The sequence below is a fragment of the Flavobacterium sp. xlx-214 genome (assembly GCF_013874595.1).
Lineage (GTDB): Bacteria > Bacteroidota > Bacteroidia > Flavobacteriales > Flavobacteriaceae > Flavobacterium.
The window spans coordinates 1,095,759-1,153,429 of the sequence record NZ_CP059431.1 but is presented as its reverse complement, the minus strand read 5'-3'; the positions used below and the strand labels follow the sequence as shown (position 1 = coordinate 1,153,429).

Genomic DNA, 57,671 nt, shown 5'->3' with positions numbered 1-57,671 from the left:
TTACAGGTACTTTTTCGTTTTTTCTGTTTGCATACCAATACCAACCCAAGGGCAGTAAAAGCAATAACAACCAGAAATAATTTGGATTTAAAAAGGTTATATTACTCATTTGGTTTTGCTACATTTAATTGAATAGATTCAATAATTTTTTGATCGATTTTTGCACCGTATTCATCCCCTTCTTTAAACAGAACGGCTACTTCTTGAATACCACTTTGTTGTGCAAAAATATAGATATCATATTGTAATTTTATTGCTTCACCTGATATAAAGTTATTTGCAGTAAAAGTACCTGTGCCTCTTATTCCTTTAACGCCATCCAACGTGAACTGTTCTGCATTTGATGTAACATCTTTTGCACCGTATTGTGTACCTACCAACTGCAATTTGCGTTTTAAAACATCTTCTAAATTTAGAGAATCCGTTTTAGTAGCAGTGGTTGAAACCGCCACAATAAGCTGCGTTTTTAAATTGCTATACACAAAAGATGCCGTAGCAGATGCTGTTTTTTCTTTATCGGATTGAGGTAATTGAACTCGAGTTAACGCTTCTGGAGTACTTAAAACAACTGCTGGATATCCGTAATCAGATGTTACCCACTCACGCTCGTACAAACTTTTGTTCGATGCAAACATACTCCATTCTGCACCTGAACGAACTGCTTGAACAATATACACAATTCCTGTTGTTAAAAACAAAACGGCTGTAAGCCCAATAGGAATCCAAGTACGCATTTGCTTGCGCTTTTTAAAACGACGCTCGCGTAACTTCACTCTTTCTGATTGTTCTTCAGAAAAACGAGGAATGGCTTTATCAATAGAAACCGAAACCACTTCTGATGTCTTACGATCTTGTTCAATTTCGTTCATCATAGGTTCTGATTTAGCAAATTTTACCAAATCGGCGGCTTGTAGTACTCGTTTTAAATCGTTAATAGATTCTTTGCTTAACTGTATTTTCTTAGTTTGTACCGTTTTTAATAAATGTTGCACCAATTCTGATGTAGTAGATTCTTTGGCAGGAATTTCAAAAACTTCTTCAATATAATCTCTAATAACATCGGTCATTTCAGAATAATACGACTTTACATCGCCATTTAAAACCAATCGCTTAGAATCTAACAACTGTAACTTTTTAGTCACTTTTTCTAAAGGCGTTTTGTATAAATCCTCCTCGGTTAAATTCTTTTGTTGCAAGCGTTTAATGATAAAGTAAGCTGCAACACCCGCTAAAACGCAAAGCACTAAAGCAAGTAAGTATTTCCAAAGTGTATCTGTATCGGTTTCGCCACCAATTTGCGCTTTAATATCGTACATAGGTTGCTTTAAAGTATCAACAACCACATCGTTTACCTTAATGTTAAACAAGTTGGTTTGATGATTTTTACCATCAACATAAACCGATAAACGAGGCAGTACATAATCACCCGCATCAAATTGGGTTAACGTATATTTTTTAGTTAACTCTAACTGATTGCTGTTTTTAACGGTATCGATTTTAGATTGCTCTAAAACCTCAAACGGACCAATGGTTTGCTGATTTGGAAAAACAACTTTACTGCCTTCATTTGTAGTAGCTTTTAGGGTTAAATTAAAAGCAGATCCTATTTTAATTTGAGTTGAGTCTACGTTAGATGTTACCTGTGCAAAACCTACCCAAGTACCTAAACTAAAAAATAACGCAACTAATAATTTGTTCATATTAACGTGCTTTAAAATAAGCTAATAGTTTTTTAACGTAACTTTCATCGGTGCGTGTTTTTATAAAACCAGCACCACTTCTTGTAAAAGTTTGTGTAAAATATGTTTCTAAATCTTCGTAATGTTCTCGGTATGTTTTACGCACCTCAGCATCGCCAGCGTTCACATACATTGCTTCGCCCGTTTCAGCATCTTGCATTAAAACATATCCTATATTATTTAAGTTTACCTCGCGTTCATCGTACACTTTAATACCTGTAACATCGTGGCGTTTGGCAGCAATACGTAAAATACGATCGTAATCTTTGGTCATAAAATCTGAAAGCACAAAAACAATGGCTTTTTTCTTCATTACTTTTGATAGATATTCAAATGCCTGACCAATATTGGTTTGATTACTTTTTGGTTGAAACTGAATTAACTCGCGAATGATTCTTAAAATATGCGATTTTCCTTTTTTAGGTGGAATGAACAATTCAATTTGATCTGAAAATAAAATCAATCCAATTTTATCATTATTTGTAGTGGCAGAAAAAGCCAAAGTTGCAGCAATTTCGGTTACAATATCTCGCTTAAATTGATCGGTAGATCCAAAATCTTGCGATCCGCTAACATCTACCATTAACATCAATGTTAACTCGCGTTCTTCTTCAAAAACCTTTACGTAAGGCTCACTGTAACGCGCTGTTACATTCCAATCAATCGCACGAATATCATCACCGTATTGGTATTGACGCACTTCGGCAAACGACATACCTTTTCCTTTAAACGAAGTATGATATTCGCCTGAAAAGATGTGATCGCTTAATCGACGGGTTTTAATTTCGATTTTTCGAACCTTTTGTAAAATTTCTTTTGTTTCCATTTTTCTTTGCTTCAGGTTTCAGGTTATTTTTGTTTCAGGTTGCTTTAACGCGAAACTTTAAACATGAAACAAAAAATTAAGGCACTTCAATTTCGTTTACAATTTTATTGATGATGTCTACGCTTGTAATATTATCAGCCTCTGCTTCATACGTAATACCAATACGGTGGCGCAGTACATCTAACACAACCGCACGCACATCTTCTGGAATTACATACCCACGACGGCGAATAAAAGCGTAACATTTTGCTGCGTTTGCTAAGTTGATAGATCCACGAGGCGATGCACCGTAGCTAATATAAGGCTTTAAGCTTTCTAATTTAAATTGCTCTGGATAACGCGTTGCAAAAATGATATCTAAGATATATTTCTCTATTTTTTCATCCATGTACACCTCTTTTACGGTTTGTTGCGCACGTAAAATTTGCTCCATAGAAACCACCGGATTAATGGTAGGCGTTGTACCTGCAAGGTTTTGACGAATAACCAAGCGCTCTTCCTCTAACTTAGGATAATCAATAACGGTTTTTAGCATAAAACGGTCCATTTGTGCTTCTGGTAACGGATATGTTCCTTCTTGCTCAACTGGGTTTTGTGTTGCCATTACCAAAAATGGTTTTTGTAATTTATGCGTAGTATCGCCAATAGTAACTTGCTTTTCTTGCATAGCCTCTAACAAAGCCGATTGCACTTTTGCAGGCGCACGGTTAATCTCATCGGCTAAAATAAAGTTAGCAAATACAGGTCCTTTTTTAATACGAAAATCGTTTTCCTTTACATTGTAAATCATAGTACCCACTACATCGGCAGGTAATAAATCGGGTGTAAACTGTATACGACTAAACGATCCGTGAACTGCTTGCGAAAGTGTGTTAATTGCTAATGTTTTAGCTAAACCTGGCACACCTTCTAATAAAATGTGTCCTTGCCCTAATAAACCAATCAACAAACGATCAATCATGTGCTTTTGCCCCACAATTGCTTTGTTCATCTCGGCAATTAGCAGATCAATAAATGCACTTTCACGCTCAATTTTATCATTGATAGAGCGAATGTCTGTAGTAGCTGTTGATGCTTCCATTATCTATATTTCTGTTCTATATTATTTCTTGTACAAATTGATTAAATTTTATTCTCTTAACTTGTTAACAAATGGTTAAAATACACCATTGAAAAAGAGATTTAAGTATGTATTATCATTTTCTTTTTATAATTTTAAGATAAAACCACGAATTGTGATAAACAAACGCCTACTTATTAAAAATTTAATAGCGCATCATACCGAGAATAGTTTCTTTGATAAGAAACAGCAGCTAAACTTACATACTTTAGAGGGTAAAGCCAAATTTTTAAAGCATGTTTGTTCGCTTTCTAATTCAAATCCTACTAATCAATCGTTTATTTTGGTGGGAATTGAAGATGAACGAAACACCATCATGGGCGTTGATTTCTACGATGACAGTCATATTCAAAACCTTATTAATGCCTATTTAGAAAATCCACCCCAAATTCAGTACGACAATGTAGTTTTTCCGCATTTAAAAAACGGAATGGTGGTTGGGTTGGTTACTATTTTTCCTAAAAAAGGCAAAAGTTACTTTAAAAAACGCATTTATACCATTGAAGAAGGCTTCTCATTCTCAAGAATTGGCAGTATTTCACACCCGCAATATCTTACTCCGCAAGTTAATAACGAAGCTATTGTTGACAGCATTCAAAAAGCATCGGTTACCAATTTAAAGAATACCATAGATAGTGTTTTGCAATTTATCACCAAAACGCACCCCGATATGAAACCTAAATATCAGGTTTTTAAAGAATACTTTACGTTGTGTTGGGCGGGAATTGAGAAAATCAAAAAAGGCGAAACCTATTTATCAAGAGTTGATATTGAGCTAATTAACGAACAAGTAAAGCTTTTTTATTCGGCTTTAGATGAAGTGAGCATTACTTACAACGAAAATGAGTTTGTGATTACCGAATATGTAAAAATTGGCTTTCGTAAAAACAACAGATACATTCCGTTTAGTATTCAGAAAATTATTTTTAATGATGAAATGACATATCAAATTACATCAGAAATTGTTTTTAAAACCCCTTATATTGATAAAAAACATTTGCATCATTTATACAATTATTACGTTTCATTATTAGATAAATTAAGTAACAATAGAAAATTAACCGAAACGGAACAAAACGATTTACAAAACCTTTGCTATTCTTTAATGTTGTGCTACCTTCACGGTTTTCAACATGCCAAAGATTTATTAATTAATCATAAAGAAGTGTTTAAAAATGCTAAATTTACCTTTTTATACACCTCATTTAAAGAAGTAATGCGTATACTTCGAAAATTGAAATACGAAACTCAAAATGACTAATACCTATGTTATTGGCGATATTCATGGTGGTTTAAAAGCCCTGCTACAAGTTTTAGAGAGAGCCAACGTAACCCCAAACGACACCCTAATTTTCTTAGGCGATTATGCTGATGGATGGAGCGAAACACCTAAAGTAATTGATTTTTTAATAGATCTTGCAACAAAACAGAAGTGTATTTTTATGCAAGGTAATCATGAAGAAATGCTATTAAAATGGTTGCGTAAAGAAGACGATAATGAACTTTGGCGCTTTCATGGCGGCGAAGTTAGTGTACAAGCTTATCAAAACATACCATTAAAAACCATAGAAAAACACATAACTTTTTTAGAAAATTTAAACGAGTTTTATATTGATGATGAAAACCGCTTGTTTGTACATGCTGGTTTTACTCATTTAAAAGGCGTAACATTTGAGTACTTTAGAGGCATGCTTTGGTGGGATAGAACTTTATGGGAAACCGCCATGGCTGTAGAAGGTAACTTAAGCACCAATGATGTACGCTATCCAGGACGATTAAAACTATATAAAGAAATTTTTGTGGGGCACACGCCTGTTATCCGTTTTGGAGCATCGGCACCAATGAATTTTGCTAACGTTTGGAACATAGATACCGGAGCTGCTTTTACAGGTAAATTGTCCATTTTAAACGTAAATACAAAAGAATATTGGCAAAGTGATGTTTTACCTAGTCTATATCCTAACGAAAAAGGTAGAAATTAAACATAAAAACTTTATATTTGCCAAAAATATCATGATTATGAAAAGATTAGCATTAGTTATTTGCGCTTTAATTGGTACTGCAAATGTACAAGCACAAGCGTTAAACGAAGTAGAATTAAACATTTTTAATACTATTGTAAATCAATCTATTGAAATTGGTTACGAACATTTTATTGATCAAGATCAATCAATTGGTGTTGATTTAATGATTAACGATCGTTTTTCTTATTTCGGGCAAAACAAAAAAGCCGATAAATTCAAACAGTTTAACACCAATGCTATTGCTGTAAACTATAGTTTTTATTTTGGTGGAAAAGAAGGTGAGCACGCTTCTGGCTTTTACGCACAACCTTTCTTAAAGTATCGTTTTGGTGATTACGAACATGCTGAAGAAGTAGCAAAAGGAGTTTATCAAAACAAAACAACCGATATGAATGCTTTTATTTTAGGTGTTGGTGCTGGTTACAAATTAGTTAAAAATGATGCTTTTACAGTTTCTCCATTTATAAACATTGGACGTAATTTTAGCGATGAAGTTATTGATGAATTTGCAGGAATTGAATTAAATGCAGGTATTAATATTGGATACCGTTTCTAATAAAAAATAAAAAAGCGTTCTGTTGAACGCTTTTTTTATTGAAATAATTCGGGTAAAATTTCTATTGATTTTATTTGTTTGAATTGCGCAATGTGAATTTCATAATAGCGTAATATCAATTTAAGCAACCCTCTGCGTTCAGCGTTGTTTGTTATTATTCTATTATCGTTTAACGAAACATCAAACAACTTTTTAAATAAAGAAGTTTCGTCTTCATTAAAACATAAAGGTGTAAACTCAGAACCAAAAGTTCCATCTACAGGGTTAAAATAAACTCCTTTTATATTTTCCTTATTAGGAAAAAAACCTAAATATTTAGTTAGATTCCATAAAAACCACAAATGAAAGTTTGGTGTAAAATCATGTTCATCAAACCATATCAAAGCCGTTTTTAAATACAGAAACAAGGCTTTATTTACTTGCTCATCCTTTAAGCTATTGGCTAATACTTCGGCCAAAAAAACAGCTACACAATTTTTATAAAAATCAGTTGCAAAAGTTTGATAAGCATAAGCCAATTTAAGCTCATTAATATATTCTAAAGATTCTTTGTTTTTATGAGTTGCATCAACAAACAATAAATTTAAAGGCTGAAAATAAGCGCTGTTTAAAGCTTTGTTTTTTGTTCCAAAAGCATTGCGAATAAAATACGTTTTGAGTCCAAAATCCTTTGTAAAACTCTTAACAACCAAACTTTTTTCTTGATACCGCAATGCGCTTAAAACAATTATTTCTGTTTTAACTTGCATTAACGAATAATCATTACTTTTTTGACTCCGTCTAAAGTTCCATCTTCAGAGCTAACAAAAATCATGTAAACTCCAGAAGGTACTTTTGAACCCGAAAAACTTAAAGTATTCCATGTAACAGTTCCGCCTAATGATTTTGTTTCATAAACTAAATTACCCGCTACATCGGTTATTTTCACATTAGCGTTTGATGTTAATCCAGCAATTTTAACATCGCCTGTGTAACCTGGTTTTACTGGATTTGGATATACTTTAATATGATCTAAATTTGCGGTAGGTGTTGTAGCAAAATTCTTAAAAGATACAACTCCGCTTCTAGAAACAAAAAACACCTCACCTGTTGAACCTTCAATTGTTATAGCATCAATGTTATTACTTGGTAATGGTGAATTTTCTTTGGTGAACTTGTAAATGGTTTCATAATTAGACCCTGAGATTAAGAAAACACCAGAATCGGCAATAGAAACCCATTTGTTATTAGAGCCGTCAACTGTTATCGCCAAAACATCTTGCTCAAAAAACAATTCTTGCGCCTTACCCTCATCTTCAATTACAATGTTTGCAGGTGATAACTGAGAAGCAGTTAAAAACTGATCTACGTTATTAATTACTCTAATTCCTTTTGAAGTACCAATCCACAACTTATTGTCGTAATCCAAAGCAATAGATTTAACAATATTTGAAGGCAGGTTATTTTTTGAATCGATAAGCATCGATTTGTTATTCTTTGTTTCATTAAAAGCTATCAATCCATTTAATTTACTTACAATCCATTTTGTACTATTTTTATCAATAATTGGAGCAAAAAAAGCATCATGGAACAATTCAGAATTACCTGAAAAAACACTTACATTATAAAACTGAATCTGATTATTTTTATCTATTGACCCTAAAAAAGGCATAGCTAATTCATTTGTAAACCAGCCATTTCCATTTCTGTCATACGAAACACCATATACACGCACATCGCCTTCCACTTCAACATACTCATTTTGTGATGAAAATACTCTTACTTGTTGTAGGGGTGAATTTGTTTGGTTTAAGATACTAACCTGCTTGTTTGTCTCATCATACAAAGCAAATCCGTCATGAAAAGTACTTATATAAGCTATATTTGGCTTTTGAGGATTAAAACTTACATTAACTGTTGATTTTAATTGATTTAAACTGTTTGATGAAATTTCTTGCCATGTTTGCAGATTCTTCATCACACTTATACCATATTTAGTTAAACCGTTTGGTTTATATGGATCCATGTTTATGCCATATCCACCAAAAGTCATCCATAAATCGCTATTATTTAATGTAACAGATGACACATCATTACTTATAGGTCCTTTAGGTGAAACATTTTCAATATTCTCTTTATTTTCATAAGGAACCTTTAATGCCCCTTGTGTTTTAGTTGCCATAAAGTAATTTCCATTAGCAAAAGTAGCATCATTAACACCACCTTTATCAGCTAAAGAAAAAACAAACTCATTGTATACACCTAAGTCAGAAGATCTTAAGCGTGCGGCTTCATGTGTAATTTCAATAAGGATATCACTTGATACTGCTAATTTCAAAAATCCATCCCAAACTACATCAATTTTTGTAATTTGGTTTGATGCAGAAATTGTATTTAAAGACAAATCTTCCTTAACACCAACTAATTGATTGTTAAACAACACCAAATCAATCCAATTACTAAAATCAACAACTTGCCAACTGTTGTAATCAATTAAATTACTATTGATTGATGCCTTTTTGATACCTTCATTAGTAACTGCGGCATACAACTGATTGTTTAAAACAGCTACATTACTTACATTAACCATTTCACCAGCAACACCAATATAAAAAGTATCGCCAAAATGATTATCATTTAAACGAACAGCTGTTACTCCGTAACCCGTTGCTAAGTATGCGTACCCTGCATGAATAGTAATTTTATTAATCTTTTTTTGATTGTCAGGAATTGCTGTTTTATTGTAAATATCATTTAAATGATATATTTTATCAGTAGCTAAATCAATAATGGCAACTTTTCCGTTAGTACTACCAATAATTAATTTTTTATAATCTTTAGCATATGCCAAAGCATGAATATCTTCAATTTTTAAACCTGAAATAGTATTGTAAATTTCGGTTTCTTTAGAATACTGATTGTAAGCAAAAACACTGTTACTGGTAGCAATGTATATATTTTGATCATCTTTTTCAATGGCTTTTGTTTCTTGGTAAGAATAATATCCTTTCCACAAAGGATTACCTTGCGAAAAAGAAACGAATGATACCATTAAAAAGAAAAAAGTATAAAGGAATTTCATATTGTGCTTATTGAACCTTAAAAACGTTGAATGTATAAAAATAGTATAATTTAAGTTATATAAAACACCTTTAGAAAGAAAAAAACAAATGATTATTTCAAAACGGTTTAACTATTCCCACCAAATTTCCTCTTCGGTTGCTATCGCTTTTGAGTTGTTATGTAAGTAAGCATCGTTGTAGGTTTTCCAACCTTTATTATTGTACTTTTCATTAGGACTAAATTCGCCTGCGCCTAAATCAAAATCGGCAGCAACATTAGGTACTCTAAAATCGGCCCATTTACAAAGCTTCACATCGTTTGTTTTATAATCTGTCCACGTACCTTCAAATACATTGTTTAAATAACTATCGCGATACAAATCTAAATCGTTGTAAAACAATTCCTTTTCTTCTGTAATTTGAAACATTCCTTGGTAGGTTCCTTTAAAAATACCCGAATGTTCTGTATTGGTTGGTTCTTTAAACTCGTAAACACCCGTTACAACGCCTTCATAAATGCTTGGTAATGAAACCGCATGCTCTTCTAATGTACGTGGTTTAATTTGTCGGATATTTTGCAAGGTAAGCACACCTTCAAAAACTTCTATATTGTTGCCTACTTTCGATTTTCCTTTAATATGGTATTCATTCTTACGTGTAGTATTTTTTGTAACCTCAACAATTTTAATTTGAATACGTCTATAACCATCACCAATAACACCTAACGGATGCGTATCTGGCATTCCTTTAATTAAAGATGAAAAATCAAGCGTATTCCATCTTTCTAAATCATTTGTAGTAGCACTATATTCAGAAGCATCAATAATTTGCGTAAATCTATTTTGAGCGTTTAGCAACAAACCAAACAAGCATATTATCAGTGTAAAAAAACTTTTCATCTATCGTTTATTTACATCAAAAGTAGCTATTTTACCCTATTATTAATGCAAAAATGTTTATTTCTTCTTAAAAACATAACTATTTACAAACTGTAATTTTACACTAGCAAACTACTTTTCAATAAATTTAGTTTGTATGAAAAGACGTGTAGAAGTTGCTGTAATTTCAGACACCCATTTAGGAACTTACGGTTGTAAAGCCAAAGAACTTTTAAATTATTTAAAATCGATTGATCCAAAAGTATTGATTTTAAATGGCGATTTTATTGACATTTGGCAATTTAAGAAAAGTTACTTCCCAGAAAGTCATTTAGAAGTTATTAAATATATTTTAAACCTATCATTATCAAACTGTCAGGTTATTTATTTAACGGGAAATCATGATGAATTTCTACGAAAATTCTCACCTATGACTTTTGGAAAGATACAATTAGCCGATAAATACATTTTTGAATTAGATGGTAAAAAAACATGGGTTTTTCATGGCGATGTTTTTGATTCATCGGTTCAACACAGTAAATGGATTGCCAAATTAGGCGGTATTGGTTATGATTATCTTATCCGCTTAAACAATTTATCAAACTGGGTACTTGGAAAATTGGGTAAAGAAAAATATTCGTTCTCTAAAAAAATTAAAAACAACATAAAAAAAGCTGTAAAATTCATTGGCGATTTTGAACAAACTGCTTCTGAACTAGCCATTGAAAATCATTTTGACTATGTTATTTGCGGACACATTCATCAACCTCAAAAACGAGTAGTAGCTACCAATAAAGGTTCTTGTTTGTATTTAAACTCGGGCGATTGGATTGAAAACCTAACAGCTTTAGAGTACAATAACAATGAGTGGGAGATTTATTACTATGAAAACGATGTTTTTGCCAACTTAATGCAGCAAATTGATGAACCTTCAAAAGAAATCGATCCTCTTTACAATTCCCTTGAACTACTTTTTAAATGAAAATACTATACGCATTACAAGCAACAGGCAACGGGCACATAGCACGTGCCAATGTTTTAATACCAAAACTTAAAGAACACGCACAAGTAGATGTTTTTGTGTCGGGACAAAACTCTCAGCTGCTATTAAATGAAAAAGCAACACAAAACAAAGGTATATCATTATTTTATTCTAAAAAAGGAGGATTAAACTACAAAAAAATCATTCAAAAAAACTCGTTATTTCATTTTATAAAATCAATCAAAAGCTGTCCGGTGCAAGATTACGATTTAATTGTAAACGATTTTGAACCCATAACTGCTTATGCCGCAAAACTACGTCATCAAAACATAATAGGGTTAAGTCATCAGGCAGCTGTACTTCATAATTTAGCGCCTAAACCCAATACCAAGCATCATTTTAGTAAAATGATTTTACAACAATATGCGCCTATTCAAAAATCGTTTGGTTTTCATTTCACCAAATACGATGACTCTATTTATTACCCAATTTTGCGAGAATCTATTCGAAATTTAAAAACAGGTACCGAAGAATATTTTCTTGTATACTTGCCTAGTTTTAATAACGAAAAAATTTATCAAACCCTTTCTCAAATCAAAGGAATTGATTGGATTATTTTCTCGCCTTTTAGCAAAACATCTAAAAAACAAAGCAATTGTACGTTTTTTCCTATCGATGAAAAGCTTTTTACATCATACTTAGCAACAGCCAAAGGTGTATTATGCGGTGCTGGTTTTGAATTTCCTGCCGAAGTATTGCATCTGCAAAAAATGTTGTACGTAATACCTATAAAGGGACAGTTTGAGCAATATTGCAATTATATGGCATTAAAACAATTGGGTGTAATGGGAAATGAACAGTTAGATGCTCAAGATTTAAAACAATGGATTGCAACCAACCATATTACCAACATTTCTTTTGAAGATGAAACCGATGCTTTAATCAATCGCATTGTAAATCTCACTTAAGTTCAACAATACCTCTTTATTTGTTTTTGTTTTCTATTTAAAGATGTTACTTTTAGGTATTAAAGGCTACAAAAAAGAAAATAGAATGAAGAAAATTGTTTTAGCAGTACTATTATGCGTTACTGTTGCATGTAAAGATGATAATAACCCAGGGAATAATGAGGAAAACAATCTTTCTGAGATTTATTTACCCGATAGAGAAGTATATGTAAGCGGTTGGGAAACTATTAACGGTAAACAGCAACATGTTATTTGGAAAAACGGCGATTTAAGCATTTTAGAAAGTAATGAAAACTTAAGTACCGAGGCAAGTAATGTTTTTGTTGAAGGAAACGATGTATATGCATCAGGTTACGAAGGTTTAATACTTTGCGCCTGGAAAAACAATAAAATTATACGTTATCCGCAAGCAAGTGCCACCAGTTATAGCAATCAATTGTTTGTAAATAGCAGTAATGTATATATTTTACACGATCAATCATCAGAACCAAAATACACCCAACGCATTTGGAAAAACAATACAGTATTACAAACAAGTTCTCCGGGCATTAATACCTTTACGCAGTTTAAAGTAGTAAATAATGATGTTTTTATAGCCGGATCTGTAGATACAGGTGTTAATAAAACAGCGGCACGCTTATGGAAAAACAATCAATTGGTTAATACACAAGCAATACAAGCCGAAATGGACGAGTTTGTGTTTGTTGATTACCTAAATAACGATCGATTTGTAGTAGGTGCAAAAAAAATAACCAGCAACAACATTCAATACCGCATTTTTAAGAACGATAACTTAATACATACCCTAATTATAGACAAACAAGCAAGTTTTCCTATTTTTAGATTAACAGAAACGGGCAATATGTATACAGCCGTAGCACAATATATAAATGCTGATGATACTCAATTCCACTTTTATAAAAACAGCACACAAGTAAGCATTTTACAAAGCAACAATCATAAGTTTTTAAACGATTTTTACGTTTATAAAGAATCTTTATATTGTTTGTATGAAGAAGAAGACGTAGCAAAAGACTATTTTGTTCCTAAAATTTGGAAAGATGGTAAAACAAGCACCATATCAACCAGTACCAATAAAAACAGAGCCTTTTCTATCTTTGTAAAAGCAAAATAAAAAGCTATTTTTTGTTTTTAGCTAAAAACGGATGAATTTTTACATACAATTGCTCTACCTTTTCACGTGCCCAAGGCGTTTTACGTAAAAAAGTAAGCGATGATTTAATACTAGGATTGCTTTTAAAGCAATTAATAGGTATTTCTTTAGCCATTGGCTCCCACCCTTCAAAGAAATCAACCATTTCTTCTAATACTTGTTGAAGTGTTACACCGTGTAATGGATCTTTATGCATGTATGGTATTTTTGTAAAGATAAAAAAAACCACTCTTAGAGTGGTTTTATATTTTTAGTGTGTTTCGGTACCGTCTACACCATGTGCATGCCCGTGAGATAACTCTTCTTCGGTAGCAGGACGTGTAGCTACAACTTCTACATCAAATTCTAACGTTTTACCAGCCATTGGGTGGTTTAAATCGGCAACAACTGCGTTATCTGTAACCTCAACTACAATAGCACGAAACTGATTTCCTTGATCATCTGTTAAAGGTAACATAGCACCAACAGGTGGCAAGCCAGATTCACTAAACATTTCTAAAGGTAATTGTGCAATAGCGTTAGGATCGGTTTCACCGTACCCATTTTCAGGTGTAATTACAAACGATTTTTTATCACCAGCAGTTAAACCACTTAATTCTTCTTCAAATTTAGGAATCATCATACCTACACCATGTAAATACGTTAACGGATTTTCTGATGTTGTTTCTTCTACAAATACTTTTTCTCCGTTTGCCTCTACAGTGTGCAATTTGTAGCTTACTGTTACTGCATGATTGTTTTCTATTGTCATAATTATGTATATTTCTTTATTTGTTACATACAAACAATAATTGTTCCTCTTTAAAACGCATGACTATTTGGCAGTTTGCTGTTTGGTTTTATTCGTTTATCTTTAGATTGATATCAAACAATGAATGAAATTTATAGTTATTATAAAAACATGCAATCAAACAACTTTGATTTAACCAATTTTATATATGGATTGTTACTTTTATTAGGAGCAGTTCTCGTTTATAAATTCAATAGGTTTTGGGTTAAGGAAATGAAAAAGAAAGGTGAAAAATTAGATATATATGACAAGGGACCTAGAACAACTAATGAAATAACACTTATTTTTATGCTTGTTTTTCTATCAATAGTTTTCTTTTTAAAAGCTTTTAAACTATGGGATTAATGATTTTTATTAGTTTTAGGTAATACTGCTTAACAATCAATCAAAATCAGCAATTTTATTACATCTACTAACACAAAACTAGTTTATTAAAACTCAAAAAAAATGAATAAAAAAGCAATCAAGCCATATATTATTTTCTTTAGTATTGTTTTTTTTATAGTACTTATTATAAATGTAATTAAAGAAATTACTTACAGTAAATACTTAATTAAAGATGTAGAAATGGAATATAAATCTGTTGTAATTGATCTATATAACCCTAGAGAATGGATAAAAGACCCAACATTTATGAAACTACGTAAAAATAATAATGAGGAAATAGATGTTTATCTTACAGATGAACTATTTAAATACATTGCTATAGGAGATAGTTTAATTAAAATAAAAAATGAAAATAGTTGTTATGTAAAAAAACCTAATGAAGACAAGAAACACTTTTTTTATCGTAGAATTTCTAAAGAAGATCGAAACCATTGGACATATCCTAAAGAATGGAAAAACAAATGGATGGAATCAAGTAAATGGGATACAATAACAAGAAATTAATACTAACATCAACCCCAAAATTTTTCAACTTATATAAAATCCATTCAAAAAGTAACCATAAAAAATGATGCCGTGTAATACACGGCATCAAAAGAGTCAAACTATTAATAAAAAAAGCATCGCCTTACAAAATATAGCATCGTTTATAATCGCTATATATCTTAACTTCATTGTGTGCAATATAACTTACGCGACATTCATACGAACCGCCACTTTTTAAATTGCGTTGTACACATTTACTACTACCTTGGGTGCAAATCATCACCTCATTTGTTTGTGTATCTTTAATTTCAAACTGAAAAGCCAGTACACCTTTAACTTTTTTAGCTGATAAAGACAATTCACCAGGTGCAGTACTTACTGCTGTAAAGCTAATGGGCGCACCCGGATGTGGAATGGGCTCGGGTTGCTTACTTAACTCAAAACCCGAGTTCACAAGTATCTCAACATTGCCGTTTGCAAATACTTCTATTTGCATTGCCCACAGTTTTAAGGCATTTTCAAGGGCACCACGCTTTAAATCGCGTACAATTTTCTCAATACGCCCTTTATTCATAAAAGCCAGCAACGCATCATCAAACTCGCTTACCAATGTTTCCATATCGCTTCTAATAGGCACCAAATTAGGTACGTAAATAGCTTCTATTTTGTTGGCTTTAAGTTGATCTTTATGTAATTCTTCTCTGTTCACTTTTAATAACACATTACGTGCTAACTCTAACAACTTTAAGTCGCTAGTAGTCTGATAATTCTTTTTTAAAACAGGAGTTTTCATACTTCATATTTGTTTTTAGTTTGTATAGTATCTAAAAAACATCATTTTCATTAAATAAGTTTAAGCATCAACTTATTCTCCTTCTTTATAAGCTTCTATTTTAATTTTTTAAGCTCACATTTTAATGCAGCAAACATATTTTTTAATTTAATAGGGTAACTTTTACTTTTTATAACATTATAATTTGCTTTTATAAGCAGGTAAAAATAATTTATGAAGTTGTATTTTTAAAAAACAACATTAAAAAATACTTTTATGAAGTAATATAAATTGTTTTAAAACTTATTTTTAAATAAATAAAGGTTGTATTACCATTTTATACCTTACTAAAAAAATAAATGAGATTTGTTTACATGCGTACCTTATTTTAAAAAGATAAAAATAAGGCACTGTGTATTTAAAGCATGTTTATTGTAAAGATTGTTACATTTTATAAGTTAATACATGGTATAGAATGCTTTAAACACAACTTGTTGGTTTAGGCTTTATCCATAAGCTTGTGTTTTATGATATGAAATTACCATTAAAATAATTACCTAACCGCATAAAATAAATATTTTTTACAACTATTTTAGCAGTATCTTTATAGATGGTGTTAATTTGATACTATATACTCATAAAAAATTTTGATTATATTTATTTTATTAAATCTTTCATGAAGGAATAATGCAAATGATCAATTTTCATTAGTTCACCAATCTTAGCAATTAGTTCATAAATAGTATAATCAATTTTAATATCATATTCATATAATTGAGTAATGAGTGTGCTAAAACACAATTCAAATTCATTAACATTTAAATACTCCTTTGCAATTATTATATCTTTATTTGGTAAATTTAAATTTGTTGATACAAAAATTAGTTTTTGCAAAAAGTCAATTAACTTATTATCCATACTATTAAAAAATGAACTATTATAACCAAACAAAAAAATAAAGATATACAAAAAACAAAACCACATGAAACCTTCCTTTACAAAATGTCAATATCAACTAGCGTTACTAGTAACTATTATTACTTTATTATCGGCATGTAAAACAAATAAAGCAGTAGTTATTGATGAAAACAATACTAAAAATACCAATGTATATGTGGTAGGCTATGAATATAACGATAGTAAATTTGAAAGTTATATTGAAGAAATAGCCGATGATGTAGGAATGAAACACATTGCTAAGCTTTGGAAAAACGGCAAGAGTATTCCTTTAGAAAAAAGTGAACTTTATGCCGATGCAAATGCAGTAATTGCAAAAAACAATGCAGTTTATGTAGCAGGTACCATTAGACCAAAAGAAGATTACATTGCTACCTTATGGAAAAACGGAAAAATACAAAAATTAACCAATGGTATTGAAACAGCCATTACTAACGACATTTTTATAGACAAAAAAGATGTGTATATACTTGGTGGGCAATATAACAACGTAAATTACGATATAAACGTTTGGAAAAACGAAAAAATAGTCAGCACTTTAAAGTCAACCAATTGGATTAGTGCGCACTCACTCTTTATTCACAACAAAAACATATATGTTTGCGGATATGAAGAAAGTGGTACTAAAAGTGAACATTTTAGAAACAATAATGTAGCTAAAATCTGGAAAAATGGTAAAGAAAAAAGCCTTACCAATGGCACAACCGATGCTTATGCCCTATCAATATACATAGACAACAACAAAGAATACGTTGCCGGATATGAAATTATAAACAATAAGTATATCCCTAGACTATGGGTAAATGGTTCTGAACAAAATCTTTCATACGGCGGTAATAACGCAATTGCCAAAGCGGTATTTGTTCATAACGGCACTACTTATGTTGTTGGCTACGAAATCATCAACTATGTGGGCGTAGCTAAACTATGGATTAACGGAAAAGGTGAAAACCTAACATTGGGTAAATACAATGCCACCACAACTGATGTTTTTGTACACAACAATAAGGTATATGTTGTAGGATATGAAAACAATAAAAACGACAGGTATGTTGCAAAACTATGGATAGATGGCGCACCTATAAACCTTACCGATGGTACCAAAAATAGTTATGCCAACGCCATATTTGTTGAATAATATTTGAATGTAAGTGAGTAAATACATTACTGTTTTTTACGGTATTGGTGAAAAAGCGTATGTATTTAGCCTAAAAAAATGATGTCATTTATGATGCAAACTAATATTACAGCCAATACAAGTAATGGTAATACCAATGTTTATCAAAATGGGATGAAAATTTATAGTGCTACAACTAGTGTTTTGCCTTTTCACGATAAAGTTAAAATGTACGATGCTAATAATCAATTAATGTTAGTTGTAGTTGTTACTGGTTTTTATGGTATTAAGCGCAAAGTTACCTTAAAGGCTAATCATCTTAATCTTGATATTTTTTTTGAAGTACATTCTAAAAACATAGTCTTTATTGTTAACCAAAAACAAATTGTCTTTAAACAAGCATCAAGATTATTTAAATTTGAAGGCGATTTTTATGTTGATGCTATTTATGTAGGAAGCATCAAAAATAAGATGTCTTTTTTTAAATCAGAGCTTATCTATGATTTTTTAAAAGATAATGAAATGAACTATTTTTGTATCATATTGTCATTAATATTACTTCGAGATAAGTTTCATTCTACTGGATAATGATTCATAAAACAAAACCATAATACCGTTATTATATACATTTTGTTTAATTTTATATAAATGTTTTCAATACATAACCTTTTTGTTTTTAAGTAAAACCAACAAAGAGGTTTGTTTCTTTAATACAATAACAATAAAATGAATCAAGTACCCGTAGGTTTAAAAAGAACCGCAACCCTTTGCGTTTTAAAACATAACAATCAATTCTTATTATTAAAAAGACTTAAAGAACCTAATAAGGATCAATACACGCCTGTTGGTGGAAAGTTAGATCCTTTTGAGAGTCCTTTGCAAGCTGCAATACGAGAAACTTTTGAAGAAACTGGTATAAAAGTTACTACCATGAAATACTGTGGCACTTTAACAGAAACATCGCCCACAAAATACAATTGGATTAACTATGTTTACATTGCCGAGATTGATTTTATAGAACCTCCTTTTTGCAATGAAGGTACTTTAAATTGGATTGCTTTTGATGATTTATTAAAGGTGCCTACTCCTAAAACTGATTGGTTTATTTATAAATACATCTTAGATAACAAGCCTTTTGCTTTTAGTGCGCTGTACAATGAAGACTTAGATCTTTTATCTATGATAGAAGAAATAGAAAATACCGAATTAGCATAAGTGAATGATTGTTTTCTTGACAGATGTATTAAGTGAAGTTTTGAAAGTAAACTGCAAATAAATTTGTAAACAAACAGGTTATTAAATGGATGTAACGTTTGAACAAGTAAAAAACACAAAAGAGTTTCCGTATGAGTTACTCCTTTTAGCCGATGAAACGGTAGAAGCTATAAATAAATACCTGTTTCAATCTGCGGTGTATGTAGTCAAAACAAATAAGCAAACAATAGGTGTTTTTTGTTTGTATCCATTAAATAATGATGAGGTAGAGTTAAAAAATATTGCCGTAAGTAATGAACTGCAAGGCAAAGGCATTGGTACTCAAATTCTCAACTTTATTAAAAACGAAACAAAAAATAAGTATCAAACCTTAATTGTAGGAACTCCTGATTGTGCTGTTAGGCAATTGCATTTTTACAAGAAAAATGGGTTTGAAGTATACAGCATTCGTAAGAATTTTTTCATAGATCATTATGAAAAACCCATCATTGAAAACGGAATTCAATTAAAAGATATGGTATTGCTAAAATACCATCTAAAACAGTAATTTATTCATTCAATTTTAATTATTAAACAAATACAATAATGACAACAAAAGCATACGCAGCCTTTAATGCGGTAGATCCGTTAGGTCCCCATACCATAGAACGAAGAGTTTTAGACGCAAACGATGTTTCTATAAAAATAGAATATTGTGGTGTTTGCCACAGCGATTTACATACAGCTAAGTCTGATTGGGGACCTGCCAATTACCCTGCTGTTCCTGGTCACGAAATTATTGGTCGTGTACAAGAAGTTGGTGCTGCTGTTACTAAGTTTAAGGTAGGCGATATTGTTGGGGTAGGATGTATGGTAGAATCGTGCCAACATTGTCACTCGTGCGATGAAGGCTTAGAGCAGTATTGCGAAAACGGTTTTACAGGTACCTATAATTCTAAAAACTCAAAATACGGAGGCATTACCTATGGAGGCTATTCTGAAAACATTGTAGTACAAGAAAGTTTTGTGTTGCGTGTACCCACTAATTTGCCATTAGAAAATGTAGCACCTTTGCTTTGTGCAGGTATTACCACATGGTCGCCATTGCGCCATTGGAATATAAAACAAGGCGATAAAGTAGGTGTTATTGGTTTAGGCGGTTTAGGACATATGGGTGTGAAATTTGCTAAAGCTATGGGCGCACATGTAGTAATGATTACTACATCAGCCAATAAAGGAGCCGATGCAATGCTTCTTGGCGCCGATGAGGTATTGATTTCTACCGATGCCGAACAAATGAAACAACATACCTACAGTTTTGATTTTCTTTTAAACACCATTCCGGTAGCACACGATGTTAACCCCTATTTATTATTGTTAAAGCTTGACAAAACCATGTGCATGGTAGGTGCCATTGAACCTTTACCAGGCGTTCACGGTGGCGTTTTGATTAACAAACGTAGAAACATTGCAGGCTCGTTAATTGGCGGAATCAAAGAAACCCAAGAAATGTTAGATTTTTGTGGAGAGCACGGGGTTGTTTCTGAAGTAGAAGTAATAAAAATGCAAGATATTAATGAAGCTTATCTTCGCATGCAACAATCGGATGTGAAATACCGCTTTGTTATTGATATGAAAACGTTGTAATCATTAGGTGTTAAGAATAAAAACAAAAAGAGCTATCACAAATGTGATAGCTCTTTTTTTAAACACTTAAATTTATTACTTTTTCACAACTTTAACAAACTGTGATGCATTAGCTGTTTGAACTCTTACAATATATGTTCCACTACTACAAGTAGATAAATCTATCTTAACTTCATTAGAATCATAATCTTTACCTAATATTCTTTGTCCTGTTAATGTAAAAACCTCTATTCTCTTAATAGGTTCAATATAGGATACATTAAATTCAGATTCTATCGGATTAGGGTAATATTTCAAGTTAGCTAAATCCAAATCATTAATACCTACTGTAGTAATGTTTACTTGTACAGCAAAAGGTAAACTAATACAACCATTTACATCAATTATGACACCATAGTAAGTATTACCATCTATTAACATTAAATTACTAGAAGCAGGATTACTACCTATTAGAGCATCATTGTAATTTTCAAACCAAACTACATTAGGCTCATTAACTACTAAATCTGAAATTCTAACTATTTTATTGAATGTCTGTATTGAATTTCCTGTAGGAGCATTTGGTTTAGGGTTTACTTTCACATAAACTGCAGCTCTAGTAGATATACATCCTAAACTTTCTCTAGATACATAGTACATGCCTGTTGTTAACACATGGGTACTAGGTAATGGAGTATTTGTTACATTATCTATAAACCAAGTATAGTTAACAGATCCAGAACCTGGAATATGCAAATCTGCTACAGTAGCATTCTCACACAAATTAAAAGGTTGAACTGATGGTGCTGCAACTGATACTACAGTAATTGTTATAGGCTTTCTAATAGATTTACAATTACCAAGCACTTGCTCAACATAATAAGTACCATTAACTAGAACAGTGCTTTGAGCTAAAGGTTGTGTACTTTGAACTGAATTATACCAATTAATAACCCCTCCTGTGCTTTGAACAATTAAATCAGCAATTGTACCTCCACCACAAATAGTAGGATTTGTAACAACTGGTTGAGGAACTACTGGAAGTACTGTTACAAGAACAGCTGTTCTTGTTGATTCACACATACCTTGAGTAAATGTGCTTATATAGTAAGTTCCATTTACTAATTTAAAATTACCACCTAATTGATTAGTTGTTGTTGCAGATGCATACCATCTTAAACTACTTGAAATATAACCATCAATAACAACACTTTGAATATATGTGTCAGCGCACACAGTTAATGATGTTGTAGTTAAAGGTACATCTGCTAATAAATCAACTTGTATCGCAACTCTTTCAATACTTTCACAATTATTTAATGTTTGAGAAGCATAATATGTTTCTCCATGAACTAGTGAATGATTACTAGGTAATGAATTACCTCCTACCATAGCACTATACCATTTCACATTTACCCCAGCTACATTTAAATTAGATAATTTAGGATTTGTAGCTGCGCAGAAAACTTGTTTAGGTGTTGGTGTTGTTGGCTTATTTGTTTTATATACCAAAACAGATATAGGCAAACGTACAACACTCTCACATCCACTTACTGTTTGGGTAGCATAATAAGTTGTACCATTTACTAATGCAGTAGAACTTGCTAATTCAGTTGTACTAGTTAATGACGCGTACCATTTAATATTAGAACCTACTATAGACAAACTACTTAATGTTGCGTTGTCTTGAAAACAAAAAGCTTGTTGATTGTTTGCTGTAGTTGGACTTGTTACATCATGAACTTGCACCAATACAGCAAGTAACGATGCGCTTTCACATCCATTTATTGTTTGGCTTGCATAGTATGTTGTTCCATCTACTAATAAAGTTGACATTGGTAAAACGTTTACTTTATTTAAAGAATCATACCATTTAATATTAGATCCCGAAACCTGTACATTTTGTAAAGTTGATTGTGTTTGCACACAGAAACTTTGAACATTTGATGTTGATGTTGGCACTAACGTATTTTGAACATTTGCAGTTATTGCTAATCTATCATCACTTTCACAACCATTAACTGTTTGACTTGCGTAATAAGTAGTTCCGCTAACAATTAGAGTAGTATTTGATATTTCAACACCTCCTGCTAAAGCATCATACCATTTAATATTAGTTCCTACAATCTGTAAATCGCTCAGTTTAGGATTGTTTTGTATACACAATGTTTGTACTGCACTCTGTGTAGTTGGTGCTAAAATATCTCTTACTGTTACTGAAACAGCTACTCTAGATATACTTTCACATCCATTCAATGTTTGCGTTGCATAATAGGTTGCTCCATCTACTAACAAAGTTGAAGATGCCAATTCTACACCACCTGTTGCAGTTGCATACCATTTAATATCTGTACCAGTAACCGCAATATCAATAAGTGTTGGATTACTATCAATACAAAAATCTTGTTTAGTTGCTGTAACAGTAGGTAATGGAGTAGTTACAAGAGCTGTAGTAATTGCTAATCGCTCTATACTTTCACAATTATTTTCTGTCTGTGTAGCGTAATAAGTAGTTCCATCAACAATAACTGTTGTAGAAGGTAATTCTACACCCCCTGTTAAAGAATCATACCATTTTACACTAACACCTGTAACAACAATATCTGCCAAAGTAGCCTGATTTTGTACACAAAAAGACTGTGTTGACTGAGTTGCAGTTGGTTTAGCTGTATCATATACTACTACTGTAACCAATTCTCTTGTTGCACTTTCACATCCATTAGCAGTTTGACTTGCATAATAAGTTACACCATCAACCAAAATAGTTGTACCTGGCAATTCATTTCCTGCTGTTGCAGCATCAAACCACTTAACTGTACCCCCTGGTTCTAAAGTAACAGAAATGTCTGCTAATGTAGCATTTTTACAAAAACTAGTTTCGTTTATTACTGGCTTAGGCGTTTCTTTAATAGTAACTGTAATTACTTTAGTACTAGAACAATTTGCAGCTGTAGTACTTGTTACTGTATAAGCAACAGCATTTAAAGGTGCCGCAGATTTTAAATACACTTTTTTAGCATTGTCTCCCGCAACATATGGTACAGTTGCTGCTGCATCTGTATACAAATCTGTAGCAGGTGTCCACACTGTTGTAACAGGTGCTACAAGTCCAAAAATAGTATTTGGACGGTTCTTTGATGTTCCACTAGAACCCCATGAAGTTTGTGTGTCAAACGATGCTGCTCCAGCAGGTAAAACACTATCTTTCATTCCATAATAAGCACTATCAAAAGTAGTAGTAGAATACTTTAATGTGGTTGCAGATCCATTACCGGTATTCCCTTGATTGTGTACGGTTTCAACAACAACATTGCTGATACCATCCCATACAAAAGGCGTTGTAAAATTAAATGTTACCAAACCTATCTGCGATGGTGTAAATGTTTGGTTATAAACTTGCGTTAAACCACTTTTTGGTACAAAACCTGCTGTTAAATTAGCACCCGTTGCATGTCCTATTCTAATGGTAAAATCATTACAAGTTTGTGAATTATGTGCGGCAATATCCCAAGATACCGCATTAATAGTAGAACCCGCAACTAACCCCTGTGCGGTTAACTCGCTTGCTAAGAACAACAATTGTGTTCTGTTTCCACCATACCAAGCCGAAAGTGGATTAGGAGGACTTGTTGTACCTGTAACGGCTGTACCTGTTCCAAAAACAGCCTGAGCAGGGATTCCACTAATAGTTGCATTAAGCTCTGTAATATTATTTACGCATGCATCAACAGTTGCTACATTGGTAGTAATAACAGGTACTGGATTCACATCTACCTTTATTTCAATACTTTTAGCACATTTATTTCCAGCCGATTGGGTAGCTGTTAAAGTATACGTTGTGGCTACAGTTGGGTTAAATGTCCAACCTGTTGTATTATTACCCGAAACACCTGCTGTTGGTGTAACTACATAGGTATCATAGTCTGTTGCGCCTGTTGTGATAGTCACAACATTTGAACTTGATCCAGCACAAATAGTTTCATGAGTACTGCTTAATGTTAAAGCTGGTGCTGGTGTTACAGTAGCAACTACTTCTGTTCTTGGAGAAGAACATCCCATTTCCATTTGCCAATTATAGAAATAGTAATAAGTTGCAGACGCCCCATTTATATATCCACCTGTAATTGCCCCGTAAGTACTTAAAGGGTACGGATATGTTGCTCCAGATGAATCACGTATCATACTTGGGCCTGAAACAGCTATTAATCTATAATCCACTCCTACAGGAATATCAAAATCTAAAGTTACAGTATGTAAAACAGGATTTGTAGCAGTCCCTCCTGCTGGTAAAGCTATTGTTCGCGTATCAAGTACAGCTCCACTACTATCCGTTAAATTAACAACTAAATTTCCTGCAGTTGTTGAAGCCAAGTAAACATCAACTGTTCTTAATTTGAAATTAGAAGTAGCACTAAAAACTAAACCATAGTTTAAAGGCGTTGTAGCCGAGGTACCAAATGTTGTTTTACCTCCTGTAAAGTTTACAAAATTTGATACAGAATTAACCCAATAACTAGTTGTAGCATTTAAAACAGGTGTTGTAAAAGTGCTACCTGTAGCTACAGGATTACCTCCTGTAGCTGCTGTATACCAGTTAACAGTACCCAACGCATAATTAGCTGCTAAATTAACGGTTCCAAAACCACAAACGCTTCCTGGCGTTGTGCCTACTAAATCTGGATAGTTACATAGTGTTTTAAAAGAAACCTCTTGTGACCAAGCTCCTTTGTCTCCATTATCGCAAATAGTTCTTACATATACTTTATAATCGGTTTCTGGATTTAACCCCACAACATCTTTAAATAACACACCTGTTGCCACGGGTCCTGATTGTACAGCCCCAGGTGTTCCAGGTGTTCCAGAGGTACGTATTTCATACTCATATCCGTTTGATGGCGCTGGATTTGCAGCTAACCAAGATACTTTTAAACCGTTTTTAGTAACAGCTGTTGCGGTAACGTTTAATACATCTGGGCAAGCTGGGCGGTTTTCAATAGCAATAGTTGCTATGTGAAAATCATAATCGGGAGTGTCATTAACAGACCCTTCATTCGCTTTAAAACCAATACGTACATTTTTACCTACGTATTGTGAAGGAATATTTACAATAAAATCAGTTAAAACATTAGTTAATGTTGTTGTATTGGCTGCATTAAAAGTATAAAGAGGGGTCCATACTGCACCACAAATATCCTCAGAAATCATTACTTCTACTGTATCATCAGTACCTTGCATACCTGCTGGATCCGCTGCTGCTGATGAAAGATCGGTTATGGCTGCTTTAAACTTAACTAACGATACTGCATTTATTGTCAAATAAGGCGAAATTATCCAATCTTTTTTTGTATTTGAAAAAAGATTTATTTTAGCACTAGTAGTTCCTGTAAACACCGTACTACTAGTCCATGCTGATGTAGTTCCTGTTAAAGGTCCATCACCAATACGCTCTAACCAACCTGGAAAAACAGTGCTAAGATTTGCCCCTGTAAAACCAGTAAAATTGACTGAAGCTGGTAAAGCAGTAGCAGTAGTGTTAAATGCTTTAGTTATTTGATTACCATCTAAAGAAACAGCATGCCAAACATTATAAGATGGTGATGTACCACAACGAACATATTCATAAACTTTTACATAATATGTTGTATTACATAGCAATCCAGTTACAGTTACCGATGTACCTGTACCATCATAAACAATTTGTTCTGTGCCTGCTGTTGCATATTTTGCGGCAGCTGTATAAGCAGCTACCCCTGTAAGATCAGTTCTTGCAGCAAAAGTATTCACACTATTTACAACCACTATTCTACGATTACCATTTCCATTATCCCACTCAATTGTCATAGAATCATCTAAAACATTTGCTGCTGGAAAACGTAAATTAGTAGCTGGGCTTGGATTAGTAGCCATTAAAACAGTATGTACTGTAGAAGTAGCTGACAGACCAGAAGCCGTACACGTTACTTTTAAACGGTAATATTTATTAGTAGTACCCGCAAAACTTGGCGGTGTATAAGTAAGCGTTGTTGCGCCTGAGCCCCCAACTGCATTTACCCAAGGATCAGTTACTCCGTTATCATTAGATTGCTCCCATTGATAAGTAAAACCAGGAAAACCAGGATTAGGGTTTACCACTGAAATAGCTGCTGGTGTTGTGCCTGCACATACTATTTGACTTGCAGCAGTAACAGTACCTCCTGAAGGTGTTCCAGAGCAAGGTAGTGGAGGAGTGTAGATATATGTTAAACCACTAACAGGCATTTTAGCATTTGAAGCTGTATCTGCATTAAATGCTTGTGTACTACTATTTAATGTACCCACAACAGAACTATTAAAGTTAACTGTAGTTGCATTTAATCTATTATTAAAATCAGTATTTGTTGCACCTCTTAAACCTACTTCAATTGTACCACTAGGATTTGAAGTTGAAACAGGAGAAGAATAAGGTCCATAAACAATTTTTATTACATTTGTTCCTTCAGTTAATCTAATTTGAAAATTAATTAAATGAACATCTGTGATTGAAACTGAATAGACTGGTCGTGCATTCTTGTATTGTATTACTAATGTTCGATTTGGCGCAGCCCCTTCAACTGCCCAACTTATATTACTTACAATTGCACCTGTAGCATCGTAATATCCGTTAATATCTCTGCCCCATGCCGATATAGCACCTGCGTAAGCTGTAGTTGTAGAAATTGGAACAGTACCCGAATAAGTAGCAGTTGTTCCTGGGAAAATAACACTTCCATTACTCCCTACATTTACAGTTGTATGGTTTGTGCCGTTGAAATTAAAACTAAAAGGAATTGTAACATTCCAATTTCCTGTATCAACACTAGTGGTGCTAGTATTACCTGTTGGACTTGCCAATACAGTCCCCCCAGTAATTTCTTGATATGTCCCATTGCTTTGTGAAAATGTATAAAGATTCACTTGGCTAAAAACTTTTATTGAGAGCAGTAAAGCCAACAACAATAAGTAAATTTTTCTCATGTTAATAAATTTTAGTTAATAAATACTATAAGTGTGTTAAATTAAATGTAAAAATAACCAAAAAAAAATAACAACATAATAAAAAAACAAAAAAAACATCACTATTATTGCTGTTGAATTAGCAAAAACCATATTTGTTTAATATAAAACTATCTAATCTATATTTTATAGTTTTATATTAAACATTTAACACCGCAACAACTGTTTTTTACTAATATTTTTCTTTTTAAAGTAAACAAAGCCAGCGTAGTAGCTGGCTTTGTTTACTTTAAAATATAACGAATATTTAATTTTGTTGTTGTTTCTATCACTTCATTTAAAGGTTGGTATTTTAAAACGCCTTCTTTGGTTAGCTCTATTACTTTTATCTTATCTTTTTCAAACCAAGTAATTTGATATTCTAAATCGGTAGGTTTTACATCAATATCTTGTACTTGTTGTGCATCACTACTTATTACAGGTGCCCCATAATATTGATTGTAATAATCGTACAAATTAAAAGTAAGAGGTTCTGTAGCATCTGTTTTTAAGGGTAAAATTACGTTTGGAGCCACAAACATTTGTGTTTTAGACAAACGTTCTTTACGTAGAATTTCATTGTTAGACGCAGTTAATTGCTCTTCAATCCATTCTTTGTAAGTACCTTTAAATCCTTTTGTTTGCGCATGTTCGTAGGCTTTTTCTCCATCAGTCCCTATAACAGATTCAACCCATTCTGTAAACGTTCCGTAAAAACCGTGTTTAAGAGCCATTTCATACGGAGAACTTCCTTTTGATGTTTTTAATGATTGAATCCACTCTGAAACTATTGCCGACGTTTTATCGCGTTTTGCTATTTCAACATCAACTTCGCGTCCCCAAAGCATTTTCATCCATTCTTCTTCCGTTCCTTTGTACCCTTTATCCAATGCTTGTTGATACGCTGTTTTACCTCCTTTAGCATCAATCATTTCAATCCATTCAGTAACTGTACCATCAAAACCTTCGTTAACAGCAATTTCATAATCATTAGCTGGTTTGGCAATAATTGGTGTGTTTGTAGCAGATACTTTTACCTGAGTAGCATCTGTAGTATTTGCCTCAGGTACCTTTATTTCAACAAATTCGGGTTTACTTTCAACAGTTTCATTCTTATTAGGATTAAAAGGAACTTCTTCTCTCTTAACAACTTCAACCACATCCATTACATCCAATAAAACCGATTGAGGATTTTCACTTGTAATCAACACTTCTTCTTTTGCAGGTGGATTTAGTTTAGGTAAATCAGTTGGTTTAGCCTCAGCTACAGCTTCTTTAGTAGCTACTTTTGGCACCTCAACTGGCTTTATATAGGTAACCGCATCCTCTTTTTTAATAGCCGTTGAAAGTGTTAAAAATTCATTATAAGAAACCTTGTAACTGTCTAATGCTTCAACAGGATATAGATAAACAACGTCATTAACATCTTTAATTTTTAAAGGAAGTGTTTGTTCTGAAATAGAGAACAATGTTTTAAAATCTTTATACGGTTTAAAAATTTCTTTATTTACAATTTCATACCATTGATCATCAACCCACATATAGTATCCTTCCTTTAAAAAAGAAGCATTACTGTGTACCAAAACATTGTAACCAAAGTCTGCAACGCCATTTTTAACGGTTTTTTGTTCATTTTCTATATGCAGATATGGCACAGCATAATACGTTTCTTTAGCTTGTTGGGCTACTAAAACACACGGAAAACCGAAAAATGCGATTACATATTTAACCATAATAAGGATTGTTTTAAAACGATGCAAATGTACATATTTATCAAAAATAAAATACATATTGGCAACAAGCTTTATATTTGTATTAATAAACTAAAAATAAAATGAGTAATACACCTTATATTAATGTTACTATTAATGATAAAATAGCAACTATTGATTTTTATCATCCTGCCAGTAATTCTTTTCCAAGTACACAATTAGCCGATTTAGCTAATACAATTACACAATTAAATAACAATTCAAGTGTTTTGGTTATTATTTTAAAAAGTTCTGGCGATAAAGCTTTTTGCGCAGGTGCATCGTTTGATGAACTTTTAAGTATTACAAATTTAGAAGATGGTACGGCTTTTTTTAGTGGATTTGCTAATGTCATAAACGCTATGCGTACATCAAACAAATTAATAATAGGGCGTATACAAGGAAAAACTGTTGGGGGTGGTGTTGGATTAGCGGCAGCTTGCGATTATACTTTTGCAACCAAAAATGCTTCTATAAAATTATCAGAACTAGCTATTGGTATTGGTCCGTTTGTGATTGAACCCGCTGTAAGTAGAAAAATTGGAAAACCCGCTTTAGCCGAAATGACTTTAGATGCCGAAAATTGGAAAAGCGCACAATGGGCTTATGAAAATAAACTTTTTACAGAATTGTTTGATGATGCGGTTGCAATGGACGAAGCTTTGGAAAAATTTGCCACGCGTTTAAGTAGTTATAACCCGGAAGCATTATATGAAATGAAAAAAGTTTTATGGGAAGGTACCCAACATTGGGATACACTTTTAAAAGAACGCGCTGCTGTATCGGGCAAATTGGTTCTTTCTGATTTTACAGTAAATGCATTAAACGCTTTTAAAACGAAATAGAGATGGATAGCAATAAAAAAGTCGGAAGTTAACTTCCGACTTTTCTTTAATTATTTCTTAGCTTGAATGTTTAATTCTACATCAATTTCTTGAGAAATCATCCAATCTTTAGCGTCACCTTCTGTTCCGTAAGTTAAGCCCCAATCTTGACGATTAATTGTAAATTTAGATTCAATTGTAACGTTACCTTCTGTTACAGCAACTTTTGCAGGAAAAGTTACGTTAACTGTTTTGTCTTTAATAGTTAAGTTACCACTAATAACATTTGTAGCACCTTCAATAACACTTTTATCTTTAGCAGCATCAAAAGCAGCAACGCTTGTAACTTCAAAAGTAGAAGCTGGATATTTTTCTACATCAAAAAAGTCAGCGCTTTTTAAATGTGTATCTAAATCTGCAGAAGTTTTACCACCAGAAGTTGCAGGATCTACTGAACTTTGGTCTGTTACCAATGATTTTAAATCTAAATTAAATTTACCACCTGTTACAGCTCCGTTTTCTACAGCTACTGTTCCGTCTGCTTTAATAACACCAAATCTAGGGTTAAGACCACCTTTGTGGTATCCTGTCCATTTTACAGTACTTGTAGTTGCATCAACAGTAAAAACTTGCCCTTTTTGTTCAGCAACTTGTTGCTCTGTAGTTGTATTAGCTTTATCTCCTGTTTTATTACAAGAAACAAGAACGGTTGCCAAAGCAAATGCTAAAACTGATAATTTTTTCATATTTAAATTGTTTTTATTTGAAAGCAAATGTATCTATTTTTAGTAAATACAAAGTTAATCTAGTTTAATTAATTGTATAATAGTTCAAAAAAAGATGACAAAACATTCTTTCAAGAGGAATAAAACACCAATTAAATGAATTTCTTATAGTGTATAAACATCCAAACTTGAAATTTCATTCATATAATTTAATTATCAAATATACATTAAATTATAAATCACTAATTTTGCTAAAAATTTAATATCATGAGTTTTATCAGAATTACCAAGCAATTTACTTTTGAAACCGGTCATGCATTATACGGTTACGATGGAAAATGTAGAAACGTACACGGTCATAGCTACAAATTGTCGGTTACCGTTATTGGGCAACCTATCACTGATAAAACCAATGTAAAATATGGTATGGTGATTGATTTTACCGATTTAAAAGCCATTGTTAAAGAAGAAGTAGTTGACCAGTTTGATCATGCTACTGTTTTTAATCAAAATACACCTCACGTTGAGTTAGCAAAAGAGTTGGAACAACGCGGACATCACGTTATCTTGGTTAATTACCAACCTACAAGTGAAAATTTAGTTATTGATTTTGCGGAACGAATTAAAAATCGTTTGCCGCAAAACATTAAATTATTCTCATTGCGTTTACAAGAAACCGAAAGCTCTTACGCAGAATGGTTTGCTGCCGATAATCAATAGAAATGATTACTTTAGAAATTCCCAACGATAAAAAAGTATATTTTACCTCTGATCATCACTTCGGAGCGCCTACGCGTGAACAAAGTTTACCACGTGAGGCCTTGTTTTTACATTGGTTAAACACTGTTGAAAAAGATGCAGGTGCTTTATTTATTGTTGGCGATTTGTTTGATTTTTGGTTTGAATACAAAAAAGTGGTTCCAAAAGGATTTGTGCGTATTTTAGGAAAATTGGCACAAATGCGCGATAATGGCTTACCTATTTACTTTTTTGTGGGTAATCATGATTTATGGATGGAAGATTATTTTGAAGAAGAATTAGACATTCCTGTTTTTCATGAACCAAAACAGTTCACTATTTTTAATAAAACGCTATTTATTGGTCATGGCGATGGCTTAGGTCCTGGTGATAAAGGATACAAACGCATGAAAAAGGTGTTTACCAATCCGTTTTCTAAATGGTTGTTTCGATGGTTGCATCCTGATATTGGGGTGCGTTTGGCAGAATATTTATCGGTTAAAAACAAATTAATTTCAGGCGAAGAAGATGCTAAATTTTTAGGTGAAGAAAACGAGTGGTTGATTTTATATGCTAATAAAAAAGTAACCGAAAATTTTGCCGATTATTTTATTTTTGGTCATAGACATTTACCTATGACTTTGCCATTAAAAAACAATGCTAATGCTTTGTATGTTAATTTAGGCGATTGGATACAGTATTTTACTTTTGGTGTTTTATCAACGCAGGGATTTTCTCTAAATTACTATCAGAATAAAGATCTTGAGGAGCGTTTTCATCCAAAACCCACTCATCATGACCAAAATAATTCCATTTAACAGAAGCTAAATCTACGGTTGGATCGATCAATCTTTTAGCAGGACGTGAGTTTACGTAAACATCACTTTGTACCACATAAACCGCTACATCTTTCCCTTTTTCTTTATAAAAAGCTTTTATTTTTTGTGCCATTTGCCAAATAACATCGGGTGCATTTAAACGCGTTTGTTGTTTATAGGTAAGTAATTCATCATTATAAAAACGCAAAACTTCGTTTGTTTTTTTATCAATTACTCTAAAAGTAGCTTCACCCGATCTAGAGCGCAACATCATACGCCAACTTAATCGATGTCCTTCTTCCGTCCATAAAACATCGCCTTTAATAAACCAATGCCTTAACGGTAAAAGCACTTGAATAATTAAATACGGTACAAAAAAGTATTTTAAAGCACCTAATCCTTCATTTGTTTGCTCACTAAAAATCTCTTTATCCTTTTTTCGAAAAAAGAAGTTTCTAACTTGCTCTGGCGGAAAAAAGAACACACAAAAACTTAAAGCAAAATAGGGAAAAACACCAATTTGTAAGGTTATTGAATTAAAGATATGAAATATTAAAGAGGCAATAATGGCAAACCAACGAGTGCGTTTCCATAGCAAAGCGGGAATAATCAATCCATCAAAAGCAATCCCCATGTAGGCAATAAATAGTTGAAATTCGTTTTTTTGAAACAACATTTGAATGCTTTCCGGCATCTCTGTCATACCAACAAACATGTTCTTAGTTACGGTTCCATCTAACCAATCGGGATAAAATTTGGCAATTGTAGCGTAAAAATACACACATGTAACTTGCAGTATAAAAACCCAACGAATCCATTGTGGCATGTATCCTTTTTTAATGGATAGATTTTTTTTAGCATCGTACGAAGCATACACATTTGCAGGTAAAAAACACATGATTAATGCAATAAGCCACATTAAGTAATAATGGTTGTTGTATGATGTTTTTTGACCAAAATAGGCTGTACTCCATAACAAAGTTAGCAATACAATGGAAAACCGATATTTAAAACCAAACAATACACCTAAAGAGGCAAATGCCATTAGGACAAAAACACCATACATTATTTCGTTTTGAATGTTTAGTAGAAATTCAAATCCTATAAATGTAAAATTGGTGGTGGTTTCAATGAAGTTTTTGTCAACCCATTTGGTTAACAAAGCGCCAACGCTTTCTACAAAAAAAATGATTCCGAAAAAAATACGGAATACAATTAAAGATGAATTGTCAATTTTTGTAAAAGCCTTTTGCCACATAATTATAAAGTATCAATAAAATGCCTTGAAAAACGTTCGTCTTCTTTCAATGCTTCAATTAATAAATCGACTGAAGCAAACTTTTCTTCGTCTCGAATCTTTGTTAAAAATCGAACTGTAATTTCTTCATCATAAATAGTTTTATCAAAATTAAAGATATAAACTTCTATGGTTTTATCAACTCCGCCCACTGTTGGGTTAGTGCCAATGCTAAGCATACCATAGTAATTTTCTCCTAAAACCGTTACGCCAACTACATAAACGCCAATGGCTGGTATTAATTTATAATCTTCTTGAATTTGAATGTTTGCTGTAGGATATCCAATGGTTCTGCCTAATTGTTTACCCGAAACTACTTTGCCTGTTAAAGGATATGGATAACCTAAATAGGTTTTTGCCAAACTTACATTGCCTTCGTTTAGTGCCTTTCTAATTTTTGTTGAACTGATGGAAACATGATCTAATTCTTCGGCAGAAATTTGCTCAACATTGAAATGATATTTTTTACCAAATTCAATTAAATCATGAATATCGGCAGAACGATTTTTCCCAAAACGATGGTCGTAACCAATAATTATTTTATCAATATTAAATTGATCTACTAAAACGTTTTTTACAAATTCTTCGGCAGATAAATTGGCAAAATCTTGTGTAAACTCTTGCACCACCAAATAATCAATACCAAAATCGGCAATTAATTTAATGCGCTCTTCAATGGTATTCAGCAACAAAATTTGAGTATCCGATTTTAAAACCATTCGCGGATGCGGAAAAAAAGTTAGTACTAAGGTTTTATAATCGCCTAACTTTTTTTGTAGTTTTAGTTTATTAAGAATAGCCTGATGCCCAATATGCATGCCATCAAAAGTACCTAAAGTAACAATGGTTTTTTGAGGGCTTTTAAAATCGTTAATTGAATGAAAAACTTCCACTTGTTTTGTTTTTTACAAATTTACGATAATTATTATCAGAAAAATATCATTTAAAGCACACCATTTATTTTACTAACGTATATCAAAATAGGTTAACACGCTAAAAAATAGGTTAATTTTCATAGAATGTTTAATTAAGTTTCTAATTTTGGAGTTAAATATTCTTTTCATGAAAATACTTAAAAATTTTATTTGGATTTATTCTTTGCTATTATCTGCTGTTTTACTAGCCCAAAATAGTGCATCAGCAAGCGTTTACAATCCTTTTAAAGCAACTACTATTGATCAAATCAACAATAATGATAAGTTTGTAAGAGCGCATCAACCTGAAAAGTTTCAATTATATACTTTAAATGTTGCTACATTGTTGCAATTTGTTCAAAAAGCACCAAAGTTGTCTAATACACCATCAAATGTTACCATGAAATTACCCGATGCTAAAGGTGTTTTTCATACATTTTGGATTTACGATAACTCGGCAATGGAAGAAGAACTTGCGAGTACAGTTAGCAACATAAGAAGCTTAAAAGCAATTGATATTGAAAATCCTGCTCACAATATTAGCATTAGTATTTCAACCATTTTTGGTTTTCATGCAATGGGAATGATGACGGATGGTACTGTGTATTATATGGATAATTACACAAACGATTTAAACACAGTAATAGTTTATGACCGAAGCAGTTTAGAAGCACCAAAAAGCAGTTTTAGTTGTTTGTTACCTGGTGATTCTTTTGATGAAGCAGAAACAAATACAGTCCCTATCCAAACTTTTAGCATGGACAACAAACGTAGGACATATCGTTTAGCTTTGGCTTGTACCATTGAATATGCACAGTTTCATATTAACAGAGCCCCAGCAGGTACGCCTAATACTACGTTAGATCAAAAGAAAGAAATTGTATTAGCTGCCATGAATGTGACTTTAACGCGATTAAATCAGATTTTTGAAAGAGAAATGAATGTGCATTTGAGCTTAATTGCGAACAATAAAAGTATCATTTTTGTAACATCGGATAATTTTAATAATGATGATGCGGGTGTTTTAATAGACCAAAGTCAAACAGTAATTGATAATATCATTGGTACATCAAATTATGACATTGGACACACATTTAGCACAGGTGGTGGCGGTTTAGCTAGTTTAGGTTCTGTTTGTAGTACTTGGTCTAAAGCATCAGGTATCACAGGTTCTTCATTTCCTGTAGGCGATGCTTATGACGTAGATTACGTAGCACATGAAATGGGACATCAGTTTGGTGCAAATCATACATTTAACAATTCTTGTCAGTTTAATCGTAACTCATCTACGGCAATGGAAGTAGGTAGCGGAAGCACCATTATGTCTTATGCAGGTATTTGCCCAAGTAACGTACAAAATAATGTAGATGCTTATTATCATTATGTTAGTATTAAAGAAATACAAGCATTTCTAGCAAAGGCTACTTGTGCGCAGCAAACTACAGTTACTAACTCTGCACCAATAGTTACAAATCTACAATCTAAAACCATACCTTATGGAACTCCTTTTATTTTAAATGCTTTGGCAACTGATGCTGATGGAGATCAATTAACCTATACATTTGAGCAAATAAACACGCAAATAACCACACAACCACCGGTAGCAACTGCAACAACAGGTCCTGCATTTAGATCTATGCAACCAACTACCAATAATTACCGTTCTTTTCCTGCAGAGGATATTGTTTTAGATGGCTCATCTAATCCTGATGGTATTGTAGGTAGTAAATGGGAACGTTTAGCAAGTGTTGGGCGTAGCTATAGTTTTGTTGCTACTGTGCGAGACAACAATGCTTTAGGAGCACGTGTTGTTTACACACAACCAGTAACCATTACAGCAGCTAATACAGGACCGTTCTTAATTACCTATCCAGATAACAATCCTAGTACAAAAGAACCAATTTGGAACACAGGTACGACTAAAAATATTACTTGGAATGTAGCAGGTACCACTGCAAATAATATCAACACAGCTAATGTAAATATATTGGTATCAATAGATAATGGATTAACGTATACTATGCTTGCAGCAAATGTACCCAATAACGGATCAACAACTGTAACAATACCTACTACTATTCCAAATACATATGAAGGTAGAATTAAAATTGAAGCTGTTGGAAATATTTTTTATACTGTTTCTAAAAAGTTGATTATTTGGGATCCTACAGCAAGCGTGGATGATTTAAAAGTAAATCATTTTAAAATGTACCCAAATCCTGCTAAAGACATTTTAAATGTAAGTTTCTCTACAGAGGAAAATAATACAACGCAATTTGATGTTTTTGATTTAAATGGAAGATTGATACTTACACATACTTTAGAAAAAGCAACAGATGTAAATACGCAAATTTCTATTGATCAACTTGCTACAGGAACCTATATTTTAAAGATTACTAACGGAAGTAACTCTTCATCTCATAAGTTTATTAAGCAATAAAAAAACTGCCTCTAAATGAGGCAGTTTTTTTATTCTTCTATCTTTTCGTTTATTTTTCGTTCTAATTCTAACTGAAGTTCTTCAATCACTGGGCGAACGGTACTTTCAGGTAAATCGGCAATACGAATGTACATCAATCCGTCAACCGAATTATTAAACAAAGGATCCACATTAAAAGCCACTACACGTGCATTTTGCTTAATGTATTTCTTTATTAAAACAGGCAAACGTAATCCGCCTGGTTCTACCTCCTCAATTAACTTATCAAATTTATTTAAATCGGCTTCGGCTTCGTTAAAAACAAAATCCTTATCAGCATCTTTCAATTGTACTTTGTATTCTTTCTTGGCTTGAACATATTGCGCCACATACGGATCGTAAAAATGTGATTTCATAAACTCAATCATCAACGATTTACTGAAATCCGAGAACTGATTACTAATACTTACACCTCCAATTAAATATTTATGTTCAGGATAACGCAAAGTGGTATGTACAATACCTTTCCATAACAAGAACAAAGGCATTGGTTTTTGTTGATACTCGCCAATGATAAATGCACGACCCATTTCGATTGATTGCTCCATCATTGGATATAATTCAGGTTCAAAACGGAACAATTCGGTTAAGTAAAAACCATCAATACCATGTTTGGCATAAATATCTTTCCCTAAACCCATTCTGTAGGCACCTGCAATACATTTGGCATCATCATCCCATAAAAACATATGCTTGTAAAACGAATCGTATTTATCTAAATCGATAGCTTCATTGGTACCTTCACCTACAGCACGAAAGGTAACTTCGCGTAAACGACCAATTTCTCTAAGAATATTAGGAATATTAGCAGAATCGGTTAAGAAAACTTCGTAGTTTTTACTTTGTAATAAACGATCATCTCCTTTGCGAAGCGCTTCCACTTCTTTAACCATTAAATCCTGCAAAACAGGTCGCTCAATTTCTTTTGGCGCGGGCGCGGGTAATTTAAACGATGGTATTTTTATGTATTGTTTTTTATCGTCTTTTGTTGTGTTTGCCAACAAATACGTTTTTTGACGTAAAAACTTCCCAAAATCTTCAATGGTTTCGCCGTGTTCGTTTTGTTCGGCTACGGTGATAGGCTTTCCTATACGCACACGTATTACACGATCTTTCTGCGTAAGTAATTCGGAAGGAAGTTTGGCTGTTTGTAATGTTGGACTTATTTTAGACAACATATAAAACAACTTGCTGTTTTTGGCGTGAAAGTAAATAGGTACCACAGGTACTTTTGCCTTACGAATTAACTTTAAAGCACCTTCTTCCCAAGGTTTATCAACAATTTTATCGTCTTCTTCAAAGTTTGAAACTTCTCCTGCAGGAAAAATCCCTAAAGGCTTGCCATCGCTTAAATGACGTAATGTTTCTTTTAATCCAAGAACACTAGATTGCGAATCTTTATGATTATCAAAAGGATTCACAGGCATAATAAAAGGCTTTAACGGCTCAATTCTATGCAATAAAAAGTTAGCGATAATCCTAAAATCAGGATCACGCTCACGCATTAATTTCAATAGTAAAATACCATCAATACCACCAAGCGGATGGTTGGATATGGTTATATACGGACCTTGTTTGGGTAAACGCTTTAATTCTTCAGGATCAATTTCAAATTCAATTTGAAACTCATTTAAAATACTGTTTAAAAACTCAACGTCTTCTAAATGTTTATTTCTATCGTAAATATTGTTCAATTCTGATATTTTAAGCACTTTCATAAGCAACCAGCCCGAAAAAGTACCTAAAAATCCGTACTTATCCAGTTTTATGACACGTGCTATTTCTTTTGCGGTTACTAACCCCATCTATATTTTTTTTGCAAAGATAACAATTCCTTTCACACCTGTTTAAAACCAGTTTTATTATAATCTAATTTTAATCTAAGGTTCTGTTTTTAAATATAACAAAAATTAAACATTTTTTTTACATATACAAATAGGAAGTTTAAAGTGGGTTAATACACTTATTAAGATGCTGATAAAAACAAGGTTAAACACATACTTATTACTAAATATTTTACTAATTTGGGTCAAACAACAAAAGTACTTCTTAATAGAAAAAACAGCTTAAAAAACCTATAATCTATTTAATACATTGTCATTAAAGGGTAAAATATTCTATTCATTTTATAATGTAAGTAAGGATATTCTGCTCTAAAAACATCTAATAAGTTTTTATTAACAACATTTGTGATTGCAATCCATTCATTATTTTTCAAACCTATTTCAATAAAATAAAAATCACTCCAAGGAAACTTTCGATATGGGTTAAACTTCTCAAAAATATAAGATCCTCCATTAAAAACAATTTCATTAATATCTTGTATCATTATTGAGGTAACAATCCCTTTTTTATGTATTTCAATTGTATCAGCTGTTAAATAATAAATTGCATCGTTTTCAAATAGTAAGTATCGTATGTAAATAGTAAAAGTCAAGATACATAAAACTAAAAAAATACCTCCTGCGCAATGAACCCAAAAAGAAAACTCTATCGAGTCAGAAAAGAAAAAATCATAAACTAGAGCTATTACAATGCCTAACAATAAAATAGAACTAAAACCAATTAGTTGAAAATGGTTTTTATAGGTTTGTTTTAAAATCATCGTTTCCAAAGATATAAAATCAAGTTAGCTAGTGCAACTGTCTTGTTTGTTCTTATTAACTATTTTATGTACTCTAAAAACTCAATCATATCTACATCCTACCACATACACCATTACCCTCTTAAAACGTATCTAAGTCATTTTAAAGCATGGCAACCTTAAAATATGCAAACATGGGGTTAAAACTGCATTTGGTACAAAGTATTTTATGTATTTTTGTTAAAACTCATAACTACTTACATGAAAATTTTATCATACAACGTAAACGGTATTAGGGCAGCTATTACAAAAGGTTTTTTAGAGTGGCTGCAAGCAGCAAACCCAGATATTATTTGTTTACAGGAAATTAAGGCAACACAAGACCAAATACCTGTTTTAGAGATTACCGCGGCGGGCTATCCGTATCAATACTACTTTTCGGCTGAGAAAAAAGGCTATAGTGGTGTTGCTATTTTAAGCAAAACCGAACCTAAAAACATTGTATTTGGTACCGGTATTGACTACATGGATAAAGAAGGTAGAAATGTACGTGTTGATTTTGAAGATTTCTCGGTAATGTCGTTATACCTGCCATCGGGTACCAATATCGACAGATTAGGTCATAAGTTTCAGTACATGGATGATTTTCAAAAGTACATCGATCAACTAAAAACCGAAACCCCTAATTTAATCATTGGTGGCGATTACAATATTTGTCACGAAGCCATTGATATTCACGACCCTATACGCAATGCAAAGGTGTCGGGCTTTTTACCTGAAGAGCGTGCGTGGTTAGATGGTTTTATGAAAAGCGGTTTCTTAGACTCGTTTCGTATGTTTAACCCAGAGCCTCATAATTATTCGTGGTGGAGTTACCGTGCCAATGCCCGTAACAACAACAAAGGGTGGCGTATTGACTATAATTTAGTGTCCGAAGGAATGAAAGATCGTGTGAAGCGCGCTTACATTTTACCCGATGCCAAACACTCTGATCACTGCCCTGTGGCAATAGAAATTGATTAACTAAAAACACATCGATATGAAAAAAATTCTTTTAGTAGCTTGTTGCTTGCCTTTTTTAACAAGCTGCGTTACCCGAAGATTGTATAATGAATTAGACGCAAAATATAAAAACTGTGCCGAAGAGTTAGAACGCTTAACAGGAGAATCAACAGGCTTAAAATCGCAATCGTTTGATTTAGGAACAAAGAATAAATCGTTAGAAAAACAATTAGAAGATGCTATTACCGATCGCGATAAACTGCAAGTAGCTTACGATCAGTTAGAAAAAGATTATAAAAGCTTAGAGAAAAACAGCGATACAGCCATTAAAGCCGAAATTGAACGCTTGAATAGCTTAAAAAAAGAGTTAGATGGGAAATCGTCTCGTGTTTCTGAACTTGAAGATAAGTTGGCAGCACAAGACAAAAACCTTCGCAAGTTGAAAGAATCGTTATCTAAAGCCTTGTTTGAGTTTGAAGGCAAAGGTTTAACCGTTGAACAAAAGAACGGCAAAGTTTACGTGTCTATGGAAAACAAATTGTTGTTTCCATCGGGCAGTTGGTCGGTTAGTAACGAGGGTAAAAATGCCGTACAACAACTTGCAAGCGTATTGGCTAAGAACGACGATATTTCTATTTTAATTGAAGGCCATACCGATAACGATAAAGTGGTTGGTAACTTAGGCAATGGCGTTACCAATAACTGGGATTTATCTACCAAACGTGCTACTGCTATTGTAAATATATTAGAGCAAACCAGTGGTATTGATAAAAAGAATTTAACAGCTGCAGGTAGAAGTGAGTTTGCACCGTTGGCATCAAACAACAGCAGCGAGGGCAAAGCTAAAAACCGTAGAATTGAAGTGATACTTACGCCTAAGTTAGACGAGATATCTAAACTATTAAACGATATGTAATACATTAGGGAGGCTTTGGCTTCCCTTCTTTTCCTTATGAAATACAAAAGATACATTTTAGAATTTGTTGTGGTAGCTTTACTAATGTCGTTAGGTTTGTACTACTTTATACACCAAACATGGCAAAGCGCTTTGTTTATAGGCAGTACCACCGCATTACTAACGGTAATAAACAAGTACTTTTTAGACAGAAAGGCGCTTAGAAAGCACAACAATACCAAACCATAATCTATACAATAACATACTTTATGGATTTAATAGACGATCAACTTCAAAGTCAAATATATGCGTACGGTTTAACCTTTTTTAAATCATTAGGTATAAAAACCCAAGTTGCGCATGTATTAAATTCGGTTATTTTATTACTTCTTTTAACAGTGGTTTTATACGCTATTGACTATATCTTGCGTCGCATTTTAATGCTACTAATGATTAAAACCATACGTAAAAGCAAAACCCGTATTGATGATTTTCTTATTCACAACGGCGTACTAAAATACGCCACGCACTTAGTACCAATTTTAATTGCAAGGCAAGCATTACCGTTTATATTTACAGGTTTTACAAGGTTTACCAATGCTACCCTATTAATAACCGATGTACTTTTAACCCTAACCGTTACCTTTTTAATTAACGCAGGCTTTAAAACCTTTAAAGATGTTTTAAAAACCAACAAACGTTTCACCGATAAGCCTTTAGATAGTTATTTCCAAGTAATTACCATATTGCTTTACGCCATTTGTGCTATCATTTTGTTTTCTGAAGTAACAGGTAAAGATCCCGTTGGGTTACTAACTGCATTAGGGGCAGCATCGGCCATTGTTATTTTGGTTTTTAAGGATACCATTTTAGGTTTTGTAGCCAGCATACAAGTATCATCAAACGATATGGTGCGTGTAGGCGATTGGATTGAAATGCAGAAATACGGCGCCGATGGTACTGTACTAAGTATCAACTTAAGTACCGTTAAAGTACAAAATTTTGATAAAACGGTTACCACAATACCAACTTATGCTTTAATTAGTGATTCGTTTAAGAATTATCGAACGATGCAAAAATCGGGTGGACGACGCATTAAACGTTCATTGAACATCAAAATAGGTTCAATTCGATTTCTTGAGGAAGCCGAAATACAAGATTTAAAACGAATCAAACTATTAAAATCATTTATCATTGAACGTCAGCAAGAAATTGATAATTACAATCAAACCCATGTAGACGATCCTACCATGTTGGTTAACGGTCGTAGAATGACCAATATTGGTTTGTTTCGCGAGTATATTAAACGATACTTACTAAACAACCCTAATATTCACAAGCAGTTTCATTTAATGGTACGCCACATGCAACCTACCGAACATGGCTTGCCTATTGAAGTATATGCCTTTACCAACACTGTTGATTGGCCTAAATACGAAGGTATTATGGCTGATATTTTTGATCATATACTGGCTGTGGTTCCATTCTTTCATTTAGAGATATTTGAAACACCCAGCTCAACCGATTTGCAAGAGTTTTTAATAGCACAACATAATCAAACAAAAAAGCAAGCCGATTAGCTTGCTTTTTTGTTTCATCTTAAACTTGTTTAAATCCCTAAGCTTTTATCCTTAGCCGATTTAATTTGATACCCAAATCGAATCTTCTTGGTTTCATTTTGTCTCAGGTTTACTTCCCATGATAACTTACCTTTCTCTGCATCAACAGTAGCTCCGCCTTTATCAGTTAAGGTTATTTCAATGTCGGTATTACTGCTTACAGGTACTTGATCTTCCACAGTAATGCTGATTGCTTCTTTTTTATTGTTACGGATTGATATCTCGTATACAAAATCTTGTACCTTGCGCGACGATAACGTTTTAGTACCCGATTTATCGTTAATCAACGTACGTGCCACCACAATATTTTGATCTTTACCTAAACTTAAACGCAAATCGTCTTCGTTGGCATTGGCATTTACATAGGTTTTACCCACATACATTCCTTCAAAAATCACATTAGCCTCGCCAGGTAAAATGTTGTAATCACCATAATTCTTCACTTTGGCAACCAAATACGCGTTGGTATCAAGCTTTGGTGTGGTAATATAGCTGTAAGTAGCTGGCAGTTGCGTATCTTTTAACGCCACACTGTGCTGTTTGCCATTGCTTAAAATAGTGTACGGAATATCAATATCAAATGTAATGTTTAATTGATTTTCGTTTACTTGGGTGTAATCATCCATTGTAGAAACAGCAACACCAGGTTGTCCTTGACCCGTTTGAATATTTAAACCTGGGATTTGTCCTTGCAAAGTTTGAAGCATATTTGCATTAGGTCTTCCTTCAATTGACTTAGAGGTAACACTTCTTGCAGATCTAGTCGAAACTTCCTCATGATACGTTTGTTCATAAGCCACTGGATTATAATAATCAACAAACCAAGGTTGTAGAACAGGCGCAAATGTATTTTGATTAGCTGGTCCACTGGTTAATGATAGTTTGATGTTTTTCCAATCGATACCTGTGTTTTGCTGCACTTGGGCTTTGTACAACATTTGAATCGGCTCGTTGATTTTATCAATGCGCATTTCATAGCTTGGCTGCCACGTTGCCTGATTGGTTAGGTACGAAATTTCCAATGGAATCGTTCCCTCTTGATTACTCATTACGTTTACAATCAACTTTCCTTGACTTGTTTTTTCGGAAGTAGTTTCGTTGAATGATAGTTTTCCTTTTAAAACCTCTAATTCTTCTCTTAAAGTCACCTCTTGCAACTCTAATTTGTTGATGGAATTAGAAAGTTCTGTACGCTTGGCTTTGTAGTAATCTAACAGTTTGGTTAACTCGGCAACCGAAAAGTTTTGTGCATTGCTCATCGATTGATTTTTATCCAACAACTCCACGCTTTTTCTTTCCGATGTCAATTGATTTTGAAGGGTTTTTAATTCGGCTTCTTTCTTTTTAATTTCTTCTTTAACAGGTTTTAACAAAGGCGAATCTTGATTGTTATCGTACTCTTCAACATACGCATTGGTAAACTGCACCGACATTACCGTTACATGCTTAGGCACACCAATTTGCACCGTATTTTCGTTTAAGTAATTAGCAACGTTGGTAATCACAATTTCAGATGTTCCGTTAGGTATTTGAGCGGTAGTTTTATGTTTTAACTCGGCTGCATTATTATAAACCCGCGCCGATTGTATTTGCGCTTGGGTAAACACAGGCTTTTGCGCATTTGCCGTAATGCTACACACAATAGCTACAGGAAGTAAGATGTTTTTCATAAACAATTATTTTTGAGGAATAAATTTATGCAAATTATAACAAACATCAAGCCGTTTTTAACGAAACTATAGTAATTCAAAAGCTATTTTCGCACTTTATAATCAAAACATAACATTTATGAAACAAGTAAAAAATGTAATTCTTTTTGCAAGTATTTTAGGTACAGTAAGCATTAGTCAAGCACAAGAAAAAAAATGGAACTATGGTTTTCATTTAGGAAGTGATCAATATTTTGCATCAAAACCCAAACCCAACAATCATCATTACAAACTTGAAAACACGCAAAGTTATAAAGCAGGTATTTTTGCAGAACGAAATCTTAACGAAAAAGAATCTATTTTAATTGGGTTGAACTACAATTTTTATCGTTTAAGAAGTTTTAATCAATATAAAGATTACTCCCCATTACAAGCGAGCAGCATTAACTGGTTTGCCGATTTAGATTTGCAGTACAATAGAAAAATTGGTGCTAATTTTAAATATTTTGTAGGTACTAACATTGCATTTCAACGTGGTCATAGCAATTATGCTGGGGGAGAATTAGGCAGAGAAGATATTTTTAAAACAGAAGGTAAAGCAACCGATTTTAATGTAGGCTTAAACACCGGTTTAAAATACACCATTAACCCTAATAGTAAGTTTAAAATAGAACCTTATGTATCTGTTGGCGTAAATGCCTTTAAGAAAGATAAAGAAGAGTCTGTTTTTTACCCTAACATCAAACAAGAAAATTCATTAAGTAATTTTCAAACGCGTTTTGGTGTAAACTTCAAATTCTAAAGAAAGAGGTCAACTTCTGACCTCTTTTTTAAAACAATGCACTTACCAAATCTTCTATTTTAGAGATAAGACTTACTTCAATATTTTTGGATTGATACGTAACTTTATTGTATTTGGAGATGTATATTTTAGAGAAACCCAACTTTTCGGCTTCTTGTATGCGCTGATCTACTCGGTTTACAGGACGAATTTCTCCCGAAAGGCCCACTTCACCCGCAAAACAAAAATCTTTAGAGATAGGATCATCTTCATTGGATGATAAAATAGATGCCACAACCGCCAAATCAATCGCGGGATCATCCACCGTAATACCGCCCGTAATATTCAAGAAAACGTCTTTCATACCCAAACGAAAACCGGCACGCTTTTCTAAAACAGCCAAAATCATGTTTAGGCGTTTTAAATTATATCCCGTAGCGCTTCGTTGAGGCGTTCCGTAAACAGCGGTACTTACCAAAGCTTGTACTTCAATCATTAGCGGACGCATCCCTTCTAATGTAGATGCAATTGCGGTTCCCGAAAGTTCTTCTTGGCGATTGGAAAGCAATATTTCGGATGGATTCGAAACTTCTCGTAACCCAGAACCTATCATTTCGTAAATACCTAATTCGGCAGTTGAACCAAAACGATTTTTTAAGGCACGAAGAATACGGTACACGTGGTTTCGGTCGCCTTCAAACTGCAAAACCGTATCCACCATGTGCTCCAAAATCTTAGGCCCGGCAATGTTTCCGTCTTTGGTAATGTGACCAATTAAAATAACAGGCGTTGATGTTTCTTTAGCGAATTTAATCAACTCGGCAGTGGTTTCTTTGATTTGAGAGATGCTTCCTGCCGAAGCCTCAATATAATCAGTATGAAGCGTTTGTATGGAATCAATAATTAAAATATCAGGTTCAATAGCTTCAACTTGTTTAAAGATATTTTGCGTGTTGGTTTCGGTTAAAATATAACACGAATTGTTGTTGGGATTGATACGTTCGGCACGCATTTTTATTTGTTTCTGACTTTCCTCGCCCGAAACATACAACACTTTATAAGGTAATTTTAAGGATAATTGAAGCAATAAGGTACTTTTTCCAATTCCAGGTTCACCACCTAAAAGAATCATTGACCCCGGAACAATTCCGCCACCTAAAACGCGGTTTAGTTCGTAATCTAAAGTGTTTAATCGAATTTCTTGTGTGCTGTCAATTTCATTAATCAACAAAGGTTTGGCTGCGCGTTTTGTAATGCCAGCCGAAGATTTTGTTTGCCAAGCTACTTTTTCTTCTTTCTGAATTACTTCTTCAACAATAGTATTCCATTGTTTGCAAGCGGTGCATTGCCCTAACCATTTTGAAAATTGCGTTCCGCACGAGGAACAAAAAAATGCGGTTTTTACTTTTGCCATAACAGCTTTTAGCTTTTAGCTATTTGCTTTTAGCAGTAACTAGAAACAATAGCAAATTTAGTTAACGAAGTTACAAATTATTTGGTTTTATTAACGACAGGAAGTAACAAGAACGACAAACCACCCATTACAACCACTAATAATGTTTGGGTTGTCCATAAAATCCAACCGAAAGCCGTACCAGCAGTTAAGGATATTCCGTATAACGCTAAAACTTTAGCAATCATTAACGGAAAAGCGCCAAATCCGCCATTTGTAAAACTAATAGCCAAACTACCTACCACAAAAGCAACCATAGTTACGCCTAAAGAAATATCGGATGTTTGAGGAAGTGCTTTGGTACCAAAATAGAATGTTAATACAAAACCAATCCAAATAATAAAGGTGTGAATAATAAAAGGAACGCGATGAGGCATTTTAAAAATGCTTAAAACACCTTCAACCAAACCTGCAATTTTTGTGCGAATAAAAACAAAAAGTTTCAATTGTGAAGTGTACAGTAAATACAATCCAACGGCTGCTAAAAGAGTTAATATCCCTAAAATAAGAATGAGTTTGGTAATGGGAATTTGCTCTGAAATAAAATCTATTAAATAGTTGTATTGCAAGGCAACAGTAACAATGACAAAGGCTAACAAGAAAACCAAATCAATGATTCGTTCGGCTATAATGGTTCCAAAACCTTTATCAAAAGGAATTTTATCGTATTTCTGAAGCACGGCTGCACGCGATAATTCGCCTGAACGTGGAATGGTTAAATTTAAAAGATAGCCTACCGAAATAGCCATAAAATTATTCCAAAAAGTAGATGGATATCCTAAATACAACAAACTATATTTCCAACGATAAGCACGTGAAGCGTGACTTACCTTCATAAACACCAATGAAAGAAACAGATAAAAATAATTTACATCTTTAAAATAACTTCTCATTTCGTTTAGTTGCTCAGCTGTAAACTGATTATACGCATAATAAACGAAAAAAACTCCCAACAAAAGTGGGAGTATAATATTTAGTATCTTTTTGAATAATTTCAAGTACTATTTTAAAGAATTGTCGTTCTCATTTGGGAAAATAACCCAAGGTTTAAACGTTTTAGCTTCTTCAAAATCCATTAAAGCGTAGGTAATTACAATAATAATATCGTCTTTATGAACCTTGCGAGCCGCAGGACCATTTAATGTAATAACACCCGAGTTTTTAGGACCTGGAATGGCATAGGTTTCAAAACGTTCCCCATTGTTAATATTTACAATAGATACTTTTTCACCTTCGATAATATTAGCAGCTTCCATTAAAGCTACATCAATTGTAATACTACCAATATAATTTAAATCGGCACCTGTTACTTTAACACGGTGGATTTTTGATTTTAAAACTTCAATTTGCATAAGGCAAAGTTATAAAAATTTAATTTAATGCAATGTTATCAATTAATCGAACTCCTTCGATATGCGCTACTAAAAAACCACGATACTTTTTACCAGCTTCTTTTGTGGTTGCTGCTTTTAATGTTTCTTCATCAGCAATTACAAAATACTCTAATTGAAACGCTTGATGGTTTTTAATTTCGCTTTCCACGTATTCAATTACTTGGCCAATTTCCGAATTTGCAAACAAATCCTTGGCATTTTGCAATGTTCTATTTAAAAAAGTGGCTTGTTCTTTGGCTTTTTCGCTTAAACGTTCGTTGCGAGAACTCATCGCCAAACCATCATTTTGGCGGTGAATGGGACAACCCACAATCTCGATATTCATTTTTGCTTTTTGTACCATTTTGCGAATGATTTGCAATTGCTGAAAATCCTTTTCGCCAAAATACGCTTTGTTAGGCGCAACAATTTCAAATAACTTTTTCACAATAGTTCCTACTCCATCAAAATGTCCAGGGCGATTTGCACCTTCCATTTCGTTTTCTAAACCATCGTAATCAAATTTTTTGGCAATGGTATTTCCTTCATAAATATCATCAACACTTGGTGCGTAAACAATAATTTTATCAGAAAGTGCTTCAACCAAAGCTACATCTCTTTCTAATGTTCTTGGATATTTCTCTAAATCATCGGCGTTGTTAAATTGTGTAGGATTTACAAAAATACTCATCACTACAACATCATTTTCGTCTAACGCTTGTTGTAATAATGATAAGTGTCCGTTGTGTATTGCGCCCATAGTAGGGACAAATCCAATGGTTTGCGCAGCTGTTTTAACTAACTCTAAGTGCTGTTTTAACTGACTTTGCGCATGAAATATATTCATGATTTTAAAAGTTTAATGAGGGCAAAATTACTACTTTACTTAATAATGTCGACAATTTTTTGTAATTTTGCTTTTTAAAATTGATTTTAATTTAATTATTACATGATGAGAGATAAGAGGATATTATATGTATCATCTGAAGTAGTGCCTTATTTACCTGAAAATGAAGTTTCTCAAGCTTCGTTTGACACTCCAAAAATGATTAATGATTTAGGTGGGCAAATTCGTATTTTTATGCCAAGATACGGTTGCATTAATGAAAGAAGACATCAATTACACGAAGTTATTAGGTTATCGGGTATGAACTTGGTTATCAATGACATGGATATGCCCTTAATCATCAAAGTTGCTTCTATTCCTAAGGAAAGAATTCAAGTATATTTTATTGACAATGACGAGTATTTCAAAAGAAAAGGAACTTTTTTTAACGAAGACGATAATCAATTGTTTGATGATAATGATGAGCGCGCTATATTCTTTGTAAAAGGTGTGGTTGAAACCATTAAGAAATTAAATTGGATACCAGATGTAATTCACGTTCAGGGTTGGATGGCTTCGTTATTGCCACTTTACATGAAAAAATATTATAATGACGAGTCGATTTTTGCCGATACTAAAATTGTAACGTCTGTTTTTTCTGACGGTTTTGATGATGTATTATCGCCAAATATGTTTGATAAAGTTGCTTTTGATGAGTTTGATGCTTCAGACATCAACGCTTTAAAAGAGGCAACATACAATAACATCATGAAAAACGCCATTGACCACTCGGATGGTATTGTTATTTCTTCAAAAGAAATCTCTGAAGATTTAACAAATTATATACAAAGTTCGAACAAACCTTTCTTACCTTTCGACGCGAAAGATAAAATGAATGAATTTTATCCAGAATTTTATCTAAACAAGGTTTAATTAAAAACAATTTATGAGAAGAAAATCAATAGCCAAAGCATTATTATTTTCGGTTTTAACTTTTTCAGTACTTTCTTGTGAACAAGATTTTACAGAAATGGGCTCTGAAATTATTGATAGTGACCAATTTGGTTTTGACAAGTATACGGTTGAAAATATTGATGTTGTTAATAGTGAAACTGGTATTGCCAACACCCGCAATTTACCAATAAACAACTTTGGTATTTACACGCACAATGCCTTTGGAAAAACAAGCGCACATTTTGTTACACAAATAGAAATGCCTGAGGGCACTAATTTAAACACCATTGGTAACAACCCTGTTTTAGATTCAGTTTATGTGTACATTCCGTTTACAAGTAAAGTTGGTTCTACAGATTCTGACGGAAACAAATCCTACAATGTATCAAACGTTTACGGAAAAGGCAAGTTTACTTTAAATGTTTATGAAAACGGATATTTCCTAAGAACTGCTGATCCAAACAATAGTTTTGAAACTCAGTTTTATTATGCAGATGAAAAGAAAGTTTTTGATCAGTATAAAAAAGGATTAAATGGTACAGACCGTTTAAATAATTCTCAAAACACTTCTCAAAATACAGCTTTTGAATTCAACAAAAGCGAAATTAAATTGTATGCCTACAATGCTGATGGCACACCACAAAATGATGAAAATAACAAACCAAAGGTCAAAGAGCGTTTAGCACCTGGTGTTTGGTTAGATTTAGACAAAGCATACTTTCAATCAAAGTTTTTTGCAAACAACAAATACAAATCAATACCTAACAATGGTGCTTTAAAAGAATATTTTAGAGGTCTTTACTTTGAAGCTGTTGATTCTTACAATCAAAACGCTTTAGCACAATTAGATTTAACTAAAGGTAAAGTTGTTTTTGTGTACAAACAAGATGGAGCTGTTGATAGCGCAACCAATACACCAAAACGTGAACGCAAAACATTTGAGTTTAATATTGGTTATGAAAACTCTAGCGAACCTAAAGCAACTGCAACAACTGTAAATTTATTAGAGAACAATTTTGTTTTAGACAATAATTCTGCTGGTAATGTTTGGTTAAAAGGTGGTGGCAATGGTTCTCATGCAGCTATTTCGCTTTTTGGTAAAGATGCAGATAATAATGGCAAAGCTGATGAATTAGAAACCATTATTAAAAACAACTGGTTAGTTAATCAAGCTGTTTTAATTTTGTATGTTGACAAATCTACTTTAGGAAATGATACTTTGGCATACCCAAATCGTTTGTATTTGTACGATTTCAAAAACAACAAAATAATTTCTGATTATGCTGCTGATAACACAACAGGCAAAACAACATACAATGGTATTTTAACTAAAAACGATACTTCTGTTTTTAAATATCAGTTCAAAATCACTAATTACTTAAGCAATCTTATCCAAAAAGATTCTACCAATGTATCTTTAGGTTTGGTTGTTGCTAACGATATTACAAACGTAATTATGAATCCTCTTAAAGGATCAGATAAAAAAACACCTTTAACATCAACCATGAATCCTTTTGGAACTGTTATCTACGGACCTAACGCTTCTAATAAAGATTTAAGGATGAAATTAGAAATTTATTACACCAAAGAAAATTAATAATTTATGTGTGGAATTGTAGGTTATATTGGACCAAGAGAAGCGTATCCAATTATTATTAAAGGATTAACACGCTTAGAATATAGAGGATATGACAGTGCTGGTTTGGCATTGTACGATGGTGAGAAATTCATCTCAAGCAAAACAAAAGGTAAAGTTTCTGATTTAGAAGCTCGTGCACAAGCAGAAAACACAACTAAAGGATCAATGGGTATTGGGCATACACGCTGGGCTACACATGGTGTACCAAATGATGTAAACTCTCATCCACACTTTTCAAATTCAGGTGAATTAGTAATTATTCACAACGGAATTATTGAAAACTATGAGCCTTTAAAACAAGAATTAATTAAAAGAGGATACACCTTTAAGTCGGATACCGATACAGAAGTTTTGGTAAATTTGATTGAAGATGTTCAGAAAAATAAAGGTTTAAAATTAGGAAAAGCAGTTCAAGTTGCCTTAAATCAAGTGGTAGGTGCTTATGCAATTTGCGTAATGGATATTAAAAAACCTAACGAGATTATTGCAGCACGTTTAGGATCGCCTTTGGCAATAGGTGTTGGCGAAGGTGAATACTTCGTAGCTTCTGATGCTTCTCCTTTTATTGAGTATACCAATAATGCTATTTATTTAGAAGATGAAGAAATGGCTATTATTCGTTTACACAAGCCTATTAAAATTCGTAAAATCAAGTCGGATAATGAAGTAAGTCCGTATGTTCAAGAGTTACAATTAAACTTAGAACAAATCGAAAAAGGCGGATACGATCATTTCATGTTAAAAGAAATTTACGAGCAACCACAAGTTATTCGTGATACATTCCGCGGACGTTTACATTCAGACCAAGGTTTGATTAAAATGGCAGGAATTGAAGATAATTTAGACAAATTCATCAATGCAAAACGCATTATTATTGCAGCTTGTGGTACTTCATGGCACGCAGGTTTAGTTGCAGAATACATGATTGAAGAGTTTGCTAGAATTCCTGTTGAAGTAGAATATGCATCAGAATTCCGTTATAGAAACCCAATCATCAATGAAGACGATGTAGTAATTGCTATTTCGCAATCAGGTGAAACTGCCGATACTTTAGCAGCTATTAAATTAGCGAAAGAAAAAGGAGCTTTTGTATTTGGAGTTTGTAACGTAGTTGGTTCATCAATTGCACGTGAAACACATGCAGGTGCTTATACACACGCAGGTCCAGAAATTGGTGTAGCATCAACCAAAGCATTCACAACACAAATTACGGTGTTGGCTTTATTGGCTTTACGTTTGGCAAAAGCAAAAGGAACCATGTCTCAGTCTGATTATTTAAGAAATTTAATTGAATTAGAGTTGATTCCTGAAAAAGTAGAAGAATCTTTAAAAGAAAACGATGCTATTTTAGAAATTGCTAAAATTTACAAAGATGCACCTAACTGTTTATTTTTAGGAAGAGGATTTAATTTCCCTGTTGCACTAGAAGGCGCATTAAAACTAAAAGAGATTTCATACATACACGCTGAAGGATATCCTGCTGCCGAAATGAAACACGGCCCAATCGCTTTAATTGACGAAAACATGCCGGTTATTGTAATTGCGCCTCAGCAAAATCATTATGATAAAGTGGTAAGTAACATTCAAGAAATTAAAGCACGTAGCGGAAAAATCATTGCATTGGTTTCAAAAGGTGATGTTCAAGTAAAAGCATTAGCAGATCACGTAATTGAAATGCCTTCATCAACAGAGGCATTAACATCAATCATTGCAACCATTCCATTGCAATTATTATCGTACCATGTTGCTGTTTTAAGGGGAACTAACGTAGATCAACCAAGGAATTTAGCAAAATCGGTTACCGTAGAATAATATAAAAATGGACGAGTTTTTAAACACTCGTCTTTTTTTGTGTAAAATATTAATAAAGGCACTATTATTATTTCCAAAAAAAAACTATCTTTGCACATCGAAAAAAGTGGTTTTTTCGCAATTGATAATTAGCTGTTAAATAAATACATAAGCAATGTCTAAAGTTACAGGAAAAGTTGCACAAGTTATCGGACCCGTTGTAGACGTAGTATTCAACACTACTTCTGCTTCATTACCGAAAATTTATGATTCATTAGAAATTACTAAAGCAGATGGATCAAAATTAGTATTAGAAGTTCAATCGCACATTGGTGAGGATACTGTACGTACCATTTCTATGGACTCTACAGACGGATTAAGCCGTGGAACTGAAGTTATTTCTTTAGGTTCTCCTATTCAAATGCCTATTGGTAAAGAAGTTTTCGGACGTTTATTCAACGTTGTTGGTGAGCCAATTGATGGCTTAGAAGCTTTACCAAAAACGGGTGAGAACGGTTTACCAATTCACCGTCCTGCTCCAAAATTCGAAGATTTATCTACATCTTCTGAAGTTTTATTTACAGGTATCAAAGTAATCGATTTAATTGAGCCTTATGCAAAAGGTGGTAAAATTGGTTTATTTGGTGGTGCCGGTGTAGGTAAAACCGTATTAATTCAAGAGTTAATTAACAACATTGCAAAAGGTCACGGAGGTTTATCTGTATTTGCTGGTGTTGGTGAGCGTACTCGTGAAGGAAACGATTTATTACGTGAGATGTTAGAATCTGGTATTATTAAATATGGTGATGATTTCATGCACTCTATGGAAAATGGAGGATGGGATTTAACTAAAGTTGATAAAGCTGGAATGATTGATTCTAAAGCAACTTTCGTATTTGGACAAATGAATGAACCACCTGGTGCACGTGCACGTGTAGCTTTATCTGGTTTAACAATTGCTGAATATTTCCGTGACGGAGCTGGTGATGGACAAGGAAAAGACGTACTTTTCTTCGTTGATAACATCTTCCGTTTTACACAAGCTGGTTCTGAGGTATCTGCCTTATTAGGTCGTATGCCATCTGCAGTAGGTTACCAACCTACATTAGCAACAGAAATGGGTGCAATGCAAGAGCGTATTACATCTACAAAAACAGGTTCTATTACATCTGTACAAGCGGTTTACGTACCTGCGGATGACTTAACAGACCCTGCACCTGCTACAACATTTGCTCACTTAGACGCAACAACTGTATTGTCTCGTAAAATTTCTGAATTAGGTATTTATCCAGCGGTAGATCCATTAGATTCTACTTCACGTATCTTAACACCAGAAATCTTAGGAAAAGAGCATTATGCTTGTGCACAACGTGTAAAAATGATCTTACAAAAATATAAAGAGTTACAAGATATTATTGCGATTTTGGGTATGGAAGAATTATCTGAGCAAGATAAATTAGCCGTTCACCGCGCACGTCGTGTACAACGTTTCTTATCACAACCTTTCCACGTAGCTGAACAGTTTACAGGTATACCAGGAGTTTTGGTTGATATTAAAGAAACAATCAAAGGTTTTAACATGATTATGGATGGTGAATTAGATCATTTACCAGAAGCTGCTTTCAACTTAAAAGGTTCTATTGAAGATGCTATTGAAGCAGGTCAAAAAATGTTAGCTGAATCATAATTATTAAAAAATCTGTCTTATGATTTTAGAAATTGTTTCTCCTGAAGCGATACTTTTTAACGGACAAGTAACTGCGGTTTCTGTTCCTGGTATCAACGGAGAGTTTCAAATGTTAAACAACCACGCACCAATTGTTTCTTTGTTAACTGAAGGAAGAATTAAAATTGCGGGTACTAATTTACAATTTGATCCTCAGTTTGAAGATCGTTTTGAGAAAATAGATAATAACACTTATTATTTACCTATCAAATCGGGTACTTTAGAACTAAAAGATAATAAGATTAACATCTTAGCCAATTAATAAAAAACCAGCTTTATAAGCTGGTTTTTTTTATATTTAGTAAAAAATATGACAGTTAGTATAATAGCACTGAAAGGAAATTACTTAAAATATCTCTCTACCATTTTTGAATCTTTTGATTATCTAGATACTAATGAAAATGTTTCTTTTAATAATGCTCTAGATTTAAACAATTATCTTTGGGAAAACTACATTGAATTTTCAAAAAAAGATTTGTCACTAAAAGGCGTTTGGTTTTGCGATGATTACACAATAATTTGTGACCCTGAAATGATTGATTCTACAAATGAAGAAACACTCTTACAAATATCAAACACGCTAAATACTGAGGTTTTTTCCTTTATCATACAAACAACATCTGCAACTTTTGGGTACGCTAAATTTCATCAAAATATACAACGTATTTTTTATATGAGTGATGGGATAATAATTAAAAACGAAGGAACTCCATTAACCGAAGAAACATCTGTAAATATCTCTGAAAAAATATTTATTGACGATATTTTAAACTTATCTAAAAAATTCGGAATCGATCTTGAAGGATATAATAGCAATCATTTTATAGCAAAATCACTCACTTATAATGATAAACTTACACAAGAACTAAAAGAATTTGAAACATCTACTAATAAAACAAAACCTTGGTGGAAGATTTGGTAAAAAACAAACGCTTTAAATTACTTTAAAGCGTTTGTTTTTTGTATCATAGGATCTTGTTGTAAAATCCAATGGTAATAAGCATTATCATCGTATAACTGATGCATATATTCTGCTACCAAATAAAACATAATATTATCCTTGTGACGATCTAAATTAAAGGTCAAACCACTTTTCTTTAAATGCGTTTTTAAATCGTTAAAATACTTTGGATTCTTGTAAATCAATTCAGCCAATTGAGTTGGCGATAATCGTTGTAAATAATCACGCTCCGTTTCAATCTCCTCAAAAACATAATAACTCACCAAACTAGTTTTCATTAACAACTGTATAGCATCTTCACCATGTTTGTTTTTTAAAGGCACAAACACATCTGGCACAATACCACCACCACCAAAAACAACACGTCCGCCAGTTGTTTTAAATTTAAGACTATCGGCTAAATGAATACTATCTTTAGAATACAACTCGCCCGATTCAAAACGTTTGTTTAAATCGTTGTTATATTCATCTATTCCTTGCTGATATGGTTTTTGGATTGATCTACCCGAAGGCGTATAATAACGCGCTGTAGTTAAACGTACAGCAGAACCATCGCCTAAATACATTTCACGTTGCACCAAGCCTTTTCCGTATGAACGGCGACCAATGATGGTGCCACGATCGTTATCTTGAATGGCACCTGCAATAATTTCACTTGCCGATGCTGAATTTTCATTAATTAAAACAAAAAGCTTTTTATCAGTAAACAATCCTTTGTTAGATGCTTTGGTAACTTTTACGTTCCCTTTTTTATTAACGGTTTTTACAATAACATCGCCTCCATTTAAGAAATCATCAGCAATTTGTATAGCTGGCTCCATATAACCACCACCGTTTTCACGTAAATCTAACACCAATTCTGAAACACCTTGCTTCAACAAACTTTCTAAACCAGCTTTAAACTCGGCATACGTAGTTTCGGCAAAGCGATTGATTTTAATATAACCGCGTTTATTATCAATTTTAATGGCAACATCAACACTTTTCAAAGGCACTTCGCCACGTGTTATTTGAACATCAAAAATTTTATTAGTCGATTTACGATAAACTTTCAATAATGCCTTAGAACCCGCATTACCTTTTAAAAGATTGATGATAGAATCGTTAGAGAAACCTTGGTTATACAACTGTACTTTTTCTGCATATAAAATACGATCTCCTGCTTTTAATCCTGCTTTATCAGACGGACCGCCCGGCAAAGGTTTTACAACAGCCAAAGTATCG

At 33.2% G+C, this 57,671-nt stretch carries 52 protein-coding genes (2 of these 52 cut by a window edge); 28 read left to right on the top strand and 24 right to left on the bottom strand.

Annotated elements, in window-relative coordinates; translation table 11 throughout:
• The 4 genes from H1R17_RS05445 to H1R17_RS05430 form a co-directional block, all read right to left on the bottom strand.
• Positions 1-109: the beginning of a VWA domain-containing protein gene (locus tag H1R17_RS05445; RefSeq protein WP_163432795.1), read on the bottom strand. The gene continues 893 nt to the left of window position 1, outside the view; the window shows 109 of its 1,002 coding nt (coding positions 1-109); its start codon is at positions 107-109; its stop codon lies beyond the left edge, outside the window.
• Complete coding sequence (locus H1R17_RS05440; RefSeq protein ID WP_163432794.1) at positions 102-1,700, bottom strand: BatD family protein; 1,599 nt, start codon at positions 1,698-1,700, stop codon at positions 102-104. The genes H1R17_RS05445 and H1R17_RS05440 overlap by 8 nt, the downstream gene beginning before the upstream one ends.
• Before the next feature lies 1 nt (position 1,701).
• Positions 1,702-2,565, bottom strand: a complete 864-nt coding sequence (locus tag H1R17_RS05435) for a DUF58 domain-containing protein (protein WP_163432793.1) — start codon at positions 2,563-2,565, stop codon at positions 1,702-1,704.
• A 76-nt stretch (positions 2,566-2,641) separates the two neighbouring features.
• Positions 2,642-3,646, bottom strand: a complete 1,005-nt coding sequence (locus tag H1R17_RS05430; RefSeq protein WP_163432792.1) for a MoxR family ATPase — start codon at positions 3,644-3,646, stop codon at positions 2,642-2,644.
• Between the two features lie 154 nt (positions 3,647-3,800).
• Here H1R17_RS05430 and H1R17_RS05425 point away from each other — a divergent pair, with 154 nt between their 5' ends.
• Genes H1R17_RS05425 through H1R17_RS05415 form a run of 3 tightly spaced genes read left to right on the top strand, consistent with a single transcriptional unit; the run spans position 3,801 to position 6,265 of the window.
• A complete protein-coding gene (locus tag H1R17_RS05425; RefSeq protein ID WP_163432791.1) occupies positions 3,801-4,946 on the top strand; it encodes a DUF5929 domain-containing protein in 1,146 nt (381 codons plus the stop codon).
• On the top strand, positions 4,939-5,667 hold the full coding sequence (locus H1R17_RS05420; protein ID WP_163432790.1) for a metallophosphoesterase family protein: 729 nt from the start codon (positions 4,939-4,941) through the stop codon (positions 5,665-5,667). Before H1R17_RS05425 ends, H1R17_RS05420 begins: the two co-directional genes overlap by 8 nt.
• Positions 5,668-5,704: 37 nt before the next feature.
• Positions 5,705-6,265 carry a DUF3575 domain-containing protein gene (locus H1R17_RS05415; RefSeq protein WP_163432789.1) on the top strand — a complete coding sequence of 187 codons (561 nt, stop codon included), beginning with the start codon at positions 5,705-5,707 and terminating at the stop codon, positions 6,263-6,265.
• Positions 6,266-6,300: 35 nt separating this feature from the next.
• On the opposite strand, the gene recO is transcribed toward H1R17_RS05415, so the two are convergent.
• The 3 genes from recO to H1R17_RS05400 all read right to left on the bottom strand — a co-directional run bounded on the left by recO (position 6,301) and on the right by H1R17_RS05400 (position 10,205).
• Positions 6,301-7,014 (bottom strand): DNA repair protein RecO, encoded by a 714-nt coding sequence (gene recO / locus H1R17_RS05410; RefSeq protein ID WP_163432788.1) that lies wholly within the window; start codon positions 7,012-7,014, stop codon positions 6,301-6,303.
• Positions 7,014-9,326, bottom strand: coding sequence for a T9SS type A sorting domain-containing protein (locus tag H1R17_RS05405; protein ID WP_163432787.1), 2,313 nt, complete (start codon positions 9,324-9,326; stop codon positions 7,014-7,016). Before H1R17_RS05405 ends, recO begins: the two co-directional genes overlap by 1 nt.
• 111 nt (positions 9,327-9,437) lie before the next feature.
• On the bottom strand, positions 9,438-10,205 hold the full coding sequence (locus tag H1R17_RS05400; RefSeq protein ID WP_163432786.1) for a hypothetical protein: 768 nt from the start codon (positions 10,203-10,205) through the stop codon (positions 9,438-9,440).
• Between the two features lie 136 nt (positions 10,206-10,341).
• On the opposite strand from H1R17_RS05400, the gene H1R17_RS05395 reads away from it, so the two are divergent.
• From H1R17_RS05395 to H1R17_RS05385, 3 genes are all read left to right on the top strand, one after another.
• Positions 10,342-11,166, top strand: a complete 825-nt coding sequence (locus H1R17_RS05395) for a UDP-2,3-diacylglucosamine diphosphatase (RefSeq protein WP_163432785.1) — start codon at positions 10,342-10,344, stop codon at positions 11,164-11,166.
• Complete coding sequence (locus tag H1R17_RS05390) at positions 11,163-12,134, top strand: glycosyltransferase family protein (RefSeq protein ID WP_163432784.1); 972 nt, start codon at positions 11,163-11,165, stop codon at positions 12,132-12,134. The genes H1R17_RS05395 and H1R17_RS05390 overlap by 4 nt, the downstream gene beginning before the upstream one ends.
• A gap of 85 nt (positions 12,135-12,219) precedes the next feature.
• A complete protein-coding gene (locus tag H1R17_RS05385) occupies positions 12,220-13,269 on the top strand; it encodes a hypothetical protein (protein WP_163432783.1) in 1,050 nt (349 codons plus the stop codon).
• 4 nt (positions 13,270-13,273) lie between these two features.
• Here the strand turns inward: H1R17_RS05385 and H1R17_RS05380 are convergent, their stop codons facing one another.
• Both H1R17_RS05380 and H1R17_RS05375 read right to left on the bottom strand, forming a co-directional pair.
• Positions 13,274-13,513 carry a VF530 family DNA-binding protein gene (locus H1R17_RS05380; protein WP_163432819.1) on the bottom strand — a complete coding sequence of 80 codons (240 nt, stop codon included), beginning with the start codon at positions 13,511-13,513 and terminating at the stop codon, positions 13,274-13,276.
• 45 nt (positions 13,514-13,558) lie between these two features.
• Entirely contained in the window at positions 13,559-14,059 is a 501-nt protein-coding gene (locus H1R17_RS05375) for a peptidylprolyl isomerase (protein ID WP_163432782.1), read from the bottom strand.
• 120 nt (positions 14,060-14,179) lie between these two features.
• On the opposite strand from H1R17_RS05375, the gene H1R17_RS05370 reads away from it, so the two are divergent.
• The gene (locus H1R17_RS05370) at positions 14,180-14,443 is read left to right on the top strand and encodes a hypothetical protein (RefSeq protein WP_163432781.1); all 264 of its coding nucleotides are present in this window, start codon (positions 14,180-14,182) and stop codon (positions 14,441-14,443) included.
• 102 nt (positions 14,444-14,545) lie between these two features.
• Entirely contained in the window at positions 14,546-14,989 is a 444-nt protein-coding gene (locus H1R17_RS05365; protein ID WP_163432780.1) for a hypothetical protein, read from the top strand.
• Between the two features lie 124 nt (positions 14,990-15,113).
• Here H1R17_RS05365 and H1R17_RS05360 read toward each other — a convergent pair whose 3' ends face one another.
• Together H1R17_RS05360 and H1R17_RS05355 are read right to left on the bottom strand one after the other, a co-directional pair.
• Positions 15,114-15,764, bottom strand: coding sequence for a hypothetical protein (locus H1R17_RS05360; RefSeq protein WP_163432779.1), 651 nt, complete (start codon positions 15,762-15,764; stop codon positions 15,114-15,116).
• 636 nt (positions 15,765-16,400) lie between these two features.
• Positions 16,401-16,637 carry a MafI family immunity protein gene (locus tag H1R17_RS05355; RefSeq protein WP_220185298.1) on the bottom strand — a complete coding sequence of 79 codons (237 nt, stop codon included), beginning with the start codon at positions 16,635-16,637 and terminating at the stop codon, positions 16,401-16,403.
• Positions 16,638-16,725: 88 nt separating this feature from the next.
• On the opposite strand from H1R17_RS05355, the gene H1R17_RS05350 reads away from it, so the two are divergent.
• From H1R17_RS05350 to H1R17_RS05330, 5 genes are all read left to right on the top strand, one after another.
• Positions 16,726-17,838 carry a hypothetical protein gene (locus tag H1R17_RS05350; protein WP_163432777.1) on the top strand — a complete coding sequence of 371 codons (1,113 nt, stop codon included), beginning with the start codon at positions 16,726-16,728 and terminating at the stop codon, positions 17,836-17,838.
• 90 nt (positions 17,839-17,928) lie between these two features.
• Complete coding sequence (locus H1R17_RS05345; protein WP_163432776.1) at positions 17,929-18,405, top strand: hypothetical protein; 477 nt, start codon at positions 17,929-17,931, stop codon at positions 18,403-18,405.
• A gap of 138 nt (positions 18,406-18,543) precedes the next feature.
• Positions 18,544-19,032: an NUDIX domain-containing protein gene (locus tag H1R17_RS05340; RefSeq protein ID WP_163432775.1), complete on the top strand. Its 489-nt coding sequence runs from the start codon at positions 18,544-18,546 to the stop codon at positions 19,030-19,032.
• An 85-nt stretch (positions 19,033-19,117) separates the two neighbouring features.
• Positions 19,118-19,579 (top strand): GNAT family N-acetyltransferase, encoded by a 462-nt coding sequence (locus H1R17_RS05335; protein ID WP_163432774.1) that lies wholly within the window; start codon positions 19,118-19,120, stop codon positions 19,577-19,579.
• Positions 19,580-19,614: 35 nt separating this feature from the next.
• A complete protein-coding gene (locus H1R17_RS05330) occupies positions 19,615-20,658 on the top strand; it encodes an NAD(P)-dependent alcohol dehydrogenase (RefSeq protein WP_370520252.1) in 1,044 nt (347 codons plus the stop codon).
• Positions 20,659-20,733: 75 nt separating this feature from the next.
• On the opposite strand, the gene H1R17_RS05325 is transcribed toward H1R17_RS05330, so the two are convergent.
• Together H1R17_RS05325 and H1R17_RS05320 are read right to left on the bottom strand one after the other, a co-directional pair.
• Complete coding sequence (locus tag H1R17_RS05325) at positions 20,734-27,630, bottom strand: T9SS type A sorting domain-containing protein (protein WP_163432772.1); 6,897 nt, start codon at positions 27,628-27,630, stop codon at positions 20,734-20,736.
• Positions 27,631-27,893: 263 nt separating this feature from the next.
• Positions 27,894-29,381 (bottom strand): hypothetical protein, encoded by a 1,488-nt coding sequence (locus tag H1R17_RS05320; protein ID WP_163432771.1) that lies wholly within the window; start codon positions 29,379-29,381, stop codon positions 27,894-27,896.
• Positions 29,382-29,482: 101 nt separating this feature from the next.
• Here H1R17_RS05320 and H1R17_RS05315 point away from each other — a divergent pair, with 101 nt between their 5' ends.
• The gene (locus tag H1R17_RS05315; protein ID WP_163432770.1) at positions 29,483-30,244 is read left to right on the top strand and encodes an enoyl-CoA hydratase/isomerase family protein; all 762 of its coding nucleotides are present in this window, start codon (positions 29,483-29,485) and stop codon (positions 30,242-30,244) included.
• 50 nt (positions 30,245-30,294) lie between these two features.
• Here the strand turns inward: H1R17_RS05315 and H1R17_RS05310 are convergent, their stop codons facing one another.
• Positions 30,295-30,969: a YceI family protein gene (locus tag H1R17_RS05310; protein WP_163432769.1), complete on the bottom strand. Its 675-nt coding sequence runs from the start codon at positions 30,967-30,969 to the stop codon at positions 30,295-30,297.
• Between the two features lie 246 nt (positions 30,970-31,215).
• Here H1R17_RS05310 and H1R17_RS05305 point away from each other — a divergent pair, with 246 nt between their 5' ends.
• Entirely contained in the window at positions 31,216-31,668 is a 453-nt protein-coding gene (locus H1R17_RS05305) for a 6-carboxytetrahydropterin synthase (RefSeq protein WP_163432768.1), read from the top strand.
• A gap of 2 nt (positions 31,669-31,670) precedes the next feature.
• Complete coding sequence (locus tag H1R17_RS05300; protein ID WP_163432767.1) at positions 31,671-32,504, top strand: UDP-2,3-diacylglucosamine diphosphatase; 834 nt, start codon at positions 31,671-31,673, stop codon at positions 32,502-32,504.
• On the opposite strand, the gene H1R17_RS05295 is transcribed toward H1R17_RS05300, so the two are convergent.
• Positions 32,389-33,762, bottom strand: a complete 1,374-nt coding sequence (locus tag H1R17_RS05295; protein WP_163432766.1) for an HTTM domain-containing protein — start codon at positions 33,760-33,762, stop codon at positions 32,389-32,391. The two genes, H1R17_RS05300 and H1R17_RS05295, sit on opposite strands and share 116 nt — an antisense overlap.
• Before the next feature lie 2 nt (positions 33,763-33,764).
• Entirely contained in the window at positions 33,765-34,694 is a 930-nt protein-coding gene (locus tag H1R17_RS05290; protein ID WP_163432765.1) for a bifunctional riboflavin kinase/FAD synthetase, read from the bottom strand.
• Positions 34,695-34,863: 169 nt separating this feature from the next.
• Here H1R17_RS05290 and H1R17_RS05285 point away from each other — a divergent pair, with 169 nt between their 5' ends.
• Positions 34,864-37,155 (top strand): zinc-dependent metalloprotease, encoded by a 2,292-nt coding sequence (locus H1R17_RS05285; RefSeq protein ID WP_163432764.1) that lies wholly within the window; start codon positions 34,864-34,866, stop codon positions 37,153-37,155.
• A 29-nt stretch (positions 37,156-37,184) separates the two neighbouring features.
• Here the strand turns inward: H1R17_RS05285 and H1R17_RS05280 are convergent, their stop codons facing one another.
• Positions 37,185-38,999 carry a lysophospholipid acyltransferase family protein gene (locus tag H1R17_RS05280; protein WP_163432763.1) on the bottom strand — a complete coding sequence of 605 codons (1,815 nt, stop codon included), beginning with the start codon at positions 38,997-38,999 and terminating at the stop codon, positions 37,185-37,187.
• A gap of 281 nt (positions 39,000-39,280) precedes the next feature.
• Entirely contained in the window at positions 39,281-39,799 is a 519-nt protein-coding gene (locus tag H1R17_RS05275; RefSeq protein WP_163432762.1) for a hypothetical protein, read from the bottom strand.
• A gap of 240 nt (positions 39,800-40,039) precedes the next feature.
• On the opposite strand from H1R17_RS05275, the gene H1R17_RS05270 reads away from it, so the two are divergent.
• The 4 genes from H1R17_RS05270 to H1R17_RS05255 are packed head-to-tail and all read left to right on the top strand — an operon-like array spanning position 40,040 to position 43,255.
• Complete coding sequence (locus tag H1R17_RS05270; protein ID WP_163432761.1) at positions 40,040-40,801, top strand: exodeoxyribonuclease III; 762 nt, start codon at positions 40,040-40,042, stop codon at positions 40,799-40,801.
• A 10-nt stretch (positions 40,802-40,811) separates the two neighbouring features.
• On the top strand, positions 40,812-41,696 hold the full coding sequence (locus tag H1R17_RS05265; protein WP_370520250.1) for an OmpA family protein: 885 nt from the start codon (positions 40,812-40,814) through the stop codon (positions 41,694-41,696).
• A 36-nt stretch (positions 41,697-41,732) separates the two neighbouring features.
• Complete coding sequence (locus H1R17_RS05260; protein ID WP_163432759.1) at positions 41,733-41,924, top strand: hypothetical protein; 192 nt, start codon at positions 41,733-41,735, stop codon at positions 41,922-41,924.
• A 20-nt stretch (positions 41,925-41,944) separates the two neighbouring features.
• Positions 41,945-43,255 (top strand): mechanosensitive ion channel family protein, encoded by a 1,311-nt coding sequence (locus H1R17_RS05255; protein ID WP_163432758.1) that lies wholly within the window; start codon positions 41,945-41,947, stop codon positions 43,253-43,255.
• Between the two features lie 29 nt (positions 43,256-43,284).
• On the opposite strand, the gene H1R17_RS05250 is transcribed toward H1R17_RS05255, so the two are convergent.
• A complete protein-coding gene (locus tag H1R17_RS05250) occupies positions 43,285-44,964 on the bottom strand; it encodes a DUF4139 domain-containing protein (RefSeq protein WP_163432757.1) in 1,680 nt (559 codons plus the stop codon).
• 118 nt (positions 44,965-45,082) lie between these two features.
• Between H1R17_RS05250 and H1R17_RS05245 the strand changes: the two genes are divergently transcribed.
• The gene (locus H1R17_RS05245; protein WP_163432756.1) at positions 45,083-45,745 is read left to right on the top strand and encodes a hypothetical protein; all 663 of its coding nucleotides are present in this window, start codon (positions 45,083-45,085) and stop codon (positions 45,743-45,745) included.
• Positions 45,746-45,773: 28 nt separating this feature from the next.
• On the opposite strand, the gene radA is transcribed toward H1R17_RS05245, so the two are convergent.
• From radA to panC, 4 genes are all read right to left on the bottom strand, one after another.
• The gene (gene radA, locus H1R17_RS05240) at positions 45,774-47,138 is read right to left on the bottom strand and encodes a DNA repair protein RadA (protein ID WP_163432755.1); all 1,365 of its coding nucleotides are present in this window, start codon (positions 47,136-47,138) and stop codon (positions 45,774-45,776) included.
• A gap of 77 nt (positions 47,139-47,215) precedes the next feature.
• On the bottom strand, positions 47,216-48,175 hold the full coding sequence (locus H1R17_RS05235; RefSeq protein ID WP_163432754.1) for a lysylphosphatidylglycerol synthase transmembrane domain-containing protein: 960 nt from the start codon (positions 48,173-48,175) through the stop codon (positions 47,216-47,218).
• Between the two features lie 3 nt (positions 48,176-48,178).
• Positions 48,179-48,529: an aspartate 1-decarboxylase gene (gene panD, locus H1R17_RS05230; RefSeq protein WP_163432753.1), complete on the bottom strand. Its 351-nt coding sequence runs from the start codon at positions 48,527-48,529 to the stop codon at positions 48,179-48,181.
• A 19-nt stretch (positions 48,530-48,548) separates the two neighbouring features.
• Entirely contained in the window at positions 48,549-49,397 is an 849-nt protein-coding gene (gene panC, locus H1R17_RS05225) for a pantoate--beta-alanine ligase (protein WP_163432752.1), read from the bottom strand.
• 105 nt (positions 49,398-49,502) lie between these two features.
• Here panC and H1R17_RS05220 point away from each other — a divergent pair, with 105 nt between their 5' ends.
• The 6 genes from H1R17_RS05220 (at position 49,503) to H1R17_RS05195 (ending at position 56,408) form a co-directional block, all read left to right on the top strand.
• Entirely contained in the window at positions 49,503-50,309 is an 807-nt protein-coding gene (locus tag H1R17_RS05220; protein WP_163432818.1) for a glycogen/starch synthase, read from the top strand.
• A 13-nt stretch (positions 50,310-50,322) separates the two neighbouring features.
• Positions 50,323-51,927, top strand: coding sequence for a DUF4270 domain-containing protein (locus tag H1R17_RS05215; protein WP_163432751.1), 1,605 nt, complete (start codon positions 50,323-50,325; stop codon positions 51,925-51,927).
• A 6-nt stretch (positions 51,928-51,933) separates the two neighbouring features.
• Positions 51,934-53,781, top strand: a complete 1,848-nt coding sequence (gene glmS / locus H1R17_RS05210) for a glutamine--fructose-6-phosphate transaminase (isomerizing) (protein ID WP_163432750.1) — start codon at positions 51,934-51,936, stop codon at positions 53,779-53,781.
• 154 nt (positions 53,782-53,935) lie between these two features.
• Complete coding sequence (gene atpD / locus H1R17_RS05205) at positions 53,936-55,447, top strand: F0F1 ATP synthase subunit beta (RefSeq protein ID WP_163432749.1); 1,512 nt, start codon at positions 53,936-53,938, stop codon at positions 55,445-55,447.
• A 19-nt stretch (positions 55,448-55,466) separates the two neighbouring features.
• Positions 55,467-55,748 carry a F0F1 ATP synthase subunit epsilon gene (locus tag H1R17_RS05200; RefSeq protein ID WP_163432748.1) on the top strand — a complete coding sequence of 94 codons (282 nt, stop codon included), beginning with the start codon at positions 55,467-55,469 and terminating at the stop codon, positions 55,746-55,748.
• A 48-nt stretch (positions 55,749-55,796) separates the two neighbouring features.
• Positions 55,797-56,408 carry a hypothetical protein gene (locus H1R17_RS05195; RefSeq protein ID WP_163432747.1) on the top strand — a complete coding sequence of 204 codons (612 nt, stop codon included), beginning with the start codon at positions 55,797-55,799 and terminating at the stop codon, positions 56,406-56,408.
• 17 nt (positions 56,409-56,425) lie between these two features.
• On the opposite strand, the gene H1R17_RS05190 is transcribed toward H1R17_RS05195, so the two are convergent.
• A protein-coding gene (locus H1R17_RS05190; protein WP_163432746.1) for a S41 family peptidase crosses the window boundary here: on the bottom strand, positions 56,426-57,671 show its 3' portion. 329 nt of this gene lie beyond the right edge of the window; the window shows 1,246 of its 1,575 coding nt (coding positions 330-1,575); its start codon lies beyond the right edge, outside the window; its stop codon occupies positions 56,426-56,428.

Coding starts and splice junctions, on each gene's coding strand:
- H1R17_RS05440 (WP_163432794.1), bottom strand. CDS start 1,700: ATGAACAAATTATTAGTTGCGTTATTTTTTAGTTTAGGTACTTGGGTA.
- H1R17_RS05435 (WP_163432793.1), bottom strand. CDS start 2,565: ATGGAAACAAAAGAAATTTTACAAAAGGTTCGAAAAATCGAAATTAAA.
- H1R17_RS05430 (WP_163432792.1), bottom strand. CDS start 3,646: ATGGAAGCATCAACAGCTACTACAGACATTCGCTCTATCAATGATAAA.
- H1R17_RS05420 (WP_163432790.1), top strand. CDS start 4,939: ATGACTAATACCTATGTTATTGGCGATATTCATGGTGGTTTAAAAGCC.
- H1R17_RS05415 (WP_163432789.1), top strand. CDS start 5,705: ATGAAAAGATTAGCATTAGTTATTTGCGCTTTAATTGGTACTGCAAAT.
- recO (WP_163432788.1), bottom strand. CDS start 7,014: ATGCAAGTTAAAACAGAAATAATTGTTTTAAGCGCATTGCGGTATCAA.
- H1R17_RS05405 (WP_163432787.1), bottom strand. CDS start 9,326: ATGAAATTCCTTTATACTTTTTTCTTTTTAATGGTATCATTCGTTTCT.
- H1R17_RS05400 (WP_163432786.1), bottom strand. CDS start 10,205: ATGAAAAGTTTTTTTACACTGATAATATGCTTGTTTGGTTTGTTGCTA.
- H1R17_RS05395 (WP_163432785.1), top strand. CDS start 10,342: ATGAAAAGACGTGTAGAAGTTGCTGTAATTTCAGACACCCATTTAGGA.
- H1R17_RS05390 (WP_163432784.1), top strand. CDS start 11,163: ATGAAAATACTATACGCATTACAAGCAACAGGCAACGGGCACATAGCA.
- H1R17_RS05385 (WP_163432783.1), top strand. CDS start 12,220: ATGAAGAAAATTGTTTTAGCAGTACTATTATGCGTTACTGTTGCATGT.
- H1R17_RS05375 (WP_163432782.1), bottom strand. CDS start 14,059: ATGACAATAGAAAACAATCATGCAGTAACAGTAAGCTACAAATTGCAC.
- H1R17_RS05370 (WP_163432781.1), top strand. CDS start 14,180: ATGAATGAAATTTATAGTTATTATAAAAACATGCAATCAAACAACTTT.
- H1R17_RS05365 (WP_163432780.1), top strand. CDS start 14,546: ATGAATAAAAAAGCAATCAAGCCATATATTATTTTCTTTAGTATTGTT.
- H1R17_RS05360 (WP_163432779.1), bottom strand. CDS start 15,764: ATGAAAACTCCTGTTTTAAAAAAGAATTATCAGACTACTAGCGACTTA.
- H1R17_RS05350 (WP_163432777.1), top strand. CDS start 16,726: ATGAAACCTTCCTTTACAAAATGTCAATATCAACTAGCGTTACTAGTA.
- H1R17_RS05345 (WP_163432776.1), top strand. CDS start 17,929: ATGATGCAAACTAATATTACAGCCAATACAAGTAATGGTAATACCAAT.
- H1R17_RS05340 (WP_163432775.1), top strand. CDS start 18,544: ATGAATCAAGTACCCGTAGGTTTAAAAAGAACCGCAACCCTTTGCGTT.
- H1R17_RS05335 (WP_163432774.1), top strand. CDS start 19,118: ATGGATGTAACGTTTGAACAAGTAAAAAACACAAAAGAGTTTCCGTAT.
- H1R17_RS05325 (WP_163432772.1), bottom strand. CDS start 27,630: ATGAGAAAAATTTACTTATTGTTGTTGGCTTTACTGCTCTCAATAAAA.
- H1R17_RS05320 (WP_163432771.1), bottom strand. CDS start 29,381: ATGGTTAAATATGTAATCGCATTTTTCGGTTTTCCGTGTGTTTTAGTA.
- H1R17_RS05315 (WP_163432770.1), top strand. CDS start 29,483: ATGAGTAATACACCTTATATTAATGTTACTATTAATGATAAAATAGCA.
- H1R17_RS05310 (WP_163432769.1), bottom strand. CDS start 30,969: ATGAAAAAATTATCAGTTTTAGCATTTGCTTTGGCAACCGTTCTTGTT.
- H1R17_RS05305 (WP_163432768.1), top strand. CDS start 31,216: ATGAGTTTTATCAGAATTACCAAGCAATTTACTTTTGAAACCGGTCAT.
- H1R17_RS05300 (WP_163432767.1), top strand. CDS start 31,671: ATGATTACTTTAGAAATTCCCAACGATAAAAAAGTATATTTTACCTCT.
- H1R17_RS05295 (WP_163432766.1), bottom strand. CDS start 33,762: ATGTGGCAAAAGGCTTTTACAAAAATTGACAATTCATCTTTAATTGTA.
- H1R17_RS05285 (WP_163432764.1), top strand. CDS start 34,864: ATGAAAATACTTAAAAATTTTATTTGGATTTATTCTTTGCTATTATCT.
- H1R17_RS05280 (WP_163432763.1), bottom strand. CDS start 38,999: ATGGGGTTAGTAACCGCAAAAGAAATAGCACGTGTCATAAAACTGGAT.
- H1R17_RS05275 (WP_163432762.1), bottom strand. CDS start 39,799: ATGATTTTAAAACAAACCTATAAAAACCATTTTCAACTAATTGGTTTT.
- H1R17_RS05270 (WP_163432761.1), top strand. CDS start 40,040: ATGAAAATTTTATCATACAACGTAAACGGTATTAGGGCAGCTATTACA.
- H1R17_RS05260 (WP_163432759.1), top strand. CDS start 41,733: ATGAAATACAAAAGATACATTTTAGAATTTGTTGTGGTAGCTTTACTA.
- H1R17_RS05255 (WP_163432758.1), top strand. CDS start 41,945: ATGGATTTAATAGACGATCAACTTCAAAGTCAAATATATGCGTACGGT.
- H1R17_RS05250 (WP_163432757.1), bottom strand. CDS start 44,964: ATGAAAAACATCTTACTTCCTGTAGCTATTGTGTGTAGCATTACGGCA.
- H1R17_RS05245 (WP_163432756.1), top strand. CDS start 45,083: ATGAAACAAGTAAAAAATGTAATTCTTTTTGCAAGTATTTTAGGTACA.
- radA (WP_163432755.1), bottom strand. CDS start 47,138: ATGGCAAAAGTAAAAACCGCATTTTTTTGTTCCTCGTGCGGAACGCAA.
- panD (WP_163432753.1), bottom strand. CDS start 48,529: ATGCAAATTGAAGTTTTAAAATCAAAAATCCACCGTGTTAAAGTAACA.
- panC (WP_163432752.1), bottom strand. CDS start 49,397: ATGAATATATTTCATGCGCAAAGTCAGTTAAAACAGCACTTAGAGTTA.
- H1R17_RS05220 (WP_163432818.1), top strand. CDS start 49,503: ATGAGAGATAAGAGGATATTATATGTATCATCTGAAGTAGTGCCTTAT.
- H1R17_RS05215 (WP_163432751.1), top strand. CDS start 50,323: ATGAGAAGAAAATCAATAGCCAAAGCATTATTATTTTCGGTTTTAACT.
- glmS (WP_163432750.1), top strand. CDS start 51,934: ATGTGTGGAATTGTAGGTTATATTGGACCAAGAGAAGCGTATCCAATT.
- atpD (WP_163432749.1), top strand. CDS start 53,936: ATGTCTAAAGTTACAGGAAAAGTTGCACAAGTTATCGGACCCGTTGTA.
- H1R17_RS05200 (WP_163432748.1), top strand. CDS start 55,467: ATGATTTTAGAAATTGTTTCTCCTGAAGCGATACTTTTTAACGGACAA.
- H1R17_RS05195 (WP_163432747.1), top strand. CDS start 55,797: ATGACAGTTAGTATAATAGCACTGAAAGGAAATTACTTAAAATATCTC.